The organism is Winslowiella iniecta (genome assembly GCF_001267535.1).
Lineage (GTDB): Bacteria > Pseudomonadota > Gammaproteobacteria > Enterobacterales > Enterobacteriaceae > Erwinia > Erwinia iniecta.
In genome coordinates, this window is the sequence record NZ_JRXE01000029.1 from 1 (window position 1) to 54,488 (window position 54,488).

Sequence of the window (54,488 nt, forward strand, 5' to 3'; positions counted from 1 at the left end):
TCAACCCTGCGAGTGCCCACACAGATTGTCTGATAAATTGTTAAAGAGCAGTGCAATCAGCAGTTTGTCTTGCTGTTGCGAGGTCACGTATATTACGCTTTCCTCTTGAAGAGTCAAATATTTTTTTACTTTTCTCTTTCTGACCCGGCGACCGTTGAGTCGTTGTTCCGTGTCAGTGGAGGCGCATTATAGGGAGTTTCTGACAGGTGACAAGCGCTAAATGCAAAATAATTTCCGAGTGTCTCTTTTTTGCTCAAACCGCCAGTTTTTCGAGCTTTCCAAAGCCATAACGCTGTAAAACGGGCATTAATTGCGCAGTTTCTTCGGTAAAAGCCATGCAATAAGCCGTATTACCTGCCGCCGACAGCGCAACTGGGGACTCATGTTCCAGTAACCAGGCGGTACGCCGTGCAATAGCGGCACCTGAATCGACTAAACGCGTCCCTTCCGGCAACACTTGCTGTAACTCTTCACTTAACAGAGGGAAGTGGGTACAGCCCAGTACCACCGTATCCGGCGGCTCCGCCATTCGCAGCCACGGCTGCAGAATACGTTTGATCTCTTCTAATGCGACTGGCTTACCGTGCAGTTTGGCCTCGGCCAACTCCACCAGTTCTGCGGAACCGAGCATTTCGGTTTTACATTCACTGGCAAATCGCGCCACCAGCTCATGAGTATAAGGACGGCGTACCGTTCCACGCGTCGCCAGTAAACCGACAATACCGTTACGGGTTAAGCGTGCCGCAGGCTTTATCGCCGGCACAACGCCGACAACCGGAAAATCAAAACGCGCACGTAAAGCAGGTAAGGTGACGGTACTGGCCGAGTTACAGGCAATAACCACCAGTGCCAGAGGAGTTAGTTGGGTAATTGCCGTCACAATCTCTACCACGCGCTCAACGATAAACTCTTCACTCTTCTCACCATAAGGAAAAGCGACGTTATCGAAAGCATAGAGATAATGGAGATCCGGCAGCAATTGCCGCATCTCATCATAGACGGAAAGCCCACCGACGCCGGAGTCAAATACCAGCACGGTGGGTCTTAAATCAGAAGTTGTAGCTGCCGTTGACGAAGTATTCCCGTCCTGGGGTTTGATAGCCATACGCTGTCTCGTAATCTTTATCGAACAGGTTGGCAATTCTACCACGAACGGTGAGCTGAGATGTGACCGGATACGAAACCGCGAGATCCCATAAACTTACACCGCCCAGTTTTACATTCTGGGTAGTATAAGAAGAGTTGAAATCTTTATCGTGGCGCTCGCCGAGGTATTGATAGCTGACGGACCAGTCAACGTTGTAGACCGTCCAGTCAAGCTGATACTTCACCTGCTGTTTCGCACGACGCAGCAACACTTCATTGGTAGTGGCATCACGTGGGTCAACATAGTCATATGAAATTTGATGGCTAAGCGGGCCAGTCTCAAAGGACGCCGTGGCTTCAACGCCTTTAATCCTCGCTTTATCTATATTATAGGAGCGATAGGTTAACGGGTCGCTACCGATCAAATCGTCTATATCATTGCGATAGCCTGACACACGCCAGTTAACCGGGCCGGTTAAGCCTTCAAAGCCACCTTCCCACTGCTTACTTTTTTCTGGGTCGAGGTCACGGTTGCCATAGCGTTCGCTGTATACCTGATTGAGGTTTGGCGCTTTAAAGGCGGTGCCATAAGAAGCGAAGATGCGGTAGCCATCAACAAATTCCCATGCCGCGGCAGTTTGCCAGGTGTTATGCCAGCCAAATTCATTGTTATCGTCCCCGCGCACCGCTCCTTCCAGCGTCACACTGCCGAATTTCTGCTGCGTGGTGGCATAGACTCCGGTATTACGTTGCTCCTGCCCTGCCTGCACAGAACCGCTGCCAGGTTCAGAAGTCTGTTTTTGCCAGTCGACACCCGCACTCAGTGTGCCGTTGGCTACCGCAACAGTATTGCCCCACTGCAAATTATACTGTTGCACGTCATCCAGCGTGGCGGAGGCGTCGTAACGGCCTTTAGCAGGATCGTAGTTATAATCCTGGGTATGGCTGTAGCTGGCAATCAACTGGGTAGCGTAAATGCCTTCATGGAAGCGTAAACCGGTATCCCAGGTCTGGCTGTAGAGCTGACGGGTATCCGGCAGGCCAATGATATTAAAGCCAGCATCGTAAGCATAGGTCCCATCGTAAGCGGTGCGGTTATCAAAGCCGTAACCACGGAAGAAACCACTGAACCGATCGTCGAACTGATGTTCAACCATGCCGTACAGGGTTTTACTCATAAAGCCGTCACGATCAGGCTGCGCGGGCGTACCGTAGACATCCGGGAAACCCGCTTCGACATCATACCCTTTGGTATAGGTGTAGTTGCCCGCCATCGTCAGCAAGGTGTTCTCGCCCAGCTGTTGCTGAGTCGACACATCATAAGCCTGATAACCATTAGAACCGAGACCCGCCGTCAGGGTGGTACCCGGCTTATCGCGGCCAGTAATAATGTTAACCACACCGCCAATCGCATCCGAACCATAAGCGGCAGAACGCGCACCGCGCACGTATTCAATACGCTGTACTAAAGAGACCGGAATCTGGCTAAGATCGGAAGAACCGCTAATGCCCGCCTGGTTAAGACGGATACCGTCGATTAACACCAGTACATGGCTGGAGTTAGTCCCGCGAATAAACAGCGAGCTCTTCTGCCCCATGCCACCATTTTGTCCGATATCAACACCCGGTAAGCGACGCATCACATCGGAGACGCTTTTTGATTGCCAGCGATCGATCTGTTCTTTGGTCACGACGGTCGTCGGTGCCAGCACCGTAGAGATTGGCTGAGCAAAACGGTTAGCGGTAACCACCAGCGCATCATCATTTTGCTGCGCAAAGCCGTTTTGCGCCCAGAGTGAAATTGCCGTGGCGCTAAAAGCCAGCAGCGACGTTTTTGTTTTAATCATTTGAAGTAAAGCATCCAAACAGATGTAGCAGGATGCCGCAGGCATACGACCGATAGCACGCGATGATCGTACAAATTGCGACGTACCCCGGCAGGTCTTCGGGCTTGGCGTCGTTAACTGGCGAAGACTTCCCATCTATATATAGACAGTGTCTGCACGGGCAATCGCCACGACTATCCTTACCGCTGCGCGTCAGCTCCAGATTTGCACTGGATTCCCTTTTAACTTATCAGAAGGCCGGAAATCGCATACTACGATTTAGAAAAATAGAAATCCAGACTTCCAGGCTGCTAAAATAACCGTTTTCGCGACAACACTGGACATCGACGATCGAATCCCTACAATCGCCCGGCAAGTCTGCCACTCAATCAGGAATTCTCATGACGCCCGAACAATTGCCAATCGAAAACTATGACGCCCAGCTGGCGGAGAAAGTCACCCGTTTACAGGGGATGATGTCACCCTTTGCTGCGCCTGAAGTTGAGGTATTTCGTTCGCCGGTAAGTCATTACCGGATGCGTGCAGAGTTTCGCCTCTGGCACGACGGCGACGATATCTATCACATTATGTTTGATCAGCAGACGCGTGAGCGTATTCGCGTCGACAGCTTCCCGGCGGCCAGCGAACTGATTAACCGTCTGATGCCACTGTTGATTGAAGCGATCCGCGACAATCGCGTATTACGCCGCAAGCTGTTCCAGATTGATTATCTGTCGACCATGAGCAACCAGGTGGTGGTGTCACTGCTGTATCACCGTAAACTGGATGATGAGTGGCAACAGGCAGCAGCAGCGCTGCGTGATGCGTTACGTGCGCAGGGCTTTGATCTTCATCTGATTGGCCGCGCGACCAAAACTAAAATCTGTCTCGATCAGGATTTCGTTGACGAACGTCTGCCGGTCGCTGGTCGTGAACTGGTTTATCGTCAGGTGGAAAACAGTTTCACCCAGCCGAATGCGGCGATGAATATTCAGATGCTGGAGTGGGCGCTGGACGTCACTGAGGGTTCGCAGGGCGATCTGCTGGAACTGTATTGCGGTAACGGCAACTTCTCGTTGGCGCTGGCGCGTAATTTCCGCCGCGTGCTGGCAACCGAAATCGCCAAACCGTCAGTCGCTTCAGCGCAGTACAATATTGCGGTGAACCAGATCGATAATGTGCAGATTATTCGCATGTCGGCGGAAGAGTTTACCCAGGCGATGAACGGCACACGTCAGTTCAATCGCTTACAGGGCATCGACTTAACCAGTTATCACTGTGAAACCATCTTTGTTGACCCGCCACGCAGCGGCCTAGATGATGAAACGGTAAAAATGGTGCAGGCATATCCGCAGATTCTGTATATCTCCTGCAACCCGGAGACACTGTCCGCTAACCTGCAAACGCTGTCGCAAACCCATGACGTAACGCGTCTGGCTCTGTTTGACCAGTTCCCGTATACCCATCATATGGAATGCGGTGTGCTGCTGACCCGCCGCTAAAACAGAAACGGCGAACTCAGTTCGCCGTTTTCATCTGTTATTTTCTGCCTGCTTTGATGCGCAGCCCAATCCAGAAGATCAACGCCACCATCAGAATGGTCGGCACAAAATTCGATCCAATATCGGGATATTCCGCACGCACAATCGCGCTATACAGCAGAATGCCCAGCAGGAAAAATGCGGCAGCCAGCGACGGCATACCTTCAGGCATCGCCCGGTTGAGATAACGCTGATGCAGACACCAGGCGGCAAGGCCCAGCGCAATCAGCGGAAAGATAGAGAACGGCACAATGGCGCTAAAAAGCACCGAGAAGGAACCGTTTATCGACAGGCCAGTAATAAACGCTAAAACTAAAGTTCCTTTATCCCGGTGGGTCGGTTCAGTCATGTCATTATCCTTATCAACCAGCTTAATCATTTGATGCTAACGTTACCGCCAACCTCTCTTGCTCACGGCGATACCAGTAATAAGCCCCTTTCGAAATCATGCGCAACTGTAACACCAGCCGCTCTTCGAGCTGACGGCGCTGCGCGACATCGATATCCAGCGCCTCCGCACCGGCGTTAAAGACAATAATCACCATTGCCTCGGCCTGTGCTTCAGTAAAACTGCGCGGCATACGGTTTTCCAGCTCAAGATAATCCGCCAGTTCGGCGATAAAATGCTGTATTTCCCGTGCTACCGCGGCACGAAAGGCGGCAGACGTTCCCGAACGTTCGCGTAACAACAGGCGAAAGGCGTTGGGATTATTGCCGATAAATTCCATAAAGGTGGAGACCGAAGTGCGAATGACGCTGCCGCCTTTGGCAATACGCTGACGTGCCTGACGCATCAACTGACGCAGCATCAGACCGCTCTCATCGACCATGGTCAACCCTAACTCATCTACATCACGAAAGTGACGGTAAAATGATGTTGGCGCGATTCCCGCTTCACGCGCAACTTCACGCAGGCTCAGGCTGGCGAAACTTCTTTCGGCACTCAGCTGACTGAATGCCGCTTCAATGAGCGAACGTCGTGTACGTTCTTTTTGTTGTGCTCTGACGCCCATGGTTGTGCCTGTTTGACCTACCGAAGCGGAACTATAGCAAACTTTTCAGCGTACAGTCCTATCAACTTTGTCAACGCTTGTTAACCTCACGCTTTGTCAAATCGCGGCAAAAATCGCTGATACAATTGGGATGTCTGCGATGAGATGTTAGAATCTCGTTGTAAAAATGTAGATAAAATATAGGACGTACTGGTATGCAACAGTCTTACGATTACGATGCCATAGTCATTGGCTCAGGTCCTGGTGGCGAGGGTGCCGCGATGGGCCTGGTTAAACAGGGCGCGCGTATCGCCGTCATCGAGCGTTACCACAATATCGGCGGTGGCTGTACCCATTGGGGAACCATCCCGTCGAAAGCGCTCCGTCACGCTGTAAGCCGTATTATCGAATTCAATCAAAACCCGCTTTACAGTGACCACAGCCGCCTGCTTCGCTCCTCATTTGCTGACATTCTTAACCACACCGAAAACGTTATCAGCCAGCAAACCCGCATGCGTCAGGGTTTCTATGAGCGCAACCATTGCGAGCTGTTTCAGGGTGACGCCCGCTTTATTGACGCCAACACCGTTGAAATCGTCTTCCCCGACGGCACTACCGATCGCCTGACCGCAGAGAAGTTTGTGATTGCCTGTGGCTCACGCCCGTATCATCCGGCAGACGTCGACTTTACCCATCCGCGCATCTATGACTCCGACTCGATCCTCAACCTGCATCACGAACCGGGCCATGTGATTATTTACGGTGCCGGGGTGATCGGCTGTGAATACGCGTCGATCTTCCGTGGGCTGAATGTGAAAGTCGATCTGATCAACACCCGCGATCGCCTGCTGGCCTTTCTCGATCAGGAGATGTCCGACTCGCTCTCTTACCACTTCTGGAACAGCGGCGTGGTGATTCGTCACAACGAAGAGTTCGAGAAAGTAGAAGGCGTGCAGGATGGCGTCATTGTTCATCTGAAATCCGGCAAGAAAGTCAAAGCCGACTGCCTGCTGTATGCCAACGGCCGTACCGGGAATACCGACTCGCTGTCGCTGGAGAATGTCGGTCTGGAAGCCGACAGCCGCGGGCTGCTGAAGGTCAACAGTATGTATCAGACCGCCCAGCCGCATATTTACGCGGTAGGTGACGTGATCGGTTATCCAAGCCTTGCCTCGGCGGCCTACGATCAAGGGCGCATTGCGGCACAAGCAATCATTAAAGGCGAAGCGTCAGCGCATCTGATTGAGGATATCCCGACCGGGATCTACACCATTCCGGAAATCAGTTCTGTCGGTAAAACCGAACAGCAACTGACGGCGATGAAAGTGCCTTATGAAGTGGGTCGTGCGCAGTTCAAACATCTGGCGCGTGCGCAGATTGTGGGTATGCACGTCGGCAGCCTGAAAATTCTGTTCCATCGCGAAACCAAAGAGATTCTGGGAATTCACTGCTTTGGGGAGCGCGCCGCCGAGATTATTCATATCGGCCAGGCGATTATGGAGCAAAAAAATGGTGGCAACACGATTGAATACTTCGTGAATACCACCTTTAACTATCCGACGATGGCGGAAGCCTATCGGGTAGCTGCACTAAATGGCTTAAACCGCCTGTTTTAAGTTACTGCCCATCACACCCTGCATATGGGTGCGAATCGCCTCTGCCAGCTGTTCATAACGGCTGCGCAGTGGCGAGCCAGGGCGATAGACCAGCGCAATGGTGCGCTGCGGCTCCGGTTTGTAGCACGGCAGATAGCAGACGCCATCACGCACGCGCTCTTTCGGTACCGCCAGTGAAGGTAACAGCGTAATCCCGCTGCCCGCCGCCACCATATTGCGCAGCGTCTCTAAACTGGTGGCACGGAAATGCGTATCTTCGTCGGCACCCGCCTGGAAACAGAAGCCCATCGCCTGATCGCGCAGGCAGTGGCCATCTTCCAGCATCAGTAGCTTTTCACCCGCCAGATCGGACATCGGCACACGATCGCGGTCGTGCCATGGATGATCGGCATAGATCGCCAGTTTCATTGGCTCGTCGAACAACGGCACCTCAATAAAGGCCTCACTCTCTTTGACCAGCGCGAGGATTGCGCAGTCCAGCTTACCGCTGTCGAGCTGCGCCAGCAGTTGCTGGGTCTGCGCTTCGTGCAGATACATCTCCAGCTTGGGAAAGGTCTGGTGCAGCATCGGCACAATTTGCGGCAGCAAATACGGCCCGACGGTCGGGATCAGGCCGATATGCAGTGGCCCGGACATCGCTTCGCCCTGCTGGCTCGCCATCTCTTTCAGCACTTTCACTTCACGCAGCACGGTGCGCGCCTGATCCACCAGCAGCAAACCCGCCTGTGTGAAAAGAACTTTACGGCTGGTTCGCTCCAGCAGCATGACGCCTAATTCATCTTCCAGTTTACGAATCTGGCCACTCAGCGTTGGCTGACTGACATGGCAGGAATCGGCAGCACGTCGAAAATGACGGTGCTCGGCTAACGCCACCAGATATTCAAGATCACGAATATTCATTTTATCCTCCGAGCCACGATAGTCCGTGGCGATAGATAGGATAGCAATCAACGATTATCCCTATCAAGCGGATATAGTAATAATGTTCAGCATTCAGGCAATGGCCGAATTCATTCATCTTAACCGCGAGGTACTTTATGTTTGCAAGTCAGGAAGGTAAGTCCATCCCTCAGGTCACTTTTCATACCCGTCAGAGCGATCGCTGGGTCGACATTACAACTGATGAGCTGTTTAAAGATAAAACGGTGATTGTGTTTTCACTGCCAGGTGCTTTTACGCCGACCTGTTCGTCGAGCCACCTGCCACGCTACAACGAGCTGGCCAGCGTGTTTGCTCAGCATGGCGTCGACAGCATCCTGTGCGTTTCGGTGAATGACACCTTCGTAATGAACGCGTGGAAAGCCGATCAGCATGCTGACAACATCACCTTTATTCCTGATGGCAACGGTGACTTTACCCGTGGCATGGAGATGCTGGTTGAGAAAGCTGACCTCGGATTTGGCCCGCGCTCATGGCGCTATTCCATGCTGGTGCGTAACGGCGTGGTAGAGAAGATGTTTGTCGAGCCAAACAAGCCGGGCGACCCATTTGAAGTTTCCGATGCGGATACTATGCTGCGCTACCTGGCACCAGAATTTAAAGTGCAGGAGTCAGTGTCGTTGTTCACTAAACCGGGCTGTCCGTTCTGCACCAAAGCAAAACAGATGCTGCTGGATCGGGGTATTCAGTATGAAGAGATTGTACTGGGACAAGATGCCACCACCGTCAGTCTGCGTGCCGTAACCGGTCGCGCGACAGTACCGCAGGTGTTTATTGGTGGTCGCCACATTGGTGGTAGCGACGATCTGGAACAGTTCTTCGCGACTGCGTAATATCTTGCAGGGGCGGCGAAAACGCCGTCCCTGCAAAATCAAACCGTTAAGCTAAACGTTGCTTCGCTTCAGTAATCGCCAGTGCGACCTGGTGCGGTGATACGCCACCTTTGGCATTACGCTGGTCGAGACAGGATTGCAGCGCCAGGAACGGATAGACGTCATCACCAATCACGCTGCTAAATTTCTGCAAATCCGCCAGCTTCAGTGCTTCCAGCGCCACACCCTGATTAATCGCTTCCACCACCGCTTCACCAACAATATGGTGCGCTTCACGGAATGGCACGCCTTTGGAAACCAGATAATCCGCCAGTTCGGTGGCATTGGCATAACCCTGCTCCGCCGCTTCCTGGCAACGTGGACGCTTCACCTGAATACCATCCAGCACCAGTGCCGCCATATGCAGACAGTCGGACCAGGTGTCGAGCGCGTCAAACAGCCCTTCTTTGTCTTCCTGCATATCTTTGTTATAAGCCAGCGGCAGGCCTTTCAGCGTCATCATCATGCCGGTCAGTGCGCCCTGTACGCGGCCACATTTACCGCGAATCAGCTCCAGCGCATCCGGGTTTTTCTTCTGCGGCATCAGTGAAGAGCCGGAAGTCACCCGGTCGGACAGCTCAACAAAGCCCGCTTCACCGGTATTAAAGAAAATCAGATCTTCGGCGAAACGCGACAGATGCACCATGCCGATTGAGGCATTGGACAGCAGCTCTAACACGTGGTCGCGATCGGAAACGGTATCCAGGCTGTTACGGGTTGCTGAGGCAAAGCCTAACCAGCCTGCCAGCTGCTCACGATCGATTTCGTAGGCGGTACCCGCCAGCGCACCACAACCCAGCGGGCTGACATCAAGGCGCTTCAGGGTATCCTGCAGGCGGCTTTCATCACGCGCCAGCATCTCGACATACGCCAGGCACCAGTGCGCAAAGGTCACCGGCTGCGCGCGTTGCAGATGGGTATAGCCCGGCATCACGGCATCCTGGTTGGCCTCGGCAGTGGCAACCAGCGCTTGCTGCAACTGACGCGTGGCGCTCAGCAGCTCGTTTACCTCGGTTTTACACCACAGTTTCAGGTCGGTCGCGACCTGATCGTTACGGCTACGGCCAGTGTGGAGTTTCTTACCCAGCGCGCCGACTTTGTCGATCAAACGCCCTTCCACCCAGCTGTGAATATCTTCGGCATCGCTTTCCAGAATCTGCTGCGGATTCGCACGCACTTCTTCCAGCAACACGGTTAATGCCTGTTCTAACTGCTGCTGTTCGTCCTCGGTCAGCACGTTAACCGTTACCAGCGCTTTGGACCAGGCGACGGAACCGACGATATCCTGTTCTGCCAGACGATAGTCAAAGCGCAGCGAGTCGTTGAAAAGCTTGAAACGTTGATCTGCTGCCTGAGTAAACCGTCCACCCCAAAGTGCCATGTTATTGCTCCGTTTAATCAAAAAAATGAATAGGTGTTGCCATTAAGACGGGCGGCGGGAACGCCGCCCTACTGGGTACGAATTATTTCTTTTCGTTCAGTGCACGAATACGTGAAGAGAGCGAGAACAGACGGATAAAGCCGCCAGCGTGACGATGGTCATACACTTCGTCTTCGCCAAAGGTGGCAAACTCTTCAGAGTACAGGCTGTTCGGCGATTTTTTCTGAATCGCCGTCACCTGGCCTTTGTACAGTTGCAGCACCACTTCACCGTTCACTTCTTCCGCCAGCGCTTCAGCCGAAGCCTGCAGTGATTTACGCAGTGGCGCGAACCAGCGACCATCATAAACCACGTAAGACATTTCCAGACCCAGCTGCTCACGCCATTTGAAGCTATCGCGATCCAGAACCAGCTGCTCTACTGCGCGCAGGGCGTTAACCATAATGGTGCCGCCAGGGGTTTCGTAGCAACCGCGGGATTTGATACCCACCAGACGGTTTTCGACGATATCGATACGACCCACGCCGTGTTTAGCACCGATCACATTCAGTTTTTCCAGACACTGGAACGGGCTAAGCGCTTCGCCGTTTACCGCGACCACGCACCCTTTTTCAACTTTAATGGTGACCTGCTCAGGCTGGTCCGGGGCTTCCAGCGGATCGACAGTCCATACCCAGCAATCTTTGTTTGGCGCATTCCACGGGCTTTCCAGCACGCCGCCTTCGGTAGAGATGTGCCAGGCGTTTTCATCACGGCTGTAGATTTTTTCCAGCGACGCGGTGGTCGGGATATTGCGCTCTTTCAGGTAATCCAGCAGGGCTTCACGGGACCGCAGGTTCCACTCACGCCATGGTGCAACCACTTTCAGCTGGGGTGCCAGCGCGGTGTAGGTGGTTTCGAAACGCACCTGGTCGTTACCTTTACCGGTCGCACCGTGACACAGCGCATCTGCGCCCACTTTCAGTGCCAGTTCAACCTGTGCTTTGGCAATAATTGGACGCGCCATTGAGGTGCCCAGCAGATAAGTGCCTTCGTACAGTGCACCGGTCTGTAGCACCGGGTAAACGTAATCACGGATAAACTCTTCACGCAGATCGACCACGTGGCACTCAGACGCACCGGACTGCAATGCTTTCTGCTCAACGCCTTCCAGATCGCCACGCTCCTGACCGATATCAGCAACAAATGCGACCACTTCGCAGTCACCGTAGTTCTCTTTCAGCCATGGAATGATCGCCGAGGTATCCAGACCGCCGGAGTAAGCCAGAACGATTTTTTTAATGCCTTGGTTTTGCATCTTTTAATCCTTGAATATAAAGCGTTTCGTTATGCGAGAATCCGGGTGCCAATGGACACACCGTTAAATAATGTTGGCAACTGTTCCGCGTTACGCCAGCTGGCGATATCGACCGGACGACCCAGCGTACGGGCGGCATCGAGCGCGGCGTTAACTTTAACAATCATGCCATCGGTAATAATGCCCTGTGCAATCAGCTGTTCGGCTTTGCTGGCGGTCATCTCTTCGATGCGCTGACCTTTGCCATCCAGAATACCGCTGACGTCAGAGAGCAGAATCAGGTCAGCACCGAGCGTAGCAGCCAGCGCAGTCGCCGCCTGGTCAGCATTAACGTTCATCAGTTCGCCTGCGGCAGTGATACCAATTGAGCTCACCACCGGCAGGAAATTAGCGGCCAGTAGCGTATTGATTAACGCTGGCGATCCCGGCGTAGCATTACCCACATGGCCCAATGATTCATCGAGTTGCGTCACGTTAACGCTATTGCCGTCGCCGAGGCACAGACCCACAGCATTGATAGCATATTTCTTCGCCCACGCCAGCAGCGTTTTATTGGCGGTTCCCGCCAGCGCACCAGTGATGATGTCGATCTGATCGGCAGGCGTCACACGCAGGCCGTTTTTCTTCTCAACCGGCAGCGCCAGTTTCTTCATCAGTTCATCCACCAGACAGCCACCGCCATGCACGATCAGCAGCGGACGCTGATAAGATTCACGGTAAGTCACCAGTGCGTCAAACAGCCGTGCCAGCGCTTCTTCGCTGTCCAGTAACACGCCGCCCAGTTTAATAATTAATGGATTCGTCATGAGGTTCTAACTCGCCAGTTAAATAAGTGACAGCGTTTCAGGGAAACCGAAACGAATATTCAGACACTGCACCGCCTGCGAAGACGCGCCTTTCAGCAGGTTATCTTCTGCCGCCACGAGAATCACATGCTCGCCCTGAACGGCAAAACCGATATCGCAGAACGGCAAGCCAATCACAGATTTCAGCGCGGGCAGGCTCTGGTCATACAGGCGCACCAGCGGTTTGTCGTGGTAGGCGTTATGCAGCGCTTCTGCCACATCTTCACGGCTGACACCGGCTTTCAGGCGGCAGGTAATGGTTTCCAGAATCCCGCGCGGAAAATTGCCCAGATGCGGGTTGAAGATCACCGGAACACCCAGATGTTCAGCGATTTCCGGCTGATGGCGATGAGCAAACAGGTTGTACGGTTGCAGGCTCACTTCGCAGAAACTATTGTTAATGCTGGCTTTACGGCCAGCACCGCTGACGCCACTGGTGGCATTGATCACCGGCCATTGATCGCGATTAAGCAGATCGGCCTCGATCAGCGGCTTCAGCGCCAGCTGGGCAGCGGTCGGATAACATCCCGGCACCGCAATCAACTGCGCTTCTTTAATTCTGTCGTGCTGCCATTCGGCTAAGCCGTACACCGCTTTATCCAGCCATTGCTGATGCTGATGGGTAAAGCCGTAATATTGGGTGTAGAAGTTCTCGTCATTCACGCGGAAAGCGCCAGAGAGATCGAACACCACACAGCCTGCCTTCAGGAATTCAGGGGCCAGATCATGGCTGACCTGATGGGCGGTGGCGAGGAACACCACGTCGACCTTACCGGTATAGTCGGCGGCATCACTGAGCGGCTGCAACGGCAGATCAACCACCCCTTTCAGCTGTGGATGAAGGTCGGAGAGTAATTTTCCTGCATCCGGGCTTTGCGCTGAAACCGCTAAAGCGGTTATGTTCATATGCGGATGGCGATTCAGATAGGTCGCAAGCTCTACTCCAGCATAACCGCTGGCACCAACAATCAGCGTATTCAACATCAGGCTGTATACCTTTTTACAGTCACAAAATTCCGGGTTGCAGCCTCTTCGGCTCCTCACCCACGATGTCAGGCGTTTTTTTATTCAGGGCACATTTAGCCGTTCCCTTCAGCCTGACGTTAATGTATTTTTATTCACTATTAATGCATGAATATTGATACTATCCTAACCCAAGGACTGTCAACAGTGAAGACAAAATTACCTCCTTTTATTGAACTCTACCGCCAGTTGATCGCGATACCGTCAATCAGCGCCACCGACAGTGCGCTCGATCAGAGTAATGAGAATTTAATCAATTTGCTGGCCGGTTGGTTTCGCGACCTTGGCTTCAGCGTGGAAGTGCAGCCGGTACCCGGAACCCGGCATAAATTCAATATGCTGGCGAAGAGCGGCGTCGGTGCTGGCGGCCTGCTGTTAGCCGGACACAGCGATACCGTACCGTATGACGATGGCCGCTGGACGCGCGATCCGTTCACCCTGACCGAACACGACAATAAGCTGTACGGTCTCGGCACCGCCGATATGAAAGGTTTCTTTGCGTTTATTCTTGATGCGCTGCGTGATGTTGATGTCGCAACGCTGAAAAAACCGTTGTATATCCTGGCGACCGCCGATGAAGAGACCACCATGGCGGGTGCACGTTACTTTTCTGAATCCACCACGCTGCGCCCGGACTGCGCGATTATCGGTGAGCCAACCTCACTGAAGCCGGTGCGTGCGCATAAAGGCCACCTGTCGCATGCCATTCGTATTCAGGGGCAGTCCGGTCACTCCAGCGATCCGGGTCGCGGCGTCAATGCTATTGAACTGATGCACGATGCCATCGGCCATCTGATGAATTTGCGTAACACGCTGAAAGAGCGCTACCACCACGACGGTTTTGCGATTCCTTATCCGACGATGAATTTCGGTCATATCAATGGTGGCGATGCGGCTAACCGTATCTGTGCCTGCTGTGAACTGCATATGGATATTCGTCCGTTGCCAGGCCTGACGCTGAGCGATCTCGATGGCTTACTTAACGAAGCGCTGGCACCGGTCAGTGAGCGCTGGCCGGGTCGTCTGACGGTGGGTGAGCTGCATCCGCCGATTCCGGGCTACGAATGCCCGCCGGATCATCAGCTGGTACAGGTGGTAGAGAAACTGTTGGGTACGCCAACGGAAGTGGTTAACTACTGCACCGAAGCACCGTTTATTCAGCAGGTGTGTCCGACGCTGGTGCTGGGCCCGGGTTCAATCAATCAGGCGCATCAGCCCGATGAGTATATCGATACGGCTTTTATTAAGCCGACCCGTGAGCTGATCGCGCAGGTTGTGCATCATTTTTGCCATCACTAACGATGACTGGGGTAATTGTCTGGCAAACCAGCCGCTTGCCCCTGATTTATTCCGTCTTTGGCGATAAGAATAACTTATCTCGCCTTGATGTAATTAAATTTCATAAATTACCGTCATTTAGCGGCAGGATATCGCTAATTTAAGTCAATTGACGAATGGAAAGTTACATGGCTAGATAAAAGACGAAGTTATGCCCGTCTGGGTGAAATAAAGTTACAAAAAATATAAGGGTGTCAGGGGTCATATGAACGAACAATATTCCGCAATGCGAAGTAATGTCAGTATGCTCGGCAAACTGCTCGGGGATACTATTAAGGATGCGCTGGGAGAGAACATCCTCGACCGGGTGGAAACCATCCGCAAACTCTCCAAGTCATCCCGTGCGGGAAATGACGCTCATCGCCAGGAATTGCTCACTACGCTGCAAAATCTGTCGAATGATGAACTGCTGCCGGTCGCGCGCGCCTTCAGTCAGTTCCTGAATCTGACCAATACCGCCGAGCAATACCACACCATTTCGCCGAAAGGTGAAGGCGCAAATCATCCTGAGATGCTGGCGAGAACCTTTGAACACCTGAAGCAACAGCCCGATCTGACGGAAAGCGCGATCCGTGACGCGATTGAGTCGCTGTCACTCGAGCTGGTGCTGACTGCGCACCCGACTGAAATCACCCGTCGCACTTTGATCCATAAACTGGTCGAGGTGAATAACTGCCTGAAGCAGCTCGACCATAACGATCTCTCTGATTACGACCGTGGCCAGATTATGCGCCGCCTGCGTCAGCTGGTTGCCCAGGCGTGGCACACTGATGAGATCCGTAAATACCGTCCGTCGCCGGTTGATGAAGCCAAATGGGGCTTTGCGGTGGTGGAAAACAGCCTGTGGGAAGGCGTGCCGAGCTTCCTGCGCGAGCTGAATGAGCAAGTGGAAGCGTCGTTTGGCTACAAACTGCCGGTCGACTTTGTCCCGGTGCAGTTTACCTCGTGGATGGGCGGCGACCGCGATGGCAACCCGAATGTCACCTCCGACATTACCCGCCATGTGCTGCAACTCAGCCGCTGGAAAGCCACCGACCTGTTCCTGCGCGATATCGCCGTGTTGGTTTCCGAACTGTCGATGTCCGAGTGTAACGACGAAGTGCGCAAACTTTGCGGTAATCCGGAAGCGCTGGAACCGTATCGCGAAATCATGAAACACCTGCGCAGCCAGCTGACGAATACCCAGGCTTATCTGGAACGCCGTCTGAAAGGCGAACGTCCGCCGCGTCCGGCCGATCTGCTGATCTCCAACGATCAGCTGTGGGACCCGCTCTACGCTTGTTATCAGTCACTGCAAGCTTGTGGCATGGGCATCATCGCCAATGGCCAGCTGCTGGACACGCTGCGCCGCGTGAAATGCTTTGGCGTGCCGCTGGTGCGTATCGATATCCGTCAGGAAAGCACCCGCCATACCGAAGCGATTGCTGAAGTGACGCGCTATCTGGGTTTGGGCGACTATGAAAGCTGGTCAGAAGCCGATAAGCAGGCGTTCCTGATCCGTGAACTGAATTCGAAACGTCCGCTGTTGCCACGCCAGTGGGAACCGAGCGCCGAGACCCGTGAAGTGCTGGAGACCTGTCGCGTTGCGGCGGAAGCACCGAAAGGCTCCATCGCTGCTTACGTGATTTCAATGGCGAAAACGCCGTCTGACGTGCTGGCAGTACACTTACTGTTAAAAGAAGCCGGTATCACCTTTGCCATGCCGGTTGCCCCGCTGTTTGAAACCCTTGATGACTTGAATAACGCCAATGACGTGATGAGCCAGCTGTTAAGCATTGACTGGTATCGCGGCTTTATTCAGGGCAAACAGATGGTGATGATTGGCTATTCTGACTCGGCAAAAGACGCCGGTGTGATGGCCGCTTCATGGGCACAGTATCAGGCACAGGATGCGCTGATTAAAACTTGTGAGAAAGCCGGCATCGCGCTGACATTGTTCCATGGACGTGGCGGTACTATTGGTCGTGGCGGTGCGCCAGCTCACGCGGCACTGCTGTCACAACCGCCGGGTAGCCTGAAAGGCGGCCTGCGCGTTACCGAACAGGGTGAGATGATCCGCTTTAAGTATGGTTTACCGGAAATCACCATCTCCAGCCTTTCGCTGTATACCGGTGCCATTCTGGAAGCTAACTTGCTGCCACCGCCGGAACCAAAGAAAGAGTGGCGCAGCATTATGGATCAGCTGTCGACCGTCTCCTGCGATATGTACCGTGGCTATGTGCGCGAAAATAAGGACTTCGTTCCTTACTTCCGCTCGGCAACCCCGGAACAGGAGCTGGGTAAATTGCCACTCGGCTCGCGCCCGGCGAAACGCCGTCCGACCGGCGGTGTTGAGTCACTGCGCGCGATTCCGTGGATCTTCGCCTGGACGCAGAATCGTCTGATGCTGCCAGCCTGGCTGGGTGCTGGTGCGGCGCTGCATAAAGCGATGGAGGAAGGCCATCAGGATCAGCTGGAAGCGATGTGCCGCGACTGGCCATTCTTCTCAACCCGTCTGGGTATGCTGGAAATGGTGTTCTCGAAAGCTGACCTGTGGCTGGCAGAATATTACGATCAGCGTCTGGTGGATAAATCATTGTGGCCGCTGGGCAAGCAGCTGCGTGATCAGCTGGATTCCGATATTAAAGCGGTACTGACCATCGCCAATGACTCACATCTGATGGCGGATCAACCGTGGATTGCAGAATCGATTGCGCTGCGTAACGTCTACACCGATCCACTGAACGTACTACAGGCAGAGCTGTTGCACCGTTCGCGTCAGCAGGAGGAAAAAGGTGGTGAACCTGATGCCCGCGTCGAGCAGGCCTTGATGGTCACTATCGCCGGTGTCGCAGCAGGTATGCGCAATACCGGTTAATAAAAAAGGAGCCGATAGTGGCTCCCATATGTACGGGCGGCGTTCTCGCCGCCCGAATCAATGACCAACCTCAATCTTTATGCCGCAGCCACCGCCGGACGCACACCCAGCGTATGGCAAATCGCGTAGCTCATCTCGGCACGGTTCAGCGTATAGAAATGGAAATCCTTCACCCCTTCCCGGCTGAGGATCTTCACCATATCCATCGCCACATTGGCCCCGACCATTTTGCGCGTCTCAGGATCATCATCCAGCCCTGCAAACATCGCCGTCATCCAGCCCGGCACACGTACATTAGTCATAGCGGCGAAACGCTGTAACTGCTTAAAGTTAGAAACCGGCAGGATACCCGGCACGATTTCAACATCAATCCCGGTCGACACACAGCGGTCGCGAAAACGCAGATAGCTTTCCACATCAAAGAAGAACTGCGTGATCGCGCGGTTGGCCCCGGCATCAATTTTACGCTTCAGGTTAATCAGGTCGGCCTGCGCGCTTTTCGCTTCCGGATGCACTTCCGGGTAGGCCGCCACCGAAATATCAAAGTCGCCAACTTCACGCAACAATGCCACCAAATCAGCACCGTACATTTCCGGCTTACCACTGCCCGGCGGTAAATCACCGCGCAGTGCGACGATATGACGAATACCGTTATTCCAGTAATCCTGAGCGATGGTGCGCAGCTCATCACGAGAAGCATCGATACAGGTCAGATGCGGTGCCGCTTCCAGACCGGTGCGATCTTTAATGCCTTTGATGATGCTGTGCGTACGGTCGCGCTCGCCAGAGTTAGCACCGTAGGTGACCGAAACGAATTTCGGTTTCAGACTGCTTAAGCGATCGATAGAGCTCCAGAGAGTTTGTTCCATTTCGCTGGTGCGTGGCGGGAAAAATTCAAAAGAGACGTTAATTTGCCCGTTCAGCTCTGCCAGACTTTGATTCAGCGCTTCGCGCTGATTGGCGTGGAAAAAACTCATAGCTGGTTACCTCATCCATCGCTGCTTATGATTATTACTGCGCAAGTTGAACATCTATACGTTTAGACGTCCAGACACTTAAAGTGAACGATTGTGGTTAAATCGTCAACAGAAAAATGATCAACTGGCGTGACAAATTCTCATTCAAGATGAAGGAAATTCAGGATAGTGCAACAGAATTGAAAATGGCCGGAATAACCGGCCATTGAAATGGAACAGAAGGGACTACAGCAGCTGAGCCAGGCGATTGATATCTGACTGAATTGCACCGGCCGTCACATCACGACCCGCGCCCGGACCGCGGATCACCAGCGGATTATCGCGATACCAGCGGCTCTCAATGGCAAACACGTTATCGCACGGCAGCAGCGAGGCCAGAGGATGCTCCGGTCGCACCGCTTCCACGCCGACACGCGCCTTACCATTGGCATCAAAGCGCGCGACATAGCGCAATACCAGCCCCAGCTCTTGCGCAGCTTCCAGACGCTGTAGCATCTGGTCATTCAGCGCGTCACCATTCTCAAAGAAGTGATCGACCGAATCGTTTTCACAACCGGCAGGTACCAGCGACTCGACCCGCACCTGATCCGGCTCAATATCATAGCCCGCTTCACGCGCCAGAATCACCAGCTTGCGCATCACGTCCTGACCAGAGAGATCAACGCGCGGATCGGGCTCAGTTAAGCCTTGCTGCCACGCCTGATCCACCAGTTCGGTAAACGGCACCGTGCCATCAAACTGTAAAAACAGCCACGACAGCGTGCCGGAGAAAATCCCGCTGATCGCCAGAATACTGTCGCCGCTCTCACGCAAATCGCGCACCGTATGGTTAACCGGCAAACCCGCGCCGACCGTGGCGTTATACAGCCAGTGACGACCCGTTTTGGCAAAAGCATCGCGAATCTGACGCCAGGTATTACTGCTGGCAGACCCCGCGACTTTATTGGCACTGATCACGTGGAAACCGTGGCTGGCAAAATCGAGATACTGATCGGCCAGCGGGGCGCTGGCGGTCACATCCAGCACTACTAAATCGTCGAACGGATGAGCGCGCATCCACAGGAACAGCGACTCTTCATCCTGTGCCACCGCCTCATCTTCAAAGAACGCCAGCGCACGACTGGCGTCCAGTCCGTCATAACTCAGCAGGCTTCGGCGGCTGTCCACCACGCCAGCCAGCACAAATTCAAAACCGGTGCGGGCAGAAAGTATTTCATGCTCGCGGGCAAACAGCTCTAACCAGCGTGAACCAATATTGCCTTTCCCAAACAGCATCAAACCAATGCGCTTTTCCGCGCGGAACAGCGACTGGTGTAATCCCTGAATCAGATGTGCGGTCGGGCCGACGCGCAGCACCGCCACCAGACTGATACCGTCTTCGGATTGCCAGATAAACTCTACCGGCTGATCTTTAATTTGCTGCCAGAAACGGTGGCTGTGCAGCGGGTTGCGGCTGACGCCTGCCCCCACCAGCGCGACCAGCGCCAGCCCGTCACGCAGCTGAAGATGGCCAGGCAAACCAGCGTCCTGCAGGATATCCAGCGCGCTGTTGACCACTTCCGAGGTGTAACACAGCTGCAGCAGATTACGATCGGGATGCACACCGGTCGCCAGCGGACGCACCTGCGCGCGTTTCAGCAGCAGATCGACCTCTTTATGCAGTGCACTGAAATCGTGCTGAGGCGGAACCTTGAATTCAATCAGACAGACGTCATCATGACTGGTCACGATACGCGCGCCTGTCCCCGACGCCAGCACGCGCTCGATGCGGGTCGAGCCCTGCTCTGGCTGATAACTGCAACGCAATTGCAGATCGATATCACTCCCTGAAACCGGCTGTAGCGTGCGGGTATGCAATACCGGCGCGGCTAAACGCGCCAGTTCACTGGCTTCATCCAGACGCAACAGCGGCAGCAAACAGGCATCTTTTACTTTACGTGGATCGGCGCTGTATACCCCGGCAACATCACTCCAGATGGTGACGCGTGACGCGCCAGCCAGTGCACCAATTTGCGTTGCCGAGTAGTCAGATCCGTTACGACCCAGCAGCACGGTTTCACCTGACTCACTGCGACAGATAAACCCGGTGACGACCAGACGCTGGTGCGGATGCTGAGCGATCAGCTGTTGCAGCAGTGGCCAGGATTTCCCTTCATCCACCTGCGGCTGCGCCGCTCGCTCGGCGCGCAGAAAGTCACGCGCATCCAGCCAGACGGCAGACATATCGCGTTGATTCAGTACCGCCGCCATCAGGCGTGCCGACCAGATTTCACCGTGCCCCACCACTTCGGCGTAAATAGCATCGGTAATAGTGCCATCCAGCAAAGCGGCCAGCTTTTCCAGATCGTGGATAAACTCAGCAATCATCGGTTCGGCATATTCAGCAGGCAGCAGGCCACCGATCAGCTCACTCTGATAACGACGCAGCGCTTGTTGCACCTGATGAGCCGAAAGACGATCGCTTTGGCTGAGCTTTAACCAGCTAATCAGCTGGTTAGTGGTGCTACCCGCGGCCGACACCACCATCAGGTCGCCCGGCTGACTGTAATCCGCCATAATCCCGGCCACGCGCTGGTAACATTTGGCATCGGCCAGACTGCTGCCGCCAAATTTATGCAATTGCCGCGCGTTGGGCGTCCCTGCTACTGCTGAAATACTCATGATTACCTCTCGGCCGCTACCCGGAATGCATTATCCAGATCGGCTATTAAATCTTCGTGATCCTCAATTCCGACAGAAATACGCAGCAACGTTTCTGAAATCCCCGCGTCGGCACGCGCCTGCGCTGACATACCGGCATGGGTCATGGTCGCGGTATGGGAGATCAGACTTTCTACGCCACCCAGCGATTCTGCCAGGGTAAACAGTTCCAGCGCTTTGAGGAAGCGACGCAGCGTCTGCTCATCGCCATCCAGCTCAAAACTTAACATGGCACCAAAGCCACGTTGTTGACGTACGGCGTATTCATGACCGGCATTTTCCGGCAGTGAAGGATGATACAGCTTTTTCACTAACGGTTGTTGCTTCAGGTAATCAACAATTGCCAACGCGTTGCGTTGCGCCGCTGCCATACGCGGTCCAAGGGTACGCAGACCGCGCAACAGCAGATAGCTGTCAAACGCTGCGCCGGTGACGCCAATATTGTTCGCCCACCACGCCAGTTCGGTCGCAGTGTCGGCCTCTTTCGAAATCACCGCGCCAGCGACCACATCCGAGTGACCATTCAGGTACTTGGTGCAGGAGTGAATCACCAGGTCAGCACCCAGCGCCAGCGGATTCTGCAACGCCGGACTCAGGAAGGTGTTATCCACTACGCTGACCGCGCCCGCTTCACGTGCGGCTTTACAGATCGCCGCAATATCCACGACCCGCAGCAGTGGATTGCTCGGGCTTTCAATCAGTACCAGCTTCGGTTTTTCCGCCAGCGCCGCGGTTAATGCCGCCGCATCATTTTGATCGACAAACTTCACCCGATAAGCACCGCGCTTACTCAGACTGTCAAACAGGCGATAGCTGCCGCCGTAGCAGTCATGCGGGGCGACCAGCAGATCGCCAGGCTTCAGGAACACCGTACACACCAGATGAATCGCTGACATACCGGTATTGGTCATCACCGCACCCGCGCCGCCTTCCAGTTCCGCTAATGCTCGCTGGACCACATCACGCGTCGGATTGCCACGACGCGAATAGTCATGAGCTCGCGGCTCATTGAAGTCGGTGAAGTTATAGGTGCTGGAGAGATGAATCGGTGGGACAACGCAGCCATACTGCTCGTCATCATTCAAACCGCTGCGTACTGCGATGGTTGCCTGTTTACGCGTCATGGTGCTCACTGTTCCTGACTGGAGAGTAATAGAAGGTGTACAGGATAGCATTACCCCAATAGACGTCAATACATCTGGACATCTAAATGTCTTTGCGTATAGATTGAGCAAAGCGTTAATAACCGCTAAGATTACGCGGTATACACCCAACAGTTTCCAAATGGCTGGCATCTTCAGGCAATGGGTAACATACAGGGTCTGGCCAGGCTGAAATCCACGCACATCACTGTTTGATGTTAAGCAGAAAACGCTGACATTTATTAGTGAGAAGCGGCAAGATCGGGCATAATTGGCTGATTTCCGACAATTTCACTTTTAAATGATAATGATTAAGGTAACCCATGGCTGAATGGAACGGCGAATATATCAGCCCTTACGCTGAGCACGGTAAGAAGAGCGAGCAGGTTAAGAAAATAACAGTTTCTATCCCCCTGAAAGTTCTCAAAATTTTAACTGATGAGCGCACGCGTCGTCAGGTTAACAATTTGCGTCATGCCACCAATAGTGAGCTGCTGTGCGAAGCATTTTTGCACGCCTTCACCGGACAGCCGCTGCCGGATGACGTGGATTTACGCAAAGAGCGTAACGACGAAATCCCTGAAGAAGCAAAAGCGATCATGCGCGAAATGGGTGTCGACCCGGATACCTGGGAATATTAATCCTGCTTTACGCTAATTTTGCTGAATTTCAGCCATAAAAAAACCCGGCCAAAGCCGGGTTTTTCTTATTAACAAAACCGTAAAAGGTTTTATTAAGCTTTGCTGCCTGGGATGCTGAAACGCTTGTTGAAGCGGTCAACACGGCCACCGCTAGCAACATCACGCTGCTTACCGGTGTAGAACGGGTGGCATTTGCCACAAACGTCCAGGTTCAGATCACGGCCAACAGTTGAGCCGATTTTGATTTCGTTACCGCAAGAACATTTAGCAGTAACTTCAGTGTAATTTGGGTGAATACCTTTTTTCATGGGAAAACCTCAGTTAAGGCCGCGTCGCTCTCCCGTGCCAGGAAATTTCCTGCACCGGCACCACACGAAGATTAAAAAAATTAGGTGTCATTGATACTGAAACGCGGTATCAAAGGCGGCGAACTATACAGAAAATCACCACCCTCTGCAATCGAATCCGCACATTCCAGACGACACAGTGTACACTATCTCGTCATTTTTTTCATCTGGATGAATTCATGCCCGTTGTTCAGGTCGCGCTTCCGGTTCCACTTGCTCGCAATTTTGATTATCTGTTGCCCCCCCACATGAATGTGGTGACTGGCGGACGCGTCAGCGTTCCTTTTGGCAAACGTAAAGCCATCGGCATTGTCGTTGGCGTGAGCGAAAGCAGTGACTTCCCGCTGGATCAGTTAAAAGCGGTGCATGAAGTACTCGATCAGCACTCTCTGTTTCCCCCTTCGCTATGGCGCATCCTGCTATGGGCGGCCGACTATTACCATTATCCGTTAGGCGAAGTACTGTTCCACGCCATTCCGGTGTTGCTGCGCCAGGGAAAACCGGCGCAGGAAGCGCCGTTATGGCAATGGTTTATCACTGAACTAGGGCGTGAAACCGCCAGTGAAAGCCTAAAGCGCGCGCCGAAGCAGCAGCAGGCATTGGCCGCGTTGCGCCAGCGCCCGATCTATCGTCATGAAGTCACCGCTCAGGATCTGACGGATGCCACCCTGCAATCGCTGCGCGCTAAAGGCTTATGTGAACTGCGTGAACATCAGCGCGCGCCAGAAGACTGGCGCCACAGCTATGCGGTAAAAGGTGAACGCCTGCGCCTCAATACCGAGCAGGCGACCGCCGTCGGGGCAATTCGCAGTGAAGATGACCATTTTGCCGCCTGGTTACTGGCGGGGATTACCGGCTCGGGTAAAACCGAGGTCTATCTCAGCATTCTGGAAAACGTGCTGGCGAGTGGACGCCAGGCGTTAATTATGGTGCCGGAAATTGGCCTGACGCCGCAAACCATCGCCCGTTTTCGCGAGCGTTTTAATGCGCCGGTCGACGTACTGCATTCGGCACTTAACGACAGCGAACGTCTCGCCGTCTGGCTACGCGCGCGCAGTGGCGAAACCGCTATTGTGATCGGCACCCGCTCCGCACTGTTTACCCCTTTTGCCCGGCTGGGGGTGATCGTTATTGATGAAGAACATGACAGCTCCTATAAACAGCAGGAGGGATGGCGCTACCAGGCACGCGACCTGGCGGTATTCCGCGCACGTGAAGAGGACATCCCGATTGTGATGGGCTCGGCGACGCCGGCGCTGGAAACCCTGCATAACGTGCAGATGGGTAAATATCGCCAGCTCAGCCTGAGTAAACGCGCCGGTAATGCGCGCCAGGCGACACAACAGCTGATCGATTTAAAAGGGGTGAAGTTGCAGGGCGGCTTATCTCCGGCGCTGATTCAAAAAATTCGTCAGCATCTGCAAGCCGATAATCAGGTGCTGCTGTTTCTCAATCGCCGCGGCTTTTCGCCGGCGCTGCTGTGCCACGAATGCGGCTGGATAGCCGAATGTCAGCGCTGCGATCACTACTACACGCTACATCAGAACCAGCGTCAGTTGCGCTGCCACCACTGTGACAGCCAGCGCCCGGTACCGCATCAGTGTCCGCAATGCGGTTCCACTCATCTGGTGCCGGTCGGGCTGGGAACCGAGCAGCTGGAACATAATCTCTCCGCATTGTTCCCCGAGGTGCCGCTTTCGCGCATTGACCGGGATACCACCAGCCGTAAAGGCGCACTGGAGCAACATCTGAATGAGGTGCATCGCGGCGGTGCGCGCATTTTGATTGGCACCCAAATGCTGGCAAAAGGCCATCATTTCCCGGATGTCACGCTGGTTTCGCTGCTGGACGTCGACGGCGCACTGTTTTCTGCCGACTTCCGTTCCGCAGAGCGTTTCGCGCAGCTGTATACCCAGGTGGCCGGACGCGCCGGGCGTGCAGGCAAACAGGGTGAAGTACTGCTACAAACTCATCATCCGGATCATCCCCTGCTGCAAACCCTGCTGTATCAGGGCTACGACGCCTTTGCCAGTCAGACGCTACAGGAGCGCAAAAGCGTATTTTTGCCGCCCTATACCAGCCATGTGCTGATCCGCGCTGAGGATCACGACAATCAGCAAGCCGCTGCATTTCTGCAACAGCTGCGCAATCTGTTTGAAGCCAGCCCGTTAAAAGATGAAGCGTTGTGGGCGATGGGGCCGGTTCCGGCGTTACTGGCAAAACGCAGCGGTCGTTATCGCTGGCAGCTGTTGTTGCAGCATCCCTCACGCGCGCTGTTACAACGCCTGCTGAAAACCAGCCTGCCGCTGGTCAGCACCCTGCCCTTGTCGCGCAAGGTCAAATGGACGCTGGATGTCGATCCCAGCGAAAGCTGACGGCTGCGCAAAGCGGCCCATGTTCTGCGAGAGGGATCGAAAAAAGTCGCACAAGTCACAATTTTTATGCAAATTAAGTAACAGCATCCCAACACAATCTGTTAAGAATGTGATGGTCATCCGCAAATGGCCGTCGATCGCGCTACGGCTATGATAGTTCGCATAAAAAATCCAGTTGGTCAGGTCAGCTTTGCTGGCGTGAGGAGAAGAGTGTTGGAGCACAATCCAGAGGCAACGGCAGCCACCATGAAAGATGTGGCTGAAAGAGCAGGAGTATCAACGGCCACCGTGTCACGCGCACTGATGAATCCGGAAAAGGTTTCAGCAGCAACGCGGCAAAAAGTTGAGCAGGCGGTCATCGATGTCGGCTATTCACCCCATGCGCTGGCACGCAATGCCAAACGCAGCGAGTCACGTACCATCCTGGTGATTGTGCCGGATATCTGCGACCCGTTTTTCAGCGAAATTATTCGCGGTGTTGAAGTGACTGCTGCCGCCGAAGGCTATCTGGTGTTGATTGGTGACTGCGCCCATCAGAACCAGCAGGAAAAATCGTTTTTAAACCTGATGCTGACGCGACAAATCGATGGCATGGTGTTACTTGGCTCGCAGCTACCGTTTGAAACCGGGGTGGAAGAGCAGCGTAATCTGCCGCCGATGGTGATGGCCAATGAGTTCGCGCCAGAACTGGAGTTGCCGACGGTTCATATTGATAACCTGACCGCTGCGTTTGAAGCGGTCAGCCATTTGCATCAGCTCGGCCATCGCCGTATCGCCTGTATTGCCGGGCCGGAAGAGATGCCGCTCTGTCATTATCGTTTGCAGGGCTATATTCAGGCGCTGCGCCGTAACGGTCTTGCCATTGATGCCAACTATATTGTGCGTGGCGATTTCACTTTTGAAGCCGGCTCTGCTGCGTTTAAACAGTTAATGGCGCTACCTCATCCTCCGGATGCGCTATTCTGTCATAGCGATATTATGGCACTGGGTGCCATGTCGCAGGCAAAAAGCATGGGATTGCGTGTCCCGCAGGATATCTCGCTGGTCGGCTTCGATGATATTGAGCTGTCCCGCTACAGTGACCCACAGCTGACCACCGTTGCCCAGCCGCGTTTTAATATCGGACGTGAAGCAATGCTGTTATTACTGGAGCAGTTGCAGGGAAAAATGGTCAGCAACGGTTCACGCCTGCTGGATTTTGAATTAAAAGTGCGCGGCAGCAGCGCGCGCGCCGGGCGGAATAAATAACCGGTTATTTTTTTCCTGATGTGAGATTCAGCAGATTCTTAGGCGACTCACTGCTGGTCAAACTTCCAGCCCTTGAGTAACATGACGTGCTTATAGCCGGGCTTATAACGTGCTGACTTTTGCACCGTTCACCATTTCTTGCCCGGCGTGCATTTTCTTATTTGATATTAGCGGAACGATAGTGGCACAAAAAGATTATGTAGGCCGCGGGCGTTCGACAGGGACGCGTCGCAAAAAGAGCAACAGCCGCAGCAAAAAGCGCGGCAGTGGATCAGGTGTATCCAAACTGATGGTGGTTCTGGCTGCAGCAGTACTGATCACCTTTGTCGGTGGCTTATGGTTTATTGCCCATCACAAAAAAGAAGAAGTGCCGGTCATTCCCGATCACAAAGCGGCAGGTAATGGCCTTCCGCCAAAACCTGAAGAGCGCTGGCGCTATATTAAAGAGCTGGAGAATCGCCAGATTGGCGTGCCAATACCGAAAGAGCCTTCTGCCGGTGGTGAAGTGCATTCCCAGACTCAGCTGACCAATGAACAGCGCCAGTTGCTGGAGCAGATGCAGGCCGATATGCGTCAGACTCCAACCCAGCTGAATGAAGTGCCGTGGAACGAGCAGACCCCTGCCCAACGTCAGCAGACGCTTCAGCAACAACAGCAACAGGCTAAGCAACAGCAGCAGCGACTGTTGCAGCAAAACCAGTTGCAGCAGCAATCACGCATGCAGCAACAACAGCAATCTCAACCGGTCGCGCCAGTCACGCGTGAACCAGCCCGTCAGGCACCGCTACAGGCGGCTAAACCGCAAGAAACGGCGAAGGCAAAAGAAGAGAAACCAAAAGCACAAAGCTGGATGGTGCAGTGTGGCTCCTTCAAAGGTACCGATCAGGCTGAGTCTGCTCGTGCAGCGCTGGCATTCGAAGGATTTGAAAGCCGGATTACCACTGGCGGCGGCTGGAACCGCGTGGTGGTCGGGCCGTACAACAATCGCGCAAGCGCCGACAGCACGCTGAAGCGTCTGCGCGGTTCAGGCCACTCAAACTGTATTCCACTCGCTGTCGGGGGTTGAAACCCGCCAAACTCACCCCATATCTTGATGCATAATGCCCTGCACCGTGCGTGCAGGGACATCTTCCGACTGCAACAAGGGGTCTGCCCGTGACAACAATAGTAAGTGTACGACGCAACGGCCAGGTAGTGATTGGCGGTGATGGCCAGGCTACTCTCGGCAATACCGTGATGAAAGGCAACGTCAAAAAAGTGCGTCGTCTCTACAACGACAAGGTAATCGCCGGATTTGCTGGCGGCACCGCAGATGCTTTCACCCTGTTTGAACTCTTTGAACGTAAACTTGAAATGCACCAGGGTCATCTGGTGAAAGCGGCTGTCGAACTGGCTAAAGACTGGCGTACCGACCGTATGCTGCGCAAGCTGGAAGCCCTGCTGGCTGTCGCCGACGAAAACGCCTCGCTGATTATCACCGGTAACGGTGACGTGATTCAGCCAGAGAACGATCTTATTGCCATCGGTTCAGGTGGTCCTTACGCTCAGGCTGCCGCTCGCGCGCTGCTGGAAAACACCGATATCGGCGCACGCGATATCGTGGAAAAAGCGTTGGGCATTGCAGGCGATATCTGCATTTACACCAACCACAATCTCACTATCGAAGAACTACCGTCCAAAGCGTAAGGATCCTAATTATGTCTGAAATGACTCCGCGCGAAATCGTCAGCGAACTGAACAGATTTATCATCGGCCAGGACGGCGCCAAACGTGCCGTGGCAATCGCCCTGCGCAACCGCTGGCGTCGTATGCAACTGGACGAAGAGTTACGTCATGAAGTCACGCCAAAAAATATTCTGATGATTGGCCCGACCGGCGTCGGTAAAACCGAAATCGCCCGTCGCCTGGCGAAACTGGCTAACGCGCCGTTTATCAAAGTTGAAGCGACCAAGTTCACCGAAGTGGGCTATGTGGGTAAAGAAGTGGATTCGATTATCCGCGATCTGACCGATTCTGCACTGAAAATGGTACGCATGCAGGCTATCGACAAGAACCGTTACCGCGCCGAAGAAATGGCCGAAGAGCGTATTCTTGACGTGCTGATTCCACCGGCAAAAAACAACTGGGGGCAATCGGAAGCCGCTGCTGAGCCATCTGCCGCTCGTCAGTCATTCCGCAAGAAACTGCGTGAAGGCCAGCTGGACGACAAAGAGATCGAAATCGATCTGGCTGCATCACCGCAGGGCGTCGAGATTATGGCACCTCCGGGCATGGAAGAGATGACCAATCAGCTACAATCGATGTTCCAGAACCTCGGCGGTCAAAAGCAGAAGCCACGTAAACTGAAAATCAAAGAAGCGATGAAGCTGCTGATTGAAGAAGAAGCGGCGAAGCTGGTGAATCCGGAAGAGCTGAAAGAAGCGGCGATCGAAGCGGTTGAACAGCACGGTATCGTGTTTATCGATGAGATCGATAAAATCTGTAAGCGCGGCGAATCGTCCGGTCCTGACGTCTCCCGTGAAGGGGTACAGCGTGACCTGCTGCCGCTGGTTGAAGGCTGCACCGTTTCCACCAAACACGGCATGGTGAAAACCGATCACATTCTGTTTATCGCTTCCGGCGCATTCCAGGTATCCAGCCCTTCCGATCTGATTCCGGAACTGCAAGGTCGTCTGCCTATCCGCGTTGAATTGCAGGCGCTGACGGTCAATGACTTCGAGCGCATTCTGACCGAGCCTAACGCTTCCGTTACCGTACAGTATAAAGCGCTGATGGGTACTGAAGGGGTGAATGTTGATTTCACCGAAGACGGCATCCGTCGTATCGCCGAAGCAGCATGGCAGGTTAACGAGTCCACCGAAAACATCGGTGCGCGTCGACTGCATACCGTGCTGGAGCGTCTGATGGAAGATATCTCCTATGACGCCAGTGACCGTCCGGGTGATTCCATCACCATTGATGCCACCTATGTTGGTAAGCATCTGGATGAGCTGGTTGCCGACGAAGATCTCAGCCGCTTTATTCTGTAATTGTTGCAGGGACGGTGAACACGCTGTCCCTGTCGCTCGCCTGCGTTTTGCTCCGCACATCATCCCGGTACATAATTTCTCATCATTGATGATTTTGCCAACAGCCGCCATTAAGCGATATACTTAGCGTCCCTGTGGCAAACAGACGAAACTCCTATGAAATACGATACTTCCGAACTCTGCGACATTTATCATGAAGAAGTGAATGTGGTGGAACCGCTATTTTCGAACTTTGGTGGTCGCTCCTCCTTTGGTGGCCAGATCATCACGGTGAAATGTTTCGAGGACAACGGCCTGCTCTGGGATCTGCTGGAAGAGAATGGCCGTGGACGTGTGCTACTGGTTGATGGCGGCGGCTCGGTACGTCGTGCGCTGGTCGACGCCTCACTGGCGCGTCTGGCAGCGCAAAACGAATGGGAAGGTATCGTGGTCTACGGCTCGGTACGTCAGGTCGATGACCTGGAAGAGCTGGATATCGGGATTCAGGCAATCGCTGCGATCCCGGTGGGTGCCGCTGGCGAAGGCATTGGCGAAAGCGATATCCGGGTGAATTTCGGCGGTGTGACCTTCTTCTCCGGTGACCATCTGTATGCGGACAACACCGGCATTATCCTGTCTGAAGACCCACTCGATATCGAGTAGCGTGCTGCAGAAAGCTAAACGGGTGCCTGAGGCACCCGTTTTTGTTTCGTCAGTACTGAGGAATCAGACTTCTTCCATCTTTCCCAGCAGTGCACGCAGACGTTCCTGCCAGACATGCTGCTCTTCTTTCAGCTGCTGGTTTTCACGTACCAGTGATTCGGTGTTACCTGAAGCGTGGTTGACTTCCTGCTTCAAATTATTGTTTTGATCTTTCAGCTCTTCGATTTCCATCTGCAGCAGAGTGATGGTATCAATCGCCTGCTGTACTTTCGCTTCCAGTTTCTCGAACACTTCAAATGACATCTTTATGACCTCTCCTAATCGCAGGGCGTTGATGATGCTAGCCGCAGACTATGAGATTCATCGAAAACTCCGCGGATAACAACGATTCCTCGATTGTATGTAGCCCGGCACCCCAAGTCCAGCAGCGAACCCTTACCAGGCGCAGTATGTAACAATTTTCAGCCTAAGCCTAAAATTCAGCGCTAAAAGTGACGCTCATAATAGAGGCGGAAACCACAGCGGGCGATGCGAACATTTCTGGCCGCTTTAATGATGTTTTTGGAAAGCAAAAAGACGCGAAAGCGCTCATTTTTTTGACCTGGTACACAATTTTCGATTTCGCTATTTCTCGAAAATGCTCGTTAACGATAAATTTACATCAGCCCTACATTAGATCGGGGTGACTCATGGATAGAGAACAAAGACTGATAACATTTAACCTCGCCTTCAGGAATTTCATTATGAGCCAGACAGCAACAAGCACGCTTAAAGGTCAGTGCATCGCCGAGTTCCTCGGAACCGGTTTGATCATTTTCTTCGGCGCAGGATGCGTCGCAGCAATGAAGCTGGCCGGTGCCAGTTTCGGCCAGTGGGAAATCAGTATTATCTGGGGTCTCGGCGTCTCGATGGCGATCTATCTGAGCGCCGCCATTTCCGGTGCTCACCTGAATCCGGCTGTCACTATCGCGCTGTGGCTGTTTGCCTGCTTTGAGCGCCGTAAAGTCATCCCCTATATTATTGCCCAGGTTGCCGGTGCCTTCTGTGCCGCTGCGCTGGTATACGGTCTTTACTACAATCTGTTTATCGATTTTGAACAGACGCATCAGATGGTGCGCGGTTCAACTGAAAGCCTCGACCTGGCAGGTATCTTCTCAACCTATCCGAATTCACTGGTAGGAACCGGCCAGGCATTTTTGATTGAAATGGTGATTACCGCAGTATTAATGGCGATGATTATGGCGTTGACTGATGATGGTAACGGCATTCCACGTGGCCCACTGGCGCCGCTACTGATCGGCCTGCTGATTGCGGTGATTGGTGCTTCCATGGGCCCACTGACCGGCTTTGCCCTGAACCCGGCGCGTGATTTTGGACCGAAGCTGTTTACCTGGTTAGCAGGCTGGGGCGACGTCGCCTTCACCGGTGGCCGTGACATTCCGTATTTCCTTGTGCCAATTTTCGGACCTTTAGTGGGCGCAAGTCTGGGCGCATTCGGCTATCGTGCTTTGATTGGTCGTAACTTGCCGTGCGATGTTTGTGTCGCTGATAAAGAAGAGGCTGAAAAGCCTGCTGCACGCGCAGAACAACGTAAAGCGTAATTGTGCTCATCCTTTACACCATCAGGAATTGATTATGACTACAGATAAAAAATACATCGTCGCGCTCGACCAGGGCACCACCAGCTCACGTGCGGTGGTACTGGATCATGACGCGAATATCATCGCCGTCTCACAGCGCGAATTTCAGCAAATTTATCCAAAAACTGGCTGGGTTGAGCACGACCCGATGGAAATCTGGGCTTCACAAAGCTCCACGCTGGTAGAAGTGCTGGCAAAAGCCGACATTGAATCGGATCAAATCGCCGCGATTGGTATCACCAATCAGCGTGAAACCGCGATTGTCTGGGATAAAGAGACCGGCAAACCAATCTATAACGCGATTGTCTGGCAGTGTCCGCGTACCGCTGACTATTGCGAAAAATTAAAGAAAGAAGGCCTGGAAGAGTACATTCGCCATACCACCGGTCTGGTGATTAACCCGTACTTCTCCGGCACCAAAGTGAAATGGATTCTGGATCATGTTGAAGGCGCGCGTGAGCGCGCAAAACGTGGCGAACTGCTGTTTGGTACTGTTGATACCTGGCTGATCTGGAAAATGACCCAGGGGCGGGTGCATATCACTGATTACACCAACGCGTCGCGTACCATGATGTTTAACATCCATAAACTGGAATGGGATCAGCGCATGCTGGATATCCTTGATATCCCGCGTGAAATGCTGCCTGAAGTACGTAAGTCTTCCGAAGTTTACGGCCAGACCAATATCGGCGGTAAAGGCGGCACGCGTATTCCTATCGCGGGTATCGCCGGTGACCAGCAGGCGGCACTGTATGGCCAGCTGTGCGTGACTGAAGGGATGGCGAAAAACACTTACGGCACCGGCTGCTTTATGCTGATGAACACCGGCACCGAGGCGGTAACCTCTACCCACGGCCTGCTGACTACCATTGCCTGCGGTCCACGCGGTGAAGTGAACTATGCGCTGGAAGGTGCGGTGTTTATCGGTGGCGCATCCATTCAGTGGCTGCGTGACGAAATGAAGCTGATCAGTGAGTCTGAAGATTCCGAATACTTCGCCACTAAAGTAAAAGACACCAACGGTGTATATGTGGTTCCGGCCTTTACCGGCCTGGGCGCGCCTTACTGGGACCCGTATGCCCGTGGTGCCATCTTCGGCCTGACCCGCGGTGCCAATGCTAACCACATCATTCGCGCCACACTGGAATCCATCGCTTATCAGACCCGTGACGTGCTGGAAGCCATGCAGGCTGATGCCGGTACCCGTTTGCAGTCGCTGCGTGTGGATGGCGGTGCGGTTGCCAATAACTTCCTGATGCAGTTCCAGTCCGATATTCTCGGCACGCGCGTTGAACGCCCGGAAGTTCGTGAAGTTACCGCGCTGGGCGCAGCCTACCTTGCCGGTCTGGCTGTCGGTTTCTGGAAAGACCTGGAAGAAGTTCGCGCCAAATCGGTTATTGAACGTGAGTTCCGCCCAAGCATCGAAACCACCGAGCGTAACTATCGTTATGCTGGCTGGCAGAAAGCGGTTTCCCGCGCGAAATCCTGGGAAGATCACGAAGAGTAATGTTTACCCGGCACCTAACATGCCATCAGGACGGGAGCCGAAAACGGCTCCCCTATAATAATGACCCGCATTAGCCGAAGTTTTGCCCGGCACCAACTGTGATAAACTTCCAGCCTCATTTACTTCCCCGAGGCATGCCATGAAACGAGAACTCGCCATTGAATTTTCACGTGTTACCGAAGCCGCCGCGCTGGCTGGCTATAAGTGGTTAGGACGCGGAGATAAAAATATCGCCGATGGTGCAGCCGTTCATGCCATGCGTATCATGCTGAATAAAGTCGATATCGACGGGCAGATCGTGATTGGCGAAGGCGAAATTGATGAAGCACCGATGCTGTATATCGGCGAAAAAGTCGGTACCGGCAACGGCGACGCGGTCGATATTGCCGTCGATCCTATCGAAGGCACCCGCATGACCGCGATGGGCCAGGCCAATGCGCTGGCGGTACTGGCGGTAGGCGACAAAGGCACCTTCCTGCATGCGCCAGATATGTATATGGAAAAGCTGATTGTCGGACCGGGCGCGAAAGGCAGTATCGATCTTAATCTGCCGCTGGCCGAGAATTTACAGCGCATTGCGCTGGCGCTGGGTAAATCCTTGTCGGCACTGACCGTCACCATCCTCGCCAAACCCCGTCACGATGCGGTCATTCAACAGATGCAGCAGTTGGGCGTGCGTGTTTTCGCGATTCCTGATGGTGATGTCGCCGCATCGATTCTGACCTGCATGCCGGACAGTGAAGTTGACGTGCTTTACGGCATCGGCGGCGCGCCAGAAGGCGTGGTCTCCGCCGCAGTTATCCGCGCTCTGGATGGTGATATGCAGAGCCGTTTGCTGGCGCGTCATGTGGTTAAAGGTGATAACAGCGACAACCGCCGTATTGGCGAGCAGGAACTGGCGCGCTGTGAGCAGATGGGCATTACTGCCGGTAAGGTGTTACAGCTGGATGAGATGGCGCGTAACGATAATGTGATTTTTGCTGCCACCGGCATTACCAGCGGCGACCTGCTGAAAGGCATCACGCGCAACGGCAATATCGCGACCACCGAAACCCTGCTGATTCGCGGTAAGTCGCGCACCATTCGCCGCATCCAGTCCATTCACTACCTTGACCGTAAAGACGCCAGCCTGCAGGAATATATTTTATAATACTGCGTGGGCCAGCAGATGTCTGGCCCTCAGTATTGACTCAGACTGCCTGCGCTTCCGGGCGTTTCGACAACGGCCACCAGCAAAGCAGTATCAGCATCGACATGGCAAACATCAGCATGCCCAGGCTAAACTGACCGTTCTGCGGCAACATCGCTGACAGCCAGGCGGCCAGGCCCGATCCCAGATTCTGCATCCCCCCCACCAGCGCACCCGCAGTCCCTGCCATCCAGGGGTAAGGCTCCATCGCACCAGTTGTCGCCAGCGGAAACAACATCCCCGCGCCGAAAAAGAACAGCGCAGCAGGCGCGATCAGCGTCCAGATATTCATGATGCCAAACCACGCCGGGATCCACATCATCACCCCCGCCAGCAGGCAGCTGTTCACCGAGTACCACATCAGCGTCTGAAACGATTTATTGTCACGTCCGGCATACCAGGCGCCGAAAAACGCCGCCGGAATCGGCAGAATAAACAGAATACTGACCGTCAGAGCGCTTAGCTTTAACACGCCGCCCATCAGCACGCCGCAACTGGCTTCAAACACCGCGATACCCGCCAGCGCACCGATCAGCATAATCAGATAGCGCACAAAGGTGGTGTCAGCCAACAGGGGGCGATAACGCGAAAACAGCGGACGCTTATCCTGTGGCTCGGGCCGGGTTTCCGGCAGCCAGCGCAGCATCGCGGCACTGACCCCCAGACACAGAATCAGCAGGAAGGCAAAACAGGCATGCCAGCCAAACAGATGAGTTAACAGCGCACCCATCACCGGGGCCAGTAACGGACTGACCAGAATGCCCATATTCAACAGGCTGTTGGCATGACGCAGCGCAGCACCGGCGTAGAGATCGCGCGGCATGGTGCGTGCCATCACGCCAGCCACGCCGGTTCCCATGCCCTGTACCGCGCAGGCAAGAACCAGACTTTCGAAAGTGGGCGCAAACAGCGCCGCAATGGCACCCGTAATAAAGATCGCCATACCGATTAAAATCACCGGTCGACGACCAAAGCTGTCGGACAGCGGACCATACAGCAGCTGCGAAGCACCGTAAGTAATCAGATAGGCCGCCATCAGGCGTTGCACCGCGCCATCGCGCACATTAAAAGTATCCGCGATGGTCGCCATAGCCGGAACATAGATGGTTTGCGCCATCTGACCGACCGCCACCAGCACAATCAGCATCACCAGCAAGTGAGCGTTTTCAATTTTCTTCATTATGGTTTCTACAGAACAAACGCCGCCGAATTTTCCGTCACGCAGAAAATTTCCGGGCAAGCTAAGATTAATTGCGGAGAAAATATCAGGAATTGATGACAAATCGAGAGGTGCGGCGGAAACAGCTGAGACCATGATGTCACTGAAACTGCGCACCGCTGTACAGTTAGTTTTACGACAATGTCGCAGAAGGAGCTGCAAATTTGTCGATATGAGCTTTGCCGCGGCCCGAGGGGTAGAAAAATCATCACACACTGGCGAAGATAAGGTTAGGCAAGTTTTGCGCGCCATACATCAACCATTAAGGAGTTTACATGGCTGAGTGGATCACCGGAAAAGTGACCAAAGTGACTAACTGGACCGACAGTTTGTTCAGTATCACGCTAAATGCCCCTGTCGCCCCATTTACCGCTGGTCAGTTCGCTAAACTGGCGCTGGAAGTCGATGGTGAGCGCGTGCAGCGCGCTTACTCCTACGTGAATGCGCCCGGCGACGATAATCTTGAGTTTTACCTGGTCACAGTACCGGACGGCAAGCTCAGTCCGCGACTGTTTGCCCTGACGCCGGGTGACGAGGTGATGATCACTAAAGAGGCCGCGGGTTTCTTTGTGCTGGAAGAAGTGCCCGAGTGCGAAACGCTGTGGATGCTGGCAACCGGCACCGCCATTGGCCCCTATCTGTCGATTTTGCAGGAAAGCAAAGATCTCGACCGCTTCAATAATATCGTGCTGGTTCACGCTGCGCGCTTCGCCGCCGATCTCAGCTACCTGCCAATGATGCAGCAATTACAGCAGCGTTATAACGGCAAACTGCATATCCAGACGGTGGTCAGCCGTGAAGAGGTTGCCGGTTCGCTGACTGGCCGCGTGCCGGCACTGATTGAGAGCGGCCAACTGGAAGCGGCAGTTGGCCTGAAGATGGACGCGGATACCAGCCACATTATGCTGTGCGGTAATCCTCAGATGGTACGTGACACCCAGCAATTGCTGAAAGATTCACGCCAGATGCGCAAACATTTGCGCCGCAAACCCGGCCATATGACCAGCGAACATTACTGGTAATTCGGCTTGCCAAAATAGTTTACCGGGCGCGCTTCGCTGCCAAAGCGATTCTCGCCAGCGGTGCCGGTGAATACCCCAAGATCGAGCAGCATCATCACAAAGATCAGTGTGGGTACAAACCGGCCCAGTGCCCACTGCCATGTGCCGTTAAACATCGTCCAGTTACCGGCCAGCAGCATCCACGCCAGAATCACCAGTAATGCCCACCAGCCTTTTTTATTGCGGTCATGCAAGCGCTTGACCATTACTGCACTGGCAGGCCACAGCAGGCAGACGACGCAAAATGCTGCCATTTGCGTGTCGAGCCAGTTATTACCCGCCAGGGTAAACAGCATCACCATCGCGACCAGCCATACGCCCTGCCATATCCAGAAGTCGCGCCGGCTAAGACGGCCACGATATGAAAAGCACCATTGTTGTAATGTCATTAATAAGTCCCGGAAGCATGAATTATTGGCCGCAGCTTTTGACTTTGGCGGGTAAAAACCGTTCTAATCATTGCCTGAGTTTACTGGACAGGGCCAACAAAATGAAGAAAGCCGCAGGTGCCGCGTTACTATTTGGCTGTTTATTTTTGCATCCGGCCTGGGCCGATCCCGAGCCGCAGGATCGCAGCGAACATATGCCGACGGCCCCTTACCTGCTGGCGGGTTCACCCACCTTCGATATGACCATCGCTCAGTTTCGTGAACAATATAATAGTGCGAATCCCGATCTGCCGATCAGTGAATACCGCGCCATCGACGACCGCGATGACAAAAGTAACCTGACGCGCGCCGCCAGCAAAATTAACGAAAATCTTTACGCCTCAACCGCGCTGGAACACGGCACCGGGAAGATTAAAACCTTACAGATCACCTGGTTACCGATTCAGGGGCCGGAAGAAAAGAGTGCACATGATAAAGCGCTCGCCTATATGGCGGCCATGCTACGCTTTTTCGAGCCGGGAATTTCCGCCGAGGATGCCACTAAACGCCTGAATAACTTAATTAATAAAGGTAAGGGATCGCGTTACTTTTCCCAGACCGAAGGCGCACTGCGTTTTGTTATCGCGGATAACGGTGAAAAAGGACTGACATTTGCCGTTGAGCCAATAAAACTGGCGCTGGCAACCCCTTAACAGGCCGGGCAAATATGACGAAAAGCAAAGCCTTTCGGGGTTTTGATCTCTATACTGTCAGGCAGACCTCACTGCTCAAAAGCAGTGCTATTTAAAAGTATCACGTTAAGCGTGGAGGATATGATGCGACATCCATTAGTGATGGGTAACTGGAAACTGAACGGCAACAAACACATGGTCAACGAGTTGATCGAGGGGCTGCGTAAAGAACTCAGCACCGTTGATGGCTGCGGCGTTGCTATCGCACCACCAGTGATGTATCTGGATCTGGCTAAGCATGCCATTTCCGGTAGCCACATTGCGCTGGGTGCGCAGAACGTTGACGTTAACCTGTCTGGCGCGTTCACCGGTGAAGTTTCCGCAGATATGCTGAAAGATATCGGCGCGAAATACATCATCATTGGCCACTCTGAGCGTCGTACTTATCACCACGAAAGCGATGAGTTTATCGCGAAGAAATTTGCCGTACTGAAAGCTGCGGGTCTGATTCCGGTACTGTGCATCGGCGAAACTGAAGCAGAAAATGAAGCGGGTAAAACCGAAGAAGTCTGTGCACGTCAGCTTGATGCGGTGCTGGAAACTCAGGGTGCAGCAGCATTCGAAGGCGTAGTTGTCGCTTATGAGCCAGTATGGGCAATCGGCACCGGTAAATCGGCCACTCCTGCGCAGGCACAAGCGGTACACAAATTTATCCGTGACCATATCGCCAAAAAAGATGCGGCTATCGCCAACCAGGTGATCATTCAGTACGGCGGTTCGGTCAACGATAAAAATGCCGCAGAACTGTTTACTCAGCCAGACATTGACGGCGCGCTGGTTGGCGGTGCGTCACTGAAAGCTGATGCCTTTGCGGTTATCGTTAAAGCGGCAGCCGAAGCCAAAAAGTAACATCTGAGTCACGGGCGGCGATCTCACCGCCCGTACTAATGGTTTGTGCCGTGCAAACCATTAACTACAGGATCTTACAGCTGTGATCCTGTATCTCTTCAGCCGATGCCCGGTTTAACTTCAGCCAGTTGCGCTCTGTCGCCATCAGCGCCAGACGACCATCCGGCAACATCGCCAGCGCCAGCCCATATTTCCCCATCTGCCCACGCGCACCCGGCACTTCGCCAGCCAGACGCATAAATACACTCTCCTGCGCCAGTTGCTCGCGCGTCAGCGTTCTAATCAAATAGGCATGGTTCATTACGGTTGCCGGCTGCCACTGCTCATCGAGTGACGGAGCCAGCTGGTCAAGCTGCTGACGGACGTCAGAACGCAGACAGGAGATATGGATATGCAGCTGGTTCTGCGTGCGACCGTACTCAGAATTTATCGCCAGAGAAATCGCGCTATCAGATACAGGCGCACCGCGCTTTTTCGCCAACAACTCGCGTTCCTGCCAGGATTGAAAAAAGAAGTTGGCAGTATGAGCATCAAGTAACAGAGGACTTTCGACACCGGTAATTCTGGCTACCGGCATTAACAGGTATTGCAACGGGCCGTTGCGATCTTTGAACGTGACATACCCCTGAGCGATATCGACACGTTCGCAAGGTGCGGGATTACCTTGCTGCTGGCCAGGCACACATTGCTGGCTGACAATCTGCCACAATGCGTCACTGTTTTTATGAAAACTAAAGGCGGCAATAACCAGCGCCACCACCAACGCTGCAATCAACAGCGTCACCACCGTAACCGTGCGATTTCTTCCTTGCATCTGCGTCACTCCTGATTTGACAGTCTGCGCAGATCATCGCTGAAGCATAAATAAAAGTCACGCAACCGATGCTCACTAAAAGAGCGACAATCCCTGTCGCCCTGTTTACGATTTTTAGCGCTTCATCACCTGATCGTAGCTGCCACCTTCGGCAAAATGGGTTTTCTGCGCGTTGGTCCAGCCGCCAAACTTATTATCAATGGTAAACAGCTTCACCGGCTGGAAGGTGCTGGCAAATTTCTTCGCCACCTCGGCATCACGCGGACGATAATAGTTCTGCGCGGCAATCTCCTGCCCTTGTGGCGAATAGAGATACTTCAGATATTCATCCGCCACTTTGCGTGAGTCGCGCTCGTCGACCACTTTATCCACCACCGAAACGGTTGGCTCAGCCAGAATCGATTCGCTCGGCGTGACGATTTCGAACTTATCTTTACCTAACTTGTTCACCGCCAGATAAGCTTCGTTCTCCCAGGCAATCAGCACGTCGCCGATACCGCGTTCCACAAAGGTATTGGTGGCACCACGCGCACCGGAATCCTGTACCTCAACGTTTTTGAACAACGCTTTGACGAACTCCTGCGCTTTCGCCTGATCGCCATTATTCTGATCCAGTGCGTAGCCCCACGCCGCCAGATAGTTCCAGCGTGCACCGCCAGAGGTTTTCGGGTTTGGTGTGATCACCGCCACGCCTGGCTTAATCAAATCTGGCCAGTCATGAATCTGTTTCGGGTTGCCTTTACGTACCAGGAAAACGATGGTTGAAGTGTATGGGGCAGAATTGTCCGGCAGACGTTTGATCCAGTTCTTATCAATGCGACCGCGTTCAGCAATCGCGTCGACATCCGAAGCCAGCGCCAGCGTGACCACATCAGCTTTAATACCGTTAATCACCGAGGTCGCCTGCTTGCCGGAACCGCCATGGGACTGACGAATCACCACATTGTCACCGGTCTCTTGCTTGTAGTGTGCGCTGAACGCTTTGTTGTACTGTTCGTACAGTTCACGCGTTGGATCGTAGGACACGTTCAACAGCTGAATATCTTTCGCCAGCACGCTGGTTGAGGCCAGTAACAGGGTAAATCCCACACTCCACTTATTCATCGCACACTCTCCCAAAGTTGTTATGCCAGAAGCGTGACACAAACTATTGCGCGATTTAAAGAATTAAAAAGTAGCCTTTATAACCCAGGAGAATAAGCGATTGCATAAGAAAGGCGCTGTCGTCAGCGCCTTGTCAGAAAGGTGTCTGTCAGTAGAGTTTTTTCGCAGTATCCAGCCAGTCGCCTTTAAACGGACGCTTCATATTTTCAATCGCGTCGATGATGTCATGATGCACCATCTTCTCGTTCTGAATACCAACACAACGACCGCCATAACCTTGCAGCAGCAGTTCAATGGAGTAAGCCCCCATACGTGATGCCAGAATACGGTCATAAGCAACCGGGGCACCGCCGCGCTGAATATGACCCAGCACCGTCGCACGGGTTTCACGCCTGGTTTCCGCCTCGATGTATTTCGCTAAATCATCGATATCACAGATATGCTCGGTAATCGCCACGATGGCATGCTTTTTACCTTTCGCAATGCCCGCTTTAATCTCTTCCACCAGCTCTTCACGGGTGTAAGGGATTTCAGGTAACACGATAAATTCGCAACCTCCGGCAATCGCGGCTGCCAGCGTCAAATCACCACAGTAGCGACCCATCACTTCAACGATGGAGATACGCTGGTGCGAGGATGAGGTGTCACGCAGGCGGTCAATCGCTTCCACCACGGTTTCCAGCGCGGTGAAATAGCCGATGGTGTAATCCGTTCCGGCAACATCATTATCGATGGTGCCTGGCAGACCGATACAAGGGAAGCCCATCTCAGTCAGTCGCTTAGCACCCATATATGAGCCGTCGCCGCCGATAACCACCAGCGCATCAATACCGCGCTTTTTCATATTTTCAATCGCTACCGCGCGGACTTCTTCATTACGGAAATCAGGAAAGCGCGCCGAGCCGAGGAAGGTGCCGCCACGGTTGATCATATCGGAGACGCTATAGCGGTCCAGATTGATCATGCGGTCTTCATACAACCCCAGATAGCCATCATAAATACCAAAAACTTCAAGTCCTTCACTCAGTGCCGCGCGGACAACCCCACGAATTGCTGCGTTCATCCCTGGGGCGTCGCCGCCACTTGTCAGTACACCGATTTTTTTGATCATGACAACCTCTGAACTTGTGGATACAAAATGATGAATTCAGTGCGCCGGATGGCCACGACGCGTAAAACAGAAATTGAGCCGAAGACTAATAATGACACATAGTATATCAAACACTTCAGGCTGAATTGATTCAGGTCAGACAAGTTTCCGCAAAATTTTATGCCTGACCACTCAGTTTGAACCTTCCAACTGCTATCTGGTTCATTTCATTACTTTATAATTCAAAAAAACCCTGACGATCAGCAGGAACCACGGAACAGGGATCCTGATGGATAATGATATCCGCACCGGGGAATCTCAACAGCAGGGCTTGTTCAATCTGCTCAGCAACCCGATGCGCCTGTACCAGAGGTAAATGGTCGTCCATTTCAAGATGCAGTTGAATAAAGCGTGTCGGGCCTGACTGACGGGTACGCAGTTCATGCGCGCCACGCACGCCGGGCCATGCTGTAACAATAGCAATAATATCGTTGCGCTCACTGTCCGGTAAGGCGCGATCCAGCAATGACTGCACCGCTTCATAACCCATCCGCAATGCGCTGTAGAGTATCCAGACGCCGATACCCAGCGCGAACAGCGCATCTGCGCGGGCAAATCCATACCAGCTTAACGCCAGCGCCAGTAAAATTGCGCCGTTCATCACCACATCGGACTGATAGTGCAGCATATCGGCACGGATCGCCTGGCTGCGCGTCTTGCGCACTACCCAGCGTTGAAAAGCGACCAGAAAAAGCGTCGAGATCAGTGCGATAACCGTAACGATAATGCCGACCAGCGGCGCATGCATTGTTGCCGGACTGGCAAGATGCTGGAGGCCGGTCAGAAACAGGAAGAGTGCCGAGCCGGAGATAAACATGCTCTGCGCCAGCGCTGCCAGCGACTCGGCTTTGCCGTGGCCAAAAGTATGTTCCGCATCGGCCGGTTGCAGGGAATAACGCACCACTAACAGATTGGTCAGTGAGGCGGCGATATCCACCAGTGAATCCACCAGAGCCGCCAGCACGCTGACCGAACCGGTATGCCACCAGGCGAAGATTTTGATCATCAGCAGTAGCGAAGCCAATATCGTTGCCGCGATGGCAGCCGCATTAACCAGGCGCGCATATTGAGGACTCATGCTGTACTCCCCCGGGAGGTCAGAGTGTCAGTATACTAAAAATAAGGTAAAGAAAGACCCACCCGCATGGCGGGGAGGATAACAATGGTGATACTTTAATCTCGTCATCTCCTTGAATAATAATGTTTCGCCCTCTGGCTGCACCCACGCCATTCGCACACTGATAAAAAAAACCGGCAAGATGAGCTTAGTCTTTTCTTCCCTGGAGCGCTTTGACTCGCTAATATCTGAATCTCAAAATAAATGCATTAAAATTAATGAGTTACATTCAAAGATCATAATTAGTAAATTAATAATTAAATTCGCAATAACACCGGTGGACCGTCTCTGGAGGAAGCTGTGTTTTTAAAGAAATTTATGGGCTGGGATGACTGTTCAATCAGTGATTACACGCAATGCTGTGATCAATTCGGCTTTAACTCTGAGTCCTCAGCCGAGTTCCTGAAATTCTTTTTAAATAATGGCGCTGCTCTGAGGTTTCTTTCCTACAAGCGTAAAGGTGAGTTGTCCGGTGCTGTCTGTCTGGATAATGGCTGGATCGCAAACGATGCCAAGAACCCAAAAATGCAAACCGGCGGCATGCCTCTGCCGACCTTCTGCATCATCCCGCCTTTCAAAGAAAATGTGTCTTGTGTCGCTCCGTTCAAGGCTAAAAGCCTTAGCGCGCAAAGTCGAAATTTCATCAATTCCTCCTTTGATCTTCTCTCTAAGCGGCAGGTAGCGTATTCGCGGTGTGTGAAAGGCGGCTTCTCTAAAAAGGCCCGTTATAACAGAAACCGTGAAGTGAGAAATTTTCTGGAATCAGGCGGCGAATTTGTCGATGTGAGAGAGATGAGTTCTGCTTTTCTGCATGACGCCTATCATCAGCTGTTTGCGAAAAGAAGAAAATGTCAGATTAGTCACTGCGTGACGACAAAATCATTTTTCTCAACTTATCATAATGATTTCTTTGGTAAAGTGGCGTTTTTGCATGGTGCTCCTGTTGGCGTGCAGTTGCTTATCACCTCTACATCTAAACGGGGTTTCTTTGTCGATTTTATTAATATCGGATACGACACGGATATCAAAGGTCATTCATTGGGTACGATCATGATGTGGAATAACCTGGTGACCGCGCATGAGCATGCAGAGCGCGCAAAACTGCCGCTGCATTTCTCTTATGGAATGATGTCGGGTGAGTACAAATCAATGTGGTGTACACCACAAAAAACCGGTCGAATTGTCACGCTTCTGGGCTGAATCACAGGCAAAAAAAACCCCCTCATCATGAGGGGGAAGACAGGGATGGTGTCTATGGCAAGGAAAAACAGGGATACTATGTTACTGGTTACTGCCGGTACTACTCACTGCCTGCAGCGGTGAAACTTGCTGCATGTTCGTTAGCTTGCGCAATTCATTCATGCGCTGCTGATGTCGCTTTTGCAAAACGTCCTGCTGCTCTGGCGTTAGCAAGTGATACATCTGGTTACGTACGCGGGCCATCTCGACCTGCCTGCCAACCTGTGCCTGTGCTAACTTTTCAGCCTGAGCCTTCACGGCCGCTTCGTTAAATTTTTCTGCAATGACTAAGTCATGCATGGTTTCTAAATCATTAAGACTAATGGGAGAACGTTCATGGCGCGCTTGCTGCATCAGATCTCGCATTTGCTGACGTTGCTGCTCTGTCAGATTGATGCCATCAAACATGTGACTTTGCGAATTTTGCGCCATACTGCGATTCGTCAATCCGTCATCTTGATGCATCTCATCAATCGTCGTTACGTCTGCTGCCCATGCGCTGGAGAGACTGACCACCATCGCTGAAGCAATGACGACGGCGCTTAAGTTGCGCATCGTTCACTCCCGGTTACGTTTCCGTATTTCGATTCAACGAGGTCCAGTTTACGGAGATGGCTGCAAACTAGCGTCAGGGGGTGTAAAACTACGTAAAGCGATGGATTGACGCCATTGGATCAAGGTATTTTGCCTTCGGAGGGAAATAAAAATGAATAAAATCCTGTTGGTTGATGATGACCGCGAATTAACTTCGCTACTCAAAGAATTGTTAGAAATGGAAGGGTTCAATGTGGTGGTTGCCAGCGATGGCGAACAGGCGCTCAGTATCCTCGACAGCTCTATTGATCTATTACTACTTGATGTGATGATGCCGAAGAAAAACGGTATCGACACCTTGAAAGAGTTACGCCAGCAACATCAGACGCCCGTCATTATGCTGACCGCCCGCGGAAGCGAGCTGGATCGCGTTCTGGGGCTGGAATTAGGTGCAGATGACTACTTGCCTAAGCCATTTAACGATCGTGAGCTGGTCGCGCGTATACGGGCGATTCTGCGCCGTTCGAACTGGAGCGAACAGCAGCAGCAGCATGACAACAGCTCTCCGACGCTGGAAGTCGATTTCCTGCGCCTGAATCCAGGTCGCCAGGAAGCGAGCTTTGATGGTGTCACGCTCGACCTGACCGGCACTGAATTCACGCTGCTCTATCTACTGGCGCAGCATCTGGGTCAGGTGGTCTCACGTGAGCATCTCAGCCAGGAAGTGCTCGGCAAGCGCCTGACGCCGTTTGACCGCGCTATCGATATGCATATCTCCAACCTTCGCCGCAAACTCCCTGAACGCCGTGACGGGCATCCGTGGTTTAAAACCCTGCGTGGACGCGGGTATTTAATGGTTTCCGCAACATGATAAGCAGCCTGACCACCCGCATCTTCGCCATTTTCTGGTTAACCCTGGCACTGGTGTTGATGTTGGTACTGATGGTTCCCAAACTGGATTCCCGCCAAATGACGTCGCTGCTCGAAAGTGAGCAGCGACAGGGAATTATGATCGAACAGCATGTTGAAGCTGAGCTGGGTCACGATCCGCCGAACGACCTGATGTGGTGGCGACGGCTATTTCGCGCCATTGATAAATGGGCACCGCCCGGTCAGCGCCTGTTATTAGTCACCAGTGAAGGCCGGGTGATTGGCGCTCAGCATAATGAAATGCAGATCATTCGTAACTTTATCGGCCAGTCTGATAACGCCGATCATCCGCAGAAAAAGAAATATGGCCGGGTTGAGCTGGTTGGCCCGTTTTCGGTCAGTGACGGCGAAGATAACTATCAGCTGTATATGATTCGTCCGGCGGGCAGTTCTCAGCTGGATTTTATCAACTTGCTGTTTGACCGCCCTTTACTGCTGCTGATTGTCACTATGTTAATCAGCTCGCCGTTGTTGCTGTGGTTAGCCTGGAGCCTGGCAAAACCGGCGCGTAAGCTGAAATATGCAGCGGACGAAGTGGCCAGCGGTAACCTGCGTCAGCACCCGGAATTAGAAGCCGGCCCGCAGGAGTTTCTTGCGGCTGGTTCGAGCTTTAACCAGATGGTCAGCGCGCTGGAACGTATGATGACCGGTCAGCAACGGTTGCTCTCTGATATCTCTCATGAGTTACGCACGCCGCTGACTCGCCTGCAACTGGCTACCGCGCTGATGCGCCGCCGCCACGGTGAAGGCAAGGAGCTGCAGCGTATTGAGACCGAAGCTCAGAGGCTGGACGGGATGATTAACGACTTGCTGGTACTGTCACGCACCCAGCATAAAAATGCGTTGATCAGCGAAGCGATGAAAGCCAGTCAGTTGTGGGCGGGTGTGCTGGATGATGCCAAATTCGAAGCGGAGCAGATGGGCAAAACACTGGAGATACCTTATCCTCCGGGCCCCTGGCCGCTTTACGGTAACCCGAATGCGCTGGACAGCGCGCTGGAAAATATTGTGCGCAATGCCCTGCGCTACTCTCACTCAAAAATCTCTGTGAGTTTTTCAGTGGATAATCAGGGCATTACCGTTCATGTCGATGATGACGGCCCCGGCGTCAGTGAAGAAGATCGTGAACAAATCTTCCGTCCATTCTACCGTACCGATGAAGCACGTGACCGCGAATCGGGCGGCACCGGACTGGGTCTGGCGATCGTCGAAACCGCGATTCAGCAGCACCGTGGCTGGGTGAAGGCCGATGACAGCCCTCTGGGTGGGTTACGCCTGACCATTTGGCTACCGCTGTACTCCAGCCGTTAATATTTTGCTATCCTGCGGCCCTCGCTATTGAGGGCTGCTACTGATGTTAAATATCGTATTATTTGAACCTGAAATCCCACCGAATACCGGCAATATTATTCGCCTGTGCGCGAATACCGGCTTCCAGTTACATCTGATTGAACCACTGGGTTTTACCTGGGACGATAAACGCCTGCGCCGCGCTGGTCTCGATTATCACGAGTTCACAGATATCAAACGTCATGCTGATTATGCGGCTTTCCTGAGCGCTGAAGCGCCACAGCGCCTGTTCGCTCTGACCACCAAAGGTACGCCAGCGCACAGCGCGGTGAGTTATCAGCCGGGAGATTATCTGCTGTTTGGTCCTGAAACGCGCGGCTTGCCAGCATCAATTCTTGATGCACTACCGGCGCAGCAAAAAATCCGCATTCCGATGCAGCCTGACAGTCGCAGTATGAATTTATCGAACGCGGTTTCAGTCGTGGTGTACGAGGCGTGGCGACAGCTGGATTACGCCGGAGCGGTCATCAAATAACCCACCGTCGGGCGGCGGGTTGCAGATTAATCAGTTAAATCCCGTCGCCAAACTCGAAGCCAGGCACCATGCCATTAAAGTGCTGATCCATCTCCATGGATGGCTTATCGCTACCAGGTTTACCAACAATGCGCGCTGGCACGCCTGCGGCGGTGGTATGTGGCGGCACCGGTTGCAATACCACTGAGCCGGCACCAATTTTCGCGCCGCGGCCCACTTCGATATTGCCAAGGATCTTGGCACCTGCACCAATTAACACCCCTTCGCGGATCTTCGGATGACGATCGCCACTGGTTTTGCCCGTACCGCCCAGCGTGACCGATTGCAGAATCGAGACATCGTTCTCAATCACCGCAGTCTCACCGATTACAATACCGGTGGCATGGTCGAGCATAATACCGTGTCCGATACGCGCGGCGGGATGAATATCCACGGCAAAGGAAACCGAGATTTCATTTTGCAGATAAACCGCCAGCGCACGACGGCCTTCATTCCACAGCCAGTGACCAATACGGTAAGCCTGCAAGGCATGGAAACCCTTCAGATAAAGCAGCGGAGTGGAATACTTATCCACCGCCGGGTCACGCTGACGCACTGCCTGAATATCACAGGCCGCCGACGCGATCATCGACGGGTCATTCCGGTAAGCTTCTTCAACAATTTCGCGAATGGCGATGGCGGGCATAATGGGATTGGCGAGTTTATTCGCCAGCATGTAGCTCAGCGCACTGCCGAGATTTTCATGCTTCAGCAACGTCGCATGGTAAAAGCTGGCCAGCATCGGTTCGCAATCGGCAAGCGCACGCGCTTCCGCTTTGATGTTATTCCAGACCAGTTCTAACTCTTCAGACGACATTGCTCTCTCCCCATAAAAAAACAGCGCACAGCTAAGCGGTACGCTTCAGGTGACTGTGCTGCGCATCCTGCATCAGCTGCTGCTGTTTTCGTCCTTCCTTGCGCGCCCCAGCAAGGTCAATGCTGCCTCGCGAGCGCTTTTTTCGCAATATAATACCTGATAAATTTGCTCAGTTATCGGCATCTCAACGCCATATCGCGCAGCCAGTGCTTTGACTTCTTTGGTATTTCTGTAACCTTCGACCACCTGGCCAATGGTAGTCTGAGCGCTTTCTACATCCACGCCCTGCCCCAACATCATGCCAAAACGACGGTTACGTGACTGATTATCGGTACAGGTCAGTACCAGATCGCCCAGACCCGCCATTCCCATAAAGGTGGTGGGATCGGCACCCAAAGCGGTACCCAGACGGGTCATTTCCGTCAGGCCGCGGGTAATCAGCGCGGTACGGGCGTTAGCACCAAAGCCAATGCCATCGGAAATACCGGCACCAATCGCAATAACGTTTTTAACCGCGCCGCCAAGCTGCACGCCAATAAAATCAGAGTTGTTATAGACACGGAAACTTTTGCCACAGTGCAATAACTGCTGCAAATCGTCAGCAAACTGACTATCGGTTGCTGCCAGCGCGATTGCCGTCGGTAGACCGGCAGCCAGCTCTTTTGCGAAAGTTGGTCCGGAGATCACCGCCAGCGGAATGTCATCACCGAGGATTTCACGGGCAACATCCTGCAACAGCCGACCGGTCTCTTTTTCCAGTCCTTTCGTCGCCCAGACGATACGCGAGTCAGCACGTAAAAACGGCTTAATCTGACGCAGTACGTCGCCAAAAACATGGCTCGGCACCACCACCAGCAAATCACGGCTGGCGTCGATAGCACGCTTCAGATCGCTCTCAAGCAACAAGGTATCGGGGAAAGGGACATCGGGAAGGAAAGCGACATTGCAGCGATCGGCCTGAAGTTGCGCCTGATGCTGCGGATTATGGCCCCACATCAACACGTTATGGCCATTGCGAGCCAACGTGATTGCCAAAGCGGTGCCGTAAGAGCCGGCACCGATGACGGTCATAGACGCGTTCAGCTTATTCATCAGGCATCCTGACGGACTTCAGCACCTTCACCTTGCTGCTGCTGCAGATAGTTCATAAACAGCGCATCAAAGTTAACTGGCGCAAGGTTCAGCTGCGGGAAAGTACCGCGGGAAACCAGGCTGGTAATGCACTCACGAGCATATGGGAACAGAATGTTCGGGCAGTATGCACCCAGGCAATGAGCCATCTGGTTGCCGTCGATACCGGAAATGCTAAAGATACCTGCCTGCTGAACTTCACACAGGAACGCGGTATCTTCTTCAACGGTAGCCGTTACCGTAACGCGCAGAACCACTTCGTAAACTTCATCAGCCAGCTGGCTGGACGCGGTATCCAGATCCAGTTTCACTTCCGGTTCCCACTCTTTCTGGAAAACCTGCGGTGCGTTCGGCGCTTCAAAAGAAATATCTTTCGTGTAGATACGTTGGATCTGGAAAGACATTTCGCTGGAGTTTTGTTCTGACATTTTACTCAATCCTATTCGTTAATAATCCGTTATCGCCCTGGAGGAGCATCATTTCAAAAGCGGGTCTAGCCCTTCGCGTCCATCCAACGCATACAAGTCATCACAGCCGCCAATGTGCTGCGCATCAATAAAAATCTGAGGTACGGTAGTACGACCGCTACGTTTAATCATCTCTTCCCGTTTAGCAGCATCGCCATCAATCGGGATTTCCTGAAACGCCACGCCTTTTTCACTCAACAGAGCTTTTGCACGATGGCAAAACGGACAAGTCGCTTTGGTATAGATCTCTACGTTGGCCATTTACAGTACCTCGAAAGAATTATTTTCCACGAACCAGAGGCAGGTTGTCACCGCTCCAGCCCGACACGCCCTCTTTGAGCACCGATACCTGAGCAAACCCGGCAGCATTCAGCTGAGCGGCGGATTCTGCTGCAGAGGTGCCGGTAGCATCAACCACAATAACAGGCTGAGCTTTATGCTTCTCCAGCTCAGCGAAACTGCCTTTTTTAATATCTGCCGCGGCAATGTGAATTGCGCCAGAAATATGACCTTTACGATAGTCATCACGTGAACGCACGTCGACAACAACCGCATCTTCCTTATTAATCTGGCGCGTCGCTTCGCCACGACTAATGGTTTTTACTTTTGAGAACATGCCCTTAACGGTGGTCACGATCACCAAAACCAGCAAAGCAACCCACGCCAGACTCAGGATTGGGTGATTGCTTGCGAATTGCATAATTTCTTGCATGAGGGGTAACAACTCCCGACAGGGTTAATAAGCTAAAACAAGGTTTCTGAGTATACCTGCGCCACTTCTCATGTACAGTCGCGAAGCCGCCAGAGTTACGTTTTATGAAGCAGATTCAAAAAAAAAATGCCTTCACAAGAAAAACTGTTATTCACTGCCTTGCTGCTTTGTTCTTAAGCGGTCAGATATCAGACAACAGATGCGTGAAATTACCGGATATTTTACGTTACCGCACAAAAGTTGTCGCGCGGAATGCACGGTCGGGTTGGCTGTAGCATATGTAACTAAAGGTTTCGTGGCTTTCGTCTGCCCAGCCCTGAGTCACGCTGATTTTTCGATGTTAACCCGGCTTAATAACGACACTTTCAGCGGCTATTCTTAACCCCCTGTTGCAATAATAATCACCCGGCCAGAATGGCTGGCGCAGGCAACAGCGGCAATTTTGTCACTGAATGAAATGGAAATCTCCACAGAGATGACTGGTAAGCCGCTGTTCATCGTGGAATAATCCCTGCTGTGAGGGGAAAAGCGGCAGTTTCTTATCAACGGACCCAGTGTAACGGATTAGCCACACGCACGCCGTTACGTTCAAGATTGTCCACTCTGTCTGCCAGCGTTCTGTGCGCTGGCGTTTTGCTGTTGCCTTTTTCTGGCTACGCCGCTGACGATAATAAATCGCAGCTAAAATCCATCCAGCAGGATATCGCTGAGAAGGAAAAAAGCGTCAAACTGCAAAAAGAGCAGCGCAGTAAACTGCTCGATCAACTGCAAAGTCAGGAAAAAGTGATCGCGCAGGCCAGCCGTAAACTGCGCGAAACGCAAATTTCCCTGACCTCCCTGAATAAAGAGATCGCCGCGCTCAACGCCTCTATTAGCAAACTGCAAACTCAGCAAGCACTGCAGGAAAAACTGCTGTCAGAACAGCTTGATGCGGCTTTCCGTCAGGGGCAACACAATGGCGTGCAGCTGGTGCTGAGCGGCGAAGAGAGCCAGCGCAGCGAACGTATTCTTGCCTATTTCGGTTATCTCAACACCGCACGGCAAAAGAATATCGACCAGTTACAACAGACGCGTACCGAACTCACCGCGCAAAAAGCGTCGCTGGTCAGCAAGCAGGCACAGCAGAAATCCCTGCTGGGTGAGCAGCAGAATCAGCAGACCAAGCTGGAACACGCGCGTGTCGCACGTCAAAAAACCATCACCACGCTGGAATCCTCGCTGGAAAAAGACCAGGCTCAGCTGGTTGAGATGCGTCAGAACCAGTCCCGTTTGCAGGATAAGATTGCCAAAGCCGAACGCGAAGCGCGTGCCAGGGCGGAACGTGAGGCGAAAGAAGCCGAGCGCGTTCGTGCCCGTCAGCAACAGGCGAAGAGCAAAGGCACCACCTATAAACCAACCGAAAGCGAACGTTCTCTGATGTCGCGCACCGGTGGTTTAGGCCGCGCTGGCGGTCAGGCAGTCTGGCCAGTACGCGGCAATATTGAGCATCGCTTTGGCGAAACGCTGCAAGGCGAACTACGCTGGAAAGGCCTGGTGATTGATGCGCCGGAAGGTACTGAAGTTAAAGCCATTGCAGATGGTCGGGTGTTAATGGCCGACTGGCTGCAAGGTTATGGTTTGGTTGTGGTCGTCGAACACGGTAAAGGCGATATGAGCCTCTATGGTTACAACCAAAGTGCACTGGTGAGCGTGGGAACCCAGGTTAGGGCAGGACAGCCAATCGCACTGGTCGGTACCAGCGGTGGCCGGGGCACGCCTTCACTCTATTTTGAAATCAGACGACAGGGACAGGCCGTCAATCCACTGCCGTGGTTAGGAAGATAAGTCTTGTTTCAGCGCTTAAAATTCACCGCATTGCTGGGCGGCATGTTGCTTGCCTGCTCAGCCCATGCTGGCAAACTGGCTATCGTTATTGACGATTTCGGTTATCGCCCTGCTCAGGAAAATCAGGTTTTGCAGATGCCGCAGGCGATCTCGGTCGCGGTGCTGCCAAACGCCCCACATGCCCGAGAGATGGCAACCAAAGCCCATCAGCGTGGTCATGAAGTACTAATCCATCTGCCGATGGCCCCGCTCAGCAAACAACCGCTGGAAAAAGACACCTTGCGCCCCGATATGAGCAGCGCCGAAATCGAGCGCATTATCAGCGAAGCGGTGAAGCAGGTGCCTTTTGCAGTCGGTCTGAACAACCATATGGGCAGCGCAATGACCTCCAGCCTGTTTGGTATGCAGAAAGTGATGCAGGTGCTTGATCACTATAACTTCTACTTTCTCGACAGCATGACCATCGGCAACAGCCAGTCGACGCGTGCCGCCAGCGGCACCAGCGTGAAAGTGATTAAACGCCGCGTATTCCTGGATGATAATCAGAACGAAGCAGAGATCCGCAAGCAATTTACCCGCGCGGTGCGGCTTGCTCAGCGCGACGGTTCGGCGATTGCCATTGGTCATCCGCATCCTTCGACCGTCAGGGTATTGCAACAGATGCTGCCGACACTGCCTGGCGATATTACGCTGGTGCGCCCCAGTCAGTTACTTAACGAGCCACAGCGGATTAATCATAAACCGCTGCCGCCGGAGAGTCAGCCCGCACAGCCGGCCAAACCGCGTAATCCGTTCCGCGGCGTTGAGACCTGCGTCAGTAAACAGCCGCAGCAACCGGTGCCAGCCACCCGCGCACTCGGCGTGATTGGTGACAGTATCGCCGAAAGTTATATCGCGAAAACGCTGGAAAGCTTGTTCTGACGGTGGTTTTTCGTACGGGCGGCATTATCGCCGCCCGTACCAGGAATAAGCCCCCTGCATGCCATCAGCGCGGGAGCCGAAAACGGCTCCCCTACGTAATCCCGCTCTTTTCGCTCTTAATCCCAGCTTAAAATCACTTTGCCGGATCGGCCAGAGCGCATCTCGTCAAAGCCCTGCTGGAAATCATCGATACTGTAGCGATGGGTAATAATCGGCGTTAAATCGAGGCCGGACTGAATCAATGCCGCCATTTTGTACCAGGTTTCAAACATCTCACGACCGTAAATCCCTTTGATAAACAGCCCTTTGAAAATTACCTGATTCCAGTCAATCGACATCTCAGAAGGGGGAATGCCCAGCAAAGCAATGCGGCCTCCGTGATTCATCACGCTTAACAGGGTGCGAAACGCCGCTGGCGCGCCAGACATTTCCAGCCCGACGTCAAACCCTTCGGTCATACCCAGCTCGCCCATCACGTCATTCAGATTTTCTGTGTTGACGTTAACCGCACGCGTCACGCCCATTTTACGTGCCAGCCCAAGGCGATAGTTATTTACATCAGTGA

At 53.3% G+C, this 54,488-nt stretch carries 51 protein-coding genes and 1 riboswitch; of the genes, 24 read left to right on the forward strand and 27 right to left on the reverse strand.

Annotated features, from left to right (window positions below; translation table 11 throughout):
• Positions 1-253: 253 nt before the first annotated feature.
• Positions 254-1,105 (reverse strand): glutamate racemase, encoded by an 852-nt coding sequence (gene murI, locus NG42_RS17895; RefSeq protein WP_072133232.1) that lies wholly within the window; start codon positions 1,103-1,105, stop codon positions 254-256.
• Positions 1,050-2,933, reverse strand: coding sequence for a TonB-dependent vitamin B12 receptor BtuB (gene btuB, locus NG42_RS17900; RefSeq protein ID WP_052901664.1), 1,884 nt, complete (start codon positions 2,931-2,933; stop codon positions 1,050-1,052). The genes murI and btuB overlap by 56 nt, the downstream gene beginning before the upstream one ends.
• Before the next feature lie 72 nt (positions 2,934-3,005).
• A riboswitch (cobalamin riboswitch) is annotated at positions 3,006-3,190 on the reverse strand.
• Positions 3,191-3,313: 123 nt separating this feature from the next.
• Between btuB and trmA the strand changes: the two genes are divergently transcribed.
• A complete protein-coding gene (gene trmA, locus NG42_RS17905; RefSeq protein WP_052901666.1) occupies positions 3,314-4,414 on the forward strand; it encodes a tRNA (uridine(54)-C5)-methyltransferase TrmA in 1,101 nt (366 codons plus the stop codon).
• A gap of 37 nt (positions 4,415-4,451) precedes the next feature.
• Here the strand turns inward: trmA and NG42_RS17910 are convergent, their stop codons facing one another.
• Together NG42_RS17910 and fabR are read right to left on the reverse strand one after the other, a co-directional pair.
• Positions 4,452-4,802, reverse strand: coding sequence for a YijD family membrane protein (locus tag NG42_RS17910; RefSeq protein ID WP_052901825.1), 351 nt, complete (start codon positions 4,800-4,802; stop codon positions 4,452-4,454).
• A gap of 22 nt (positions 4,803-4,824) precedes the next feature.
• Positions 4,825-5,466, reverse strand: coding sequence for an HTH-type transcriptional repressor FabR (gene fabR / locus NG42_RS17915; RefSeq protein ID WP_052901668.1), 642 nt, complete (start codon positions 5,464-5,466; stop codon positions 4,825-4,827).
• 194 nt (positions 5,467-5,660) lie between these two features.
• Here fabR and sthA point away from each other — a divergent pair, with 194 nt between their 5' ends.
• Positions 5,661-7,061, forward strand: a complete 1,401-nt coding sequence (gene sthA, locus NG42_RS17920) for a Si-specific NAD(P)(+) transhydrogenase (protein WP_052901670.1) — start codon at positions 5,661-5,663, stop codon at positions 7,059-7,061.
• On the opposite strand, the gene oxyR is transcribed toward sthA, so the two are convergent.
• Positions 7,044-7,961 carry a DNA-binding transcriptional regulator OxyR gene (oxyR, locus tag NG42_RS17925; RefSeq protein WP_052901672.1) on the reverse strand — a complete coding sequence of 306 codons (918 nt, stop codon included), beginning with the start codon at positions 7,959-7,961 and terminating at the stop codon, positions 7,044-7,046. The genes sthA and oxyR overlap by 18 nt on opposite strands.
• Positions 7,962-8,098: 137 nt before the next feature.
• On the opposite strand from oxyR, the gene NG42_RS17930 reads away from it, so the two are divergent.
• Entirely contained in the window at positions 8,099-8,833 is a 735-nt protein-coding gene (locus tag NG42_RS17930) for a redoxin family protein (protein WP_052901674.1), read from the forward strand.
• Between the two features lie 46 nt (positions 8,834-8,879).
• Here NG42_RS17930 and argH read toward each other — a convergent pair whose 3' ends face one another.
• From argH to argC, 4 genes are all read right to left on the reverse strand, one after another.
• Complete coding sequence (gene argH / locus NG42_RS17935) at positions 8,880-10,253, reverse strand: argininosuccinate lyase (protein ID WP_052901676.1); 1,374 nt, start codon at positions 10,251-10,253, stop codon at positions 8,880-8,882.
• An 82-nt stretch (positions 10,254-10,335) separates the two neighbouring features.
• On the reverse strand, positions 10,336-11,550 hold the full coding sequence (locus NG42_RS17940) for an argininosuccinate synthase (protein WP_052901678.1): 1,215 nt from the start codon (positions 11,548-11,550) through the stop codon (positions 10,336-10,338).
• 29 nt (positions 11,551-11,579) lie between these two features.
• Positions 11,580-12,356, reverse strand: a complete 777-nt coding sequence (gene argB, locus NG42_RS17945; RefSeq protein ID WP_052901680.1) for an acetylglutamate kinase — start codon at positions 12,354-12,356, stop codon at positions 11,580-11,582.
• Positions 12,357-12,374: 18 nt separating this feature from the next.
• A complete protein-coding gene (gene argC / locus NG42_RS17950; protein WP_052901682.1) occupies positions 12,375-13,379 on the reverse strand; it encodes an N-acetyl-gamma-glutamyl-phosphate reductase in 1,005 nt (334 codons plus the stop codon).
• Positions 13,380-13,565: 186 nt separating this feature from the next.
• On the opposite strand from argC, the gene argE reads away from it, so the two are divergent.
• Together argE and ppc are read left to right on the forward strand one after the other, a co-directional pair.
• Positions 13,566-14,717 (forward strand): acetylornithine deacetylase, encoded by a 1,152-nt coding sequence (gene argE / locus NG42_RS17955; protein ID WP_052901684.1) that lies wholly within the window; start codon positions 13,566-13,568, stop codon positions 14,715-14,717.
• Between the two features lie 244 nt (positions 14,718-14,961).
• Positions 14,962-17,613: a phosphoenolpyruvate carboxylase gene (gene ppc, locus NG42_RS17960; protein ID WP_052901686.1), complete on the forward strand. Its 2,652-nt coding sequence runs from the start codon at positions 14,962-14,964 to the stop codon at positions 17,611-17,613.
• A gap of 77 nt (positions 17,614-17,690) precedes the next feature.
• Here the strand turns inward: ppc and metF are convergent, their stop codons facing one another.
• From metF to metB, 3 genes are all read right to left on the reverse strand, one after another.
• Positions 17,691-18,590, reverse strand: a complete 900-nt coding sequence (gene metF, locus NG42_RS17965; RefSeq protein WP_052901688.1) for a methylenetetrahydrofolate reductase — start codon at positions 18,588-18,590, stop codon at positions 17,691-17,693.
• A 225-nt stretch (positions 18,591-18,815) separates the two neighbouring features.
• The gene (locus NG42_RS17970) at positions 18,816-21,251 is read right to left on the reverse strand and encodes a bifunctional aspartate kinase/homoserine dehydrogenase II (RefSeq protein WP_052901690.1); all 2,436 of its coding nucleotides are present in this window, start codon (positions 21,249-21,251) and stop codon (positions 18,816-18,818) included.
• A 2-nt stretch (positions 21,252-21,253) separates the two neighbouring features.
• Entirely contained in the window at positions 21,254-22,414 is a 1,161-nt protein-coding gene (gene metB, locus NG42_RS17975; protein ID WP_052901692.1) for a cystathionine gamma-synthase, read from the reverse strand.
• A 341-nt stretch (positions 22,415-22,755) separates the two neighbouring features.
• Here metB and metJ point away from each other — a divergent pair, with 341 nt between their 5' ends.
• Positions 22,756-23,073, forward strand: a complete 318-nt coding sequence (gene metJ / locus NG42_RS17980; protein WP_052901694.1) for a met regulon transcriptional regulator MetJ — start codon at positions 22,756-22,758, stop codon at positions 23,071-23,073.
• Positions 23,074-23,165: 92 nt separating this feature from the next.
• On the opposite strand, the gene rpmE is transcribed toward metJ, so the two are convergent.
• Complete coding sequence (gene rpmE / locus NG42_RS17985) at positions 23,166-23,381, reverse strand: 50S ribosomal protein L31 (RefSeq protein ID WP_052901696.1); 216 nt, start codon at positions 23,379-23,381, stop codon at positions 23,166-23,168.
• Positions 23,382-23,599: 218 nt separating this feature from the next.
• Here rpmE and priA point away from each other — a divergent pair, with 218 nt between their 5' ends.
• From priA to rraA, 6 genes are all read left to right on the forward strand, one after another.
• Positions 23,600-25,795 carry a primosomal protein N' gene (priA, locus tag NG42_RS17990; protein WP_052901698.1) on the forward strand — a complete coding sequence of 732 codons (2,196 nt, stop codon included), beginning with the start codon at positions 23,600-23,602 and terminating at the stop codon, positions 25,793-25,795.
• 213 nt (positions 25,796-26,008) lie between these two features.
• Positions 26,009-27,043: a DNA-binding transcriptional regulator CytR gene (gene cytR, locus NG42_RS17995; RefSeq protein WP_072133233.1), complete on the forward strand. Its 1,035-nt coding sequence runs from the start codon at positions 26,009-26,011 to the stop codon at positions 27,041-27,043.
• 181 nt (positions 27,044-27,224) lie between these two features.
• On the forward strand, positions 27,225-28,109 hold the full coding sequence (gene ftsN / locus NG42_RS18000) for a cell division protein FtsN (RefSeq protein WP_052901703.1): 885 nt from the start codon (positions 27,225-27,227) through the stop codon (positions 28,107-28,109).
• An 89-nt stretch (positions 28,110-28,198) separates the two neighbouring features.
• Positions 28,199-28,729, forward strand: a complete 531-nt coding sequence (gene hslV / locus NG42_RS18005; protein WP_004154863.1) for an ATP-dependent protease subunit HslV — start codon at positions 28,199-28,201, stop codon at positions 28,727-28,729.
• A gap of 11 nt (positions 28,730-28,740) precedes the next feature.
• Positions 28,741-30,072 (forward strand): HslU--HslV peptidase ATPase subunit, encoded by a 1,332-nt coding sequence (hslU, locus tag NG42_RS18010; protein WP_052901706.1) that lies wholly within the window; start codon positions 28,741-28,743, stop codon positions 30,070-30,072.
• A gap of 156 nt (positions 30,073-30,228) precedes the next feature.
• On the forward strand, positions 30,229-30,714 hold the full coding sequence (gene rraA / locus NG42_RS18015) for a ribonuclease E activity regulator RraA (protein ID WP_052901708.1): 486 nt from the start codon (positions 30,229-30,231) through the stop codon (positions 30,712-30,714).
• 63 nt (positions 30,715-30,777) lie between these two features.
• Here the strand turns inward: rraA and zapB are convergent, their stop codons facing one another.
• Positions 30,778-31,017, reverse strand: coding sequence for a cell division protein ZapB (gene zapB / locus NG42_RS18020; RefSeq protein ID WP_052901711.1), 240 nt, complete (start codon positions 31,015-31,017; stop codon positions 30,778-30,780).
• Positions 31,018-31,457: 440 nt separating this feature from the next.
• Here zapB and NG42_RS18025 point away from each other — a divergent pair, with 440 nt between their 5' ends.
• From NG42_RS18025 to glpX, 3 genes are all read left to right on the forward strand, one after another.
• Complete coding sequence (locus NG42_RS18025) at positions 31,458-32,315, forward strand: MIP/aquaporin family protein (RefSeq protein WP_052901714.1); 858 nt, start codon at positions 31,458-31,460, stop codon at positions 32,313-32,315.
• Positions 32,316-32,346: 31 nt separating this feature from the next.
• Positions 32,347-33,861, forward strand: coding sequence for a glycerol kinase GlpK (glpK, locus tag NG42_RS18030; RefSeq protein WP_052901829.1), 1,515 nt, complete (start codon positions 32,347-32,349; stop codon positions 33,859-33,861).
• A 139-nt stretch (positions 33,862-34,000) separates the two neighbouring features.
• The gene (gene glpX, locus NG42_RS18035) at positions 34,001-35,011 is read left to right on the forward strand and encodes a class II fructose-bisphosphatase (protein WP_052901717.1); all 1,011 of its coding nucleotides are present in this window, start codon (positions 34,001-34,003) and stop codon (positions 35,009-35,011) included.
• A 40-nt stretch (positions 35,012-35,051) separates the two neighbouring features.
• Here glpX and emrD read toward each other — a convergent pair whose 3' ends face one another.
• Positions 35,052-36,230 carry a multidrug efflux MFS transporter EmrD gene (gene emrD / locus NG42_RS18040; protein WP_052901720.1) on the reverse strand — a complete coding sequence of 393 codons (1,179 nt, stop codon included), beginning with the start codon at positions 36,228-36,230 and terminating at the stop codon, positions 35,052-35,054.
• A 314-nt stretch (positions 36,231-36,544) separates the two neighbouring features.
• On the opposite strand from emrD, the gene fpr reads away from it, so the two are divergent.
• Positions 36,545-37,291 carry a ferredoxin--NADP(+) reductase gene (gene fpr, locus NG42_RS18045; RefSeq protein ID WP_052901723.1) on the forward strand — a complete coding sequence of 249 codons (747 nt, stop codon included), beginning with the start codon at positions 36,545-36,547 and terminating at the stop codon, positions 37,289-37,291.
• On the opposite strand, the gene NG42_RS18050 is transcribed toward fpr, so the two are convergent.
• The gene (locus tag NG42_RS18050) at positions 37,282-37,719 is read right to left on the reverse strand and encodes a DUF805 domain-containing protein (RefSeq protein WP_052901726.1); all 438 of its coding nucleotides are present in this window, start codon (positions 37,717-37,719) and stop codon (positions 37,282-37,284) included. The genes fpr and NG42_RS18050 overlap by 10 nt on opposite strands.
• Before the next feature lie 101 nt (positions 37,720-37,820).
• On the opposite strand from NG42_RS18050, the gene NG42_RS18055 reads away from it, so the two are divergent.
• Both NG42_RS18055 and tpiA read left to right on the forward strand, forming a co-directional pair.
• Positions 37,821-38,411 carry a YiiQ family protein gene (locus NG42_RS18055; RefSeq protein WP_052901832.1) on the forward strand — a complete coding sequence of 197 codons (591 nt, stop codon included), beginning with the start codon at positions 37,821-37,823 and terminating at the stop codon, positions 38,409-38,411.
• A gap of 123 nt (positions 38,412-38,534) precedes the next feature.
• Positions 38,535-39,299 (forward strand): triose-phosphate isomerase, encoded by a 765-nt coding sequence (gene tpiA, locus NG42_RS18060; RefSeq protein ID WP_052901729.1) that lies wholly within the window; start codon positions 38,535-38,537, stop codon positions 39,297-39,299.
• Positions 39,300-39,363: 64 nt separating this feature from the next.
• On the opposite strand, the gene NG42_RS18065 is transcribed toward tpiA, so the two are convergent.
• From NG42_RS18065 to fieF, 4 genes are all read right to left on the reverse strand, one after another.
• Positions 39,364-40,113, reverse strand: a complete 750-nt coding sequence (locus tag NG42_RS18065; RefSeq protein ID WP_052901732.1) for a CDP-diacylglycerol diphosphatase — start codon at positions 40,111-40,113, stop codon at positions 39,364-39,366.
• Positions 40,114-40,227: 114 nt separating this feature from the next.
• On the reverse strand, positions 40,228-41,217 hold the full coding sequence (locus NG42_RS18070; RefSeq protein WP_052901735.1) for a sulfate ABC transporter substrate-binding protein: 990 nt from the start codon (positions 41,215-41,217) through the stop codon (positions 40,228-40,230).
• A 148-nt stretch (positions 41,218-41,365) separates the two neighbouring features.
• Positions 41,366-42,328, reverse strand: a complete 963-nt coding sequence (gene pfkA / locus NG42_RS18075) for a 6-phosphofructokinase (protein WP_052901738.1) — start codon at positions 42,326-42,328, stop codon at positions 41,366-41,368.
• Positions 42,329-42,542: 214 nt separating this feature from the next.
• A complete protein-coding gene (gene fieF, locus NG42_RS18080; RefSeq protein ID WP_052901741.1) occupies positions 42,543-43,445 on the reverse strand; it encodes a CDF family cation-efflux transporter FieF in 903 nt (300 codons plus the stop codon).
• 339 nt (positions 43,446-43,784) lie between these two features.
• On the opposite strand from fieF, the gene NG42_RS18085 reads away from it, so the two are divergent.
• Complete coding sequence (locus tag NG42_RS18085) at positions 43,785-44,684, forward strand: GNAT family protein (RefSeq protein ID WP_241488377.1); 900 nt, start codon at positions 43,785-43,787, stop codon at positions 44,682-44,684.
• An 81-nt stretch (positions 44,685-44,765) separates the two neighbouring features.
• Here the strand turns inward: NG42_RS18085 and cpxP are convergent, their stop codons facing one another.
• Positions 44,766-45,278 carry a cell-envelope stress modulator CpxP gene (gene cpxP / locus NG42_RS18090; protein ID WP_052901745.1) on the reverse strand — a complete coding sequence of 171 codons (513 nt, stop codon included), beginning with the start codon at positions 45,276-45,278 and terminating at the stop codon, positions 44,766-44,768.
• 151 nt (positions 45,279-45,429) lie between these two features.
• Here cpxP and cpxR point away from each other — a divergent pair, with 151 nt between their 5' ends.
• Genes cpxR through trmL form a run of 3 tightly spaced genes read left to right on the forward strand, consistent with a single transcriptional unit; the run spans position 45,430 to position 48,012 of the window.
• Positions 45,430-46,128 carry an envelope stress response regulator transcription factor CpxR gene (gene cpxR / locus NG42_RS18095; RefSeq protein ID WP_052901748.1) on the forward strand — a complete coding sequence of 233 codons (699 nt, stop codon included), beginning with the start codon at positions 45,430-45,432 and terminating at the stop codon, positions 46,126-46,128.
• Positions 46,125-47,498, forward strand: a complete 1,374-nt coding sequence (gene cpxA, locus NG42_RS18100; protein WP_052901751.1) for an envelope stress sensor histidine kinase CpxA — start codon at positions 46,125-46,127, stop codon at positions 47,496-47,498. Before cpxR ends, cpxA begins: the two co-directional genes overlap by 4 nt.
• A 43-nt stretch (positions 47,499-47,541) precedes the next feature.
• Positions 47,542-48,012, forward strand: coding sequence for a tRNA (uridine(34)/cytosine(34)/5-carboxymethylaminomethyluridine(34)-2'-O)-methyltransferase TrmL (trmL, locus tag NG42_RS18105; protein WP_052901754.1), 471 nt, complete (start codon positions 47,542-47,544; stop codon positions 48,010-48,012).
• A gap of 34 nt (positions 48,013-48,046) precedes the next feature.
• Here trmL and cysE read toward each other — a convergent pair whose 3' ends face one another.
• From cysE to NG42_RS18130, 5 genes are all read right to left on the reverse strand, one after another.
• A complete protein-coding gene (gene cysE, locus NG42_RS18110) occupies positions 48,047-48,868 on the reverse strand; it encodes a serine O-acetyltransferase (protein ID WP_052901757.1) in 822 nt (273 codons plus the stop codon).
• A 72-nt stretch (positions 48,869-48,940) separates the two neighbouring features.
• Positions 48,941-49,960 (reverse strand): NAD(P)H-dependent glycerol-3-phosphate dehydrogenase, encoded by a 1,020-nt coding sequence (gene gpsA / locus NG42_RS18115; RefSeq protein WP_052901761.1) that lies wholly within the window; start codon positions 49,958-49,960, stop codon positions 48,941-48,943.
• On the reverse strand, positions 49,960-50,427 hold the full coding sequence (secB, locus tag NG42_RS18120; RefSeq protein WP_052901764.1) for a protein-export chaperone SecB: 468 nt from the start codon (positions 50,425-50,427) through the stop codon (positions 49,960-49,962). The genes gpsA and secB overlap by 1 nt, the downstream gene beginning before the upstream one ends.
• A 48-nt stretch (positions 50,428-50,475) precedes the next feature.
• Entirely contained in the window at positions 50,476-50,727 is a 252-nt protein-coding gene (gene grxC / locus NG42_RS18125) for a glutaredoxin 3 (protein WP_052901766.1), read from the reverse strand.
• 19 nt (positions 50,728-50,746) lie between these two features.
• The gene (locus NG42_RS18130) at positions 50,747-51,178 is read right to left on the reverse strand and encodes a rhodanese-like domain-containing protein (RefSeq protein ID WP_052901768.1); all 432 of its coding nucleotides are present in this window, start codon (positions 51,176-51,178) and stop codon (positions 50,747-50,749) included.
• Positions 51,179-51,694: 516 nt separating this feature from the next.
• On the opposite strand from NG42_RS18130, the gene envC reads away from it, so the two are divergent.
• Both envC and NG42_RS18140 read left to right on the forward strand, forming a co-directional pair.
• Positions 51,695-53,002 carry a murein hydrolase activator EnvC gene (gene envC / locus NG42_RS18135; RefSeq protein WP_052901770.1) on the forward strand — a complete coding sequence of 436 codons (1,308 nt, stop codon included), beginning with the start codon at positions 51,695-51,697 and terminating at the stop codon, positions 53,000-53,002.
• A 42-nt stretch (positions 53,003-53,044) separates the two neighbouring features.
• Positions 53,045-53,923: a divergent polysaccharide deacetylase family protein gene (locus NG42_RS18140; protein WP_053115822.1), complete on the forward strand. Its 879-nt coding sequence runs from the start codon at positions 53,045-53,047 to the stop codon at positions 53,921-53,923.
• Positions 53,924-54,039: 116 nt separating this feature from the next.
• On the opposite strand, the gene NG42_RS23620 is transcribed toward NG42_RS18140, so the two are convergent.
• Positions 54,040-54,488: zinc-binding dehydrogenase (locus NG42_RS23620; RefSeq protein ID WP_052901841.1), on the reverse strand; the 449-nt coding region annotated here is incomplete at its 5' end.

Bases quoted from the DNA above. Each gene is read 5' to 3' on its own strand.
- murI (WP_072133232.1), bottom strand. From the start codon at position 1,105: ATGGCTATCAAACCCCAGGACGGGAATACTTCGTCAACGGCAGCTACA.
- btuB (WP_052901664.1), bottom strand. From the start codon at position 2,933: ATGATTAAAACAAAAACGTCGCTGCTGGCTTTTAGCGCCACGGCAATT.
- trmA (WP_052901666.1), top strand. From the start codon at position 3,314: ATGACGCCCGAACAATTGCCAATCGAAAACTATGACGCCCAGCTGGCG.
- NG42_RS17910 (WP_052901825.1), bottom strand. From the start codon at position 4,802: ATGACTGAACCGACCCACCGGGATAAAGGAACTTTAGTTTTAGCGTTT.
- fabR (WP_052901668.1), bottom strand. From the start codon at position 5,466: ATGGGCGTCAGAGCACAACAAAAAGAACGTACACGACGTTCGCTCATT.
- sthA (WP_052901670.1), top strand. From the start codon at position 5,661: ATGCAACAGTCTTACGATTACGATGCCATAGTCATTGGCTCAGGTCCT.
- oxyR (WP_052901672.1), bottom strand. From the start codon at position 7,961: ATGAATATTCGTGATCTTGAATATCTGGTGGCGTTAGCCGAGCACCGT.
- NG42_RS17930 (WP_052901674.1), top strand. From the start codon at position 8,099: ATGTTTGCAAGTCAGGAAGGTAAGTCCATCCCTCAGGTCACTTTTCAT.
- argH (WP_052901676.1), bottom strand. From the start codon at position 10,253: ATGGCACTTTGGGGTGGACGGTTTACTCAGGCAGCAGATCAACGTTTC.
- NG42_RS17940 (WP_052901678.1), bottom strand. From the start codon at position 11,550: ATGCAAAACCAAGGCATTAAAAAAATCGTTCTGGCTTACTCCGGCGGT.
- argB (WP_052901680.1), bottom strand. From the start codon at position 12,356: ATGACGAATCCATTAATTATTAAACTGGGCGGCGTGTTACTGGACAGC.
- argC (WP_052901682.1), bottom strand. From the start codon at position 13,379: ATGTTGAATACGCTGATTGTTGGTGCCAGCGGTTATGCTGGAGTAGAG.
- ppc (WP_052901686.1), top strand. From the start codon at position 14,962: ATGAACGAACAATATTCCGCAATGCGAAGTAATGTCAGTATGCTCGGC.
- metF (WP_052901688.1), bottom strand. From the start codon at position 18,590: ATGAGTTTTTTCCACGCCAATCAGCGCGAAGCGCTGAATCAAAGTCTG.
- NG42_RS17970 (WP_052901690.1), bottom strand. From the start codon at position 21,251: ATGAGTATTTCAGCAGTAGCAGGGACGCCCAACGCGCGGCAATTGCAT.
- metB (WP_052901692.1), bottom strand. From the start codon at position 22,414: ATGACGCGTAAACAGGCAACCATCGCAGTACGCAGCGGTTTGAATGAT.
- metJ (WP_052901694.1), top strand. From the start codon at position 22,756: ATGGCTGAATGGAACGGCGAATATATCAGCCCTTACGCTGAGCACGGT.
- rpmE (WP_052901696.1), bottom strand. From the start codon at position 23,381: ATGAAAAAAGGTATTCACCCAAATTACACTGAAGTTACTGCTAAATGT.
- priA (WP_052901698.1), top strand. From the start codon at position 23,600: ATGCCCGTTGTTCAGGTCGCGCTTCCGGTTCCACTTGCTCGCAATTTT.
- hslU (WP_052901706.1), top strand. From the start codon at position 28,741: ATGTCTGAAATGACTCCGCGCGAAATCGTCAGCGAACTGAACAGATTT.
- rraA (WP_052901708.1), top strand. From the start codon at position 30,229: ATGAAATACGATACTTCCGAACTCTGCGACATTTATCATGAAGAAGTG.
- zapB (WP_052901711.1), bottom strand. From the start codon at position 31,017: ATGTCATTTGAAGTGTTCGAGAAACTGGAAGCGAAAGTACAGCAGGCG.
- NG42_RS18025 (WP_052901714.1), top strand. From the start codon at position 31,458: ATGAGCCAGACAGCAACAAGCACGCTTAAAGGTCAGTGCATCGCCGAG.
- glpX (WP_052901717.1), top strand. From the start codon at position 34,001: ATGAAACGAGAACTCGCCATTGAATTTTCACGTGTTACCGAAGCCGCC.
- emrD (WP_052901720.1), bottom strand. From the start codon at position 36,230: ATGAAGAAAATTGAAAACGCTCACTTGCTGGTGATGCTGATTGTGCTG.
- fpr (WP_052901723.1), top strand. From the start codon at position 36,545: ATGGCTGAGTGGATCACCGGAAAAGTGACCAAAGTGACTAACTGGACC.
- NG42_RS18050 (WP_052901726.1), bottom strand. From the start codon at position 37,719: ATGACATTACAACAATGGTGCTTTTCATATCGTGGCCGTCTTAGCCGG.
- NG42_RS18055 (WP_052901832.1), top strand. From the start codon at position 37,821: ATGAAGAAAGCCGCAGGTGCCGCGTTACTATTTGGCTGTTTATTTTTG.
- tpiA (WP_052901729.1), top strand. From the start codon at position 38,535: ATGCGACATCCATTAGTGATGGGTAACTGGAAACTGAACGGCAACAAA.
- NG42_RS18065 (WP_052901732.1), bottom strand. From the start codon at position 40,113: ATGCAAGGAAGAAATCGCACGGTTACGGTGGTGACGCTGTTGATTGCA.
- NG42_RS18070 (WP_052901735.1), bottom strand. From the start codon at position 41,217: ATGAATAAGTGGAGTGTGGGATTTACCCTGTTACTGGCCTCAACCAGC.
- pfkA (WP_052901738.1), bottom strand. From the start codon at position 42,328: ATGATCAAAAAAATCGGTGTACTGACAAGTGGCGGCGACGCCCCAGGG.
- fieF (WP_052901741.1), bottom strand. From the start codon at position 43,445: ATGAGTCCTCAATATGCGCGCCTGGTTAATGCGGCTGCCATCGCGGCA.
- cpxP (WP_052901745.1), bottom strand. From the start codon at position 45,278: ATGCGCAACTTAAGCGCCGTCGTCATTGCTTCAGCGATGGTGGTCAGT.
- cpxR (WP_052901748.1), top strand. From the start codon at position 45,430: ATGAATAAAATCCTGTTGGTTGATGATGACCGCGAATTAACTTCGCTA.
- cpxA (WP_052901751.1), top strand. From the start codon at position 46,125: ATGATAAGCAGCCTGACCACCCGCATCTTCGCCATTTTCTGGTTAACC.
- trmL (WP_052901754.1), top strand. From the start codon at position 47,542: ATGTTAAATATCGTATTATTTGAACCTGAAATCCCACCGAATACCGGC.
- cysE (WP_052901757.1), bottom strand. From the start codon at position 48,868: ATGTCGTCTGAAGAGTTAGAACTGGTCTGGAATAACATCAAAGCGGAA.
- gpsA (WP_052901761.1), bottom strand. From the start codon at position 49,960: ATGAATAAGCTGAACGCGTCTATGACCGTCATCGGTGCCGGCTCTTAC.
- secB (WP_052901764.1), bottom strand. From the start codon at position 50,427: ATGTCAGAACAAAACTCCAGCGAAATGTCTTTCCAGATCCAACGTATC.
- grxC (WP_052901766.1), bottom strand. From the start codon at position 50,727: ATGGCCAACGTAGAGATCTATACCAAAGCGACTTGTCCGTTTTGCCAT.
- NG42_RS18130 (WP_052901768.1), bottom strand. From the start codon at position 51,178: ATGCAAGAAATTATGCAATTCGCAAGCAATCACCCAATCCTGAGTCTG.
- NG42_RS18140 (WP_053115822.1), top strand. From the start codon at position 53,045: ATGTTGCTTGCCTGCTCAGCCCATGCTGGCAAACTGGCTATCGTTATT.